At 66.4% G+C, this 56,790-nt stretch carries 47 protein-coding genes (1 of these 47 only partly in view); 18 read left to right on the top strand and 29 right to left on the bottom strand.

What is annotated here, in order from left to right:
* A protein-coding gene (locus tag ACOJB8_RS33055; protein ID WP_069268689.1) for a glutamine--tRNA ligase/YqeY domain fusion protein crosses the window boundary here: on the bottom strand, positions 1-1,675 show its 5' portion. 44 nt of this gene lie to the left of the window's left edge; 1,675 of the gene's 1,719 nt are visible here — the first part of the coding sequence; it begins with the start codon at positions 1,673-1,675; its stop codon lies off the left edge, out of view.
* Between the two features lie 156 nt (positions 1,676-1,831).
* On the opposite strand from ACOJB8_RS33055, the gene ACOJB8_RS33050 reads away from it, so the two are divergent.
* Positions 1,832-2,389: an RBBP9/YdeN family alpha/beta hydrolase gene (locus tag ACOJB8_RS33050; RefSeq protein WP_368617763.1), complete on the top strand. Its 558-nt coding sequence runs from the start codon at positions 1,832-1,834 to the stop codon at positions 2,387-2,389.
* Between the two features lie 24 nt (positions 2,390-2,413).
* Here the strand turns inward: ACOJB8_RS33050 and ACOJB8_RS33045 are convergent, their stop codons facing one another.
* Positions 2,414-3,634 carry a CaiB/BaiF CoA transferase family protein gene (locus ACOJB8_RS33045; RefSeq protein WP_069268687.1) on the bottom strand — a complete coding sequence of 407 codons (1,221 nt, stop codon included), beginning with the start codon at positions 3,632-3,634 and terminating at the stop codon, positions 2,414-2,416.
* A 326-nt stretch (positions 3,635-3,960) separates the two neighbouring features.
* Between ACOJB8_RS33045 and alaS the strand changes: the two genes are divergently transcribed.
* Entirely contained in the window at positions 3,961-6,585 is a 2,625-nt protein-coding gene (gene alaS / locus ACOJB8_RS33040; protein ID WP_342945971.1) for an alanine--tRNA ligase, read from the top strand.
* Between the two features lie 81 nt (positions 6,586-6,666).
* On the opposite strand, the gene ACOJB8_RS33035 is transcribed toward alaS, so the two are convergent.
* Entirely contained in the window at positions 6,667-7,605 is a 939-nt protein-coding gene (locus ACOJB8_RS33035) for a LysR substrate-binding domain-containing protein (RefSeq protein WP_069268685.1), read from the bottom strand.
* A gap of 97 nt (positions 7,606-7,702) precedes the next feature.
* On the opposite strand from ACOJB8_RS33035, the gene ACOJB8_RS33030 reads away from it, so the two are divergent.
* The 3 genes from ACOJB8_RS33030 (at position 7,703) to ACOJB8_RS33020 (ending at position 10,047) form a co-directional block, all read left to right on the top strand.
* Positions 7,703-8,929, top strand: a complete 1,227-nt coding sequence (locus tag ACOJB8_RS33030) for a YbfB/YjiJ family MFS transporter (RefSeq protein ID WP_069268684.1) — start codon at positions 7,703-7,705, stop codon at positions 8,927-8,929.
* Positions 8,930-9,023: 94 nt separating this feature from the next.
* The gene (locus ACOJB8_RS33025; protein ID WP_342945969.1) at positions 9,024-9,554 is read left to right on the top strand and encodes an NUDIX domain-containing protein; all 531 of its coding nucleotides are present in this window, start codon (positions 9,024-9,026) and stop codon (positions 9,552-9,554) included.
* A gap of 52 nt (positions 9,555-9,606) precedes the next feature.
* Complete coding sequence (locus tag ACOJB8_RS33020; protein ID WP_069268682.1) at positions 9,607-10,047, top strand: acyl-CoA thioesterase; 441 nt, start codon at positions 9,607-9,609, stop codon at positions 10,045-10,047.
* An 85-nt stretch (positions 10,048-10,132) separates the two neighbouring features.
* Here the strand turns inward: ACOJB8_RS33020 and ACOJB8_RS33015 are convergent, their stop codons facing one another.
* The 3 genes from ACOJB8_RS33015 to ACOJB8_RS33005 all read right to left on the bottom strand — a co-directional run bounded on the left by ACOJB8_RS33015 (position 10,133) and on the right by ACOJB8_RS33005 (position 13,015).
* Positions 10,133-11,044 carry an ATP adenylyltransferase family protein gene (locus ACOJB8_RS33015; RefSeq protein WP_342945968.1) on the bottom strand — a complete coding sequence of 304 codons (912 nt, stop codon included), beginning with the start codon at positions 11,042-11,044 and terminating at the stop codon, positions 10,133-10,135.
* A 6-nt stretch (positions 11,045-11,050) separates the two neighbouring features.
* A complete protein-coding gene (locus ACOJB8_RS33010) occupies positions 11,051-11,536 on the bottom strand; it encodes an adenosine-specific kinase (RefSeq protein WP_069268680.1) in 486 nt (161 codons plus the stop codon).
* Positions 11,537-11,749: 213 nt separating this feature from the next.
* On the bottom strand, positions 11,750-13,015 hold the full coding sequence (locus ACOJB8_RS33005) for an MFS transporter (RefSeq protein ID WP_342945967.1): 1,266 nt from the start codon (positions 13,013-13,015) through the stop codon (positions 11,750-11,752).
* Between the two features lie 418 nt (positions 13,016-13,433).
* Here ACOJB8_RS33005 and ACOJB8_RS33000 point away from each other — a divergent pair, with 418 nt between their 5' ends.
* Positions 13,434-15,116 (top strand): methyl-accepting chemotaxis protein, encoded by a 1,683-nt coding sequence (locus ACOJB8_RS33000; protein WP_069268678.1) that lies wholly within the window; start codon positions 13,434-13,436, stop codon positions 15,114-15,116.
* Between the two features lie 74 nt (positions 15,117-15,190).
* Here the strand turns inward: ACOJB8_RS33000 and iolB are convergent, their stop codons facing one another.
* The 7 genes from iolB to ACOJB8_RS32965 form a co-directional block, all read right to left on the bottom strand.
* Positions 15,191-15,994: a 5-deoxy-glucuronate isomerase gene (gene iolB, locus ACOJB8_RS32995; RefSeq protein ID WP_069268677.1), complete on the bottom strand. Its 804-nt coding sequence runs from the start codon at positions 15,992-15,994 to the stop codon at positions 15,191-15,193.
* Complete coding sequence (gene iolE, locus ACOJB8_RS32990) at positions 15,991-16,905, bottom strand: myo-inosose-2 dehydratase (RefSeq protein WP_342945966.1); 915 nt, start codon at positions 16,903-16,905, stop codon at positions 15,991-15,993. Before iolE ends, iolB begins: the two co-directional genes overlap by 4 nt.
* A 33-nt stretch (positions 16,906-16,938) precedes the next feature.
* On the bottom strand, positions 16,939-18,912 hold the full coding sequence (iolD, locus tag ACOJB8_RS32985) for a 3D-(3,5/4)-trihydroxycyclohexane-1,2-dione acylhydrolase (decyclizing) (protein WP_342945965.1): 1,974 nt from the start codon (positions 18,910-18,912) through the stop codon (positions 16,939-16,941).
* The gene (locus ACOJB8_RS32980) at positions 18,909-20,924 is read right to left on the bottom strand and encodes a bifunctional 5-dehydro-2-deoxygluconokinase/5-dehydro-2-deoxyphosphogluconate aldolase (RefSeq protein WP_342945964.1); all 2,016 of its coding nucleotides are present in this window, start codon (positions 20,922-20,924) and stop codon (positions 18,909-18,911) included. The genes iolD and ACOJB8_RS32980 overlap by 4 nt, the downstream gene beginning before the upstream one ends.
* A 37-nt stretch (positions 20,925-20,961) precedes the next feature.
* Entirely contained in the window at positions 20,962-21,771 is an 810-nt protein-coding gene (locus ACOJB8_RS32975; protein ID WP_069268674.1) for an ATP-binding cassette domain-containing protein, read from the bottom strand.
* Positions 21,772-21,784: 13 nt separating this feature from the next.
* Positions 21,785-22,948, bottom strand: coding sequence for an ABC transporter permease (locus tag ACOJB8_RS32970; protein ID WP_342945963.1), 1,164 nt, complete (start codon positions 22,946-22,948; stop codon positions 21,785-21,787).
* Between the two features lie 237 nt (positions 22,949-23,185).
* Positions 23,186-24,247 carry a sugar ABC transporter substrate-binding protein gene (locus tag ACOJB8_RS32965; RefSeq protein WP_069268672.1) on the bottom strand — a complete coding sequence of 354 codons (1,062 nt, stop codon included), beginning with the start codon at positions 24,245-24,247 and terminating at the stop codon, positions 23,186-23,188.
* Between the two features lie 275 nt (positions 24,248-24,522).
* Between ACOJB8_RS32965 and ACOJB8_RS32960 the strand changes: the two genes are divergently transcribed.
* The 4 genes from ACOJB8_RS32960 (at position 24,523) to ACOJB8_RS32945 (ending at position 27,861) form a co-directional block, all read left to right on the top strand.
* Positions 24,523-25,413: a MurR/RpiR family transcriptional regulator gene (locus ACOJB8_RS32960; protein ID WP_069268671.1), complete on the top strand. Its 891-nt coding sequence runs from the start codon at positions 24,523-24,525 to the stop codon at positions 25,411-25,413.
* Entirely contained in the window at positions 25,406-26,428 is a 1,023-nt protein-coding gene (gene iolG / locus ACOJB8_RS32955; RefSeq protein ID WP_475016291.1) for an inositol 2-dehydrogenase, read from the top strand. The genes ACOJB8_RS32960 and iolG overlap by 8 nt, the downstream gene beginning before the upstream one ends.
* Positions 26,429-26,459: 31 nt before the next feature.
* On the top strand, positions 26,460-27,527 hold the full coding sequence (locus tag ACOJB8_RS32950; RefSeq protein ID WP_475016290.1) for a Gfo/Idh/MocA family oxidoreductase: 1,068 nt from the start codon (positions 26,460-26,462) through the stop codon (positions 27,525-27,527).
* 106 nt (positions 27,528-27,633) lie between these two features.
* Complete coding sequence (locus tag ACOJB8_RS32945) at positions 27,634-27,861, top strand: sulfurtransferase TusA family protein (protein WP_028208042.1); 228 nt, start codon at positions 27,634-27,636, stop codon at positions 27,859-27,861.
* A gap of 82 nt (positions 27,862-27,943) precedes the next feature.
* Here ACOJB8_RS32945 and galU read toward each other — a convergent pair whose 3' ends face one another.
* Positions 27,944-28,825 carry a UTP--glucose-1-phosphate uridylyltransferase GalU gene (galU, locus tag ACOJB8_RS32940; protein WP_028208043.1) on the bottom strand — a complete coding sequence of 294 codons (882 nt, stop codon included), beginning with the start codon at positions 28,823-28,825 and terminating at the stop codon, positions 27,944-27,946.
* A gap of 78 nt (positions 28,826-28,903) precedes the next feature.
* The gene (locus ACOJB8_RS32935; protein WP_368617751.1) at positions 28,904-31,771 is read right to left on the bottom strand and encodes a valine--tRNA ligase; all 2,868 of its coding nucleotides are present in this window, start codon (positions 31,769-31,771) and stop codon (positions 28,904-28,906) included.
* 271 nt (positions 31,772-32,042) lie between these two features.
* Between ACOJB8_RS32935 and ACOJB8_RS32930 the strand changes: the two genes are divergently transcribed.
* Both ACOJB8_RS32930 and ACOJB8_RS32925 read left to right on the top strand, forming a co-directional pair.
* Positions 32,043-34,424 carry a UvrD-helicase domain-containing protein gene (locus tag ACOJB8_RS32930; protein ID WP_475016288.1) on the top strand — a complete coding sequence of 794 codons (2,382 nt, stop codon included), beginning with the start codon at positions 32,043-32,045 and terminating at the stop codon, positions 34,422-34,424.
* Positions 34,425-34,467: 43 nt separating this feature from the next.
* Positions 34,468-35,286 (top strand): 5'-methylthioadenosine/adenosylhomocysteine nucleosidase, encoded by an 819-nt coding sequence (locus ACOJB8_RS32925; protein ID WP_342945958.1) that lies wholly within the window; start codon positions 34,468-34,470, stop codon positions 35,284-35,286.
* 19 nt (positions 35,287-35,305) lie between these two features.
* Here ACOJB8_RS32925 and ACOJB8_RS32920 read toward each other — a convergent pair whose 3' ends face one another.
* From ACOJB8_RS32920 to ACOJB8_RS32895, 6 genes are all read right to left on the bottom strand, one after another.
* Positions 35,306-37,204, bottom strand: coding sequence for a propionate--CoA ligase (locus tag ACOJB8_RS32920; RefSeq protein ID WP_475016285.1), 1,899 nt, complete (start codon positions 37,202-37,204; stop codon positions 35,306-35,308).
* 175 nt (positions 37,205-37,379) lie between these two features.
* Complete coding sequence (locus ACOJB8_RS32915; RefSeq protein ID WP_475016283.1) at positions 37,380-37,976, bottom strand: hydrogenase maturation protease; 597 nt, start codon at positions 37,974-37,976, stop codon at positions 37,380-37,382.
* A gap of 303 nt (positions 37,977-38,279) precedes the next feature.
* Entirely contained in the window at positions 38,280-39,143 is an 864-nt protein-coding gene (locus ACOJB8_RS32910; RefSeq protein WP_069268663.1) for an efflux RND transporter periplasmic adaptor subunit, read from the bottom strand.
* A gap of 40 nt (positions 39,144-39,183) precedes the next feature.
* The gene (locus tag ACOJB8_RS32905) at positions 39,184-39,384 is read right to left on the bottom strand and encodes a DUF1656 domain-containing protein (protein ID WP_042271036.1); all 201 of its coding nucleotides are present in this window, start codon (positions 39,382-39,384) and stop codon (positions 39,184-39,186) included.
* Entirely contained in the window at positions 39,374-41,617 is a 2,244-nt protein-coding gene (locus ACOJB8_RS32900) for an FUSC family protein (protein ID WP_475016281.1), read from the bottom strand. Before ACOJB8_RS32900 ends, ACOJB8_RS32905 begins: the two co-directional genes overlap by 11 nt.
* Positions 41,618-41,628: 11 nt before the next feature.
* Complete coding sequence (locus ACOJB8_RS32895) at positions 41,629-43,257, bottom strand: efflux transporter outer membrane subunit (RefSeq protein WP_406952063.1); 1,629 nt, start codon at positions 43,255-43,257, stop codon at positions 41,629-41,631.
* 156 nt (positions 43,258-43,413) lie between these two features.
* Here ACOJB8_RS32895 and ACOJB8_RS32890 point away from each other — a divergent pair, with 156 nt between their 5' ends.
* A complete protein-coding gene (locus tag ACOJB8_RS32890) occupies positions 43,414-44,352 on the top strand; it encodes a LysR family transcriptional regulator (RefSeq protein ID WP_069268660.1) in 939 nt (312 codons plus the stop codon).
* Between the two features lie 144 nt (positions 44,353-44,496).
* The gene (locus ACOJB8_RS32885; protein ID WP_169739136.1) at positions 44,497-44,640 is read left to right on the top strand and encodes a hypothetical protein; all 144 of its coding nucleotides are present in this window, start codon (positions 44,497-44,499) and stop codon (positions 44,638-44,640) included.
* An 18-nt stretch (positions 44,641-44,658) separates the two neighbouring features.
* On the opposite strand, the gene ACOJB8_RS32880 is transcribed toward ACOJB8_RS32885, so the two are convergent.
* From ACOJB8_RS32880 to wrbA, 4 genes are all read right to left on the bottom strand, one after another.
* Positions 44,659-45,465, bottom strand: coding sequence for a metallophosphoesterase (locus ACOJB8_RS32880; protein WP_475016323.1), 807 nt, complete (start codon positions 45,463-45,465; stop codon positions 44,659-44,661).
* Positions 45,466-45,495: 30 nt separating this feature from the next.
* Positions 45,496-46,932 carry an FAD-binding oxidoreductase gene (locus ACOJB8_RS32875; protein WP_475016278.1) on the bottom strand — a complete coding sequence of 479 codons (1,437 nt, stop codon included), beginning with the start codon at positions 46,930-46,932 and terminating at the stop codon, positions 45,496-45,498.
* A 140-nt stretch (positions 46,933-47,072) separates the two neighbouring features.
* On the bottom strand, positions 47,073-47,429 hold the full coding sequence (locus ACOJB8_RS32870; protein ID WP_069268699.1) for a DUF2069 domain-containing protein: 357 nt from the start codon (positions 47,427-47,429) through the stop codon (positions 47,073-47,075).
* Between the two features lie 68 nt (positions 47,430-47,497).
* Positions 47,498-48,115, bottom strand: a complete 618-nt coding sequence (wrbA, locus tag ACOJB8_RS32865; RefSeq protein ID WP_069268657.1) for an NAD(P)H:quinone oxidoreductase — start codon at positions 48,113-48,115, stop codon at positions 47,498-47,500.
* Positions 48,116-48,308: 193 nt separating this feature from the next.
* On the opposite strand from wrbA, the gene ACOJB8_RS32860 reads away from it, so the two are divergent.
* Positions 48,309-49,610, top strand: a complete 1,302-nt coding sequence (locus ACOJB8_RS32860; RefSeq protein ID WP_475016276.1) for a YihY family inner membrane protein — start codon at positions 48,309-48,311, stop codon at positions 49,608-49,610.
* A 46-nt stretch (positions 49,611-49,656) separates the two neighbouring features.
* On the opposite strand, the gene ACOJB8_RS32855 is transcribed toward ACOJB8_RS32860, so the two are convergent.
* From ACOJB8_RS32855 to ACOJB8_RS32845, 3 genes are all read right to left on the bottom strand, one after another.
* Positions 49,657-49,977: an Mpo1-like protein gene (locus ACOJB8_RS32855; protein ID WP_069268656.1), complete on the bottom strand. Its 321-nt coding sequence runs from the start codon at positions 49,975-49,977 to the stop codon at positions 49,657-49,659.
* A 95-nt stretch (positions 49,978-50,072) separates the two neighbouring features.
* Entirely contained in the window at positions 50,073-50,912 is an 840-nt protein-coding gene (locus tag ACOJB8_RS32850) for an alpha/beta hydrolase (RefSeq protein WP_368729543.1), read from the bottom strand.
* Positions 50,909-52,255 carry an O-acetylhomoserine aminocarboxypropyltransferase gene (locus tag ACOJB8_RS32845; protein WP_342945950.1) on the bottom strand — a complete coding sequence of 449 codons (1,347 nt, stop codon included), beginning with the start codon at positions 52,253-52,255 and terminating at the stop codon, positions 50,909-50,911. The genes ACOJB8_RS32850 and ACOJB8_RS32845 overlap by 4 nt, the downstream gene beginning before the upstream one ends.
* 294 nt (positions 52,256-52,549) lie before the next feature.
* Between ACOJB8_RS32845 and ACOJB8_RS32840 the strand changes: the two genes are divergently transcribed.
* The 3 genes from ACOJB8_RS32840 to aroC all read left to right on the top strand — a co-directional run bounded on the left by ACOJB8_RS32840 (position 52,550) and on the right by aroC (position 56,338).
* Entirely contained in the window at positions 52,550-53,005 is a 456-nt protein-coding gene (locus tag ACOJB8_RS32840; RefSeq protein WP_324156738.1) for a CBS domain-containing protein, read from the top strand.
* A 103-nt stretch (positions 53,006-53,108) separates the two neighbouring features.
* Positions 53,109-55,094: an MFS transporter gene (locus tag ACOJB8_RS32835; protein WP_342945949.1), complete on the top strand. Its 1,986-nt coding sequence runs from the start codon at positions 53,109-53,111 to the stop codon at positions 55,092-55,094.
* A 143-nt stretch (positions 55,095-55,237) separates the two neighbouring features.
* Entirely contained in the window at positions 55,238-56,338 is a 1,101-nt protein-coding gene (gene aroC, locus ACOJB8_RS32830) for a chorismate synthase (RefSeq protein ID WP_069268651.1), read from the top strand.
* A 96-nt stretch (positions 56,339-56,434) separates the two neighbouring features.
* Here aroC and ACOJB8_RS32825 read toward each other — a convergent pair.
* Positions 56,435-56,790, bottom strand: a 356-nt coding sequence (locus tag ACOJB8_RS32825) for a 4Fe-4S dicluster domain-containing protein (protein WP_475016273.1), incomplete at its 5' end; no start/stop codon positions are given.

Below are 56,790 nucleotides of genomic sequence, written 5' to 3'. Positions count from 1 at the left end.
CCGGCGCACCCGGCTTCGAATCGTAGCGGTCGGCGACGAAGTAGCCATGGCGCTCGAACTGATAGCGGTCTTCCGGCGCGGCGTCGCGTGCGCCCGGTTCCAGATACGCTTGCACCACGCGCTTCGAATCCGGATTGAGCGCTTCGAGGAAGTCGCGGCCGCCCGCGTCGGGCTGCTCTTCGCGGAACAGTCGATCGTAGAGGCGCACTTCCGCCGGGCACGCATGCGCTGCGCTGACCCAGTGAATGTTGCCCTTGACCTTGTAGTTGTTCGCGCCTTCCGTGCCCGACTTGCTGTCCGGGAAGTAGTTGCAGTGCACGGCGATCACGTTGCCGTTCTCGTCCTTGTCCGCGCCCGTGCATTCGATCACGAAGCCATAGCGCAGACGCACCTTGTTGCCCGGGAACAGGCGGAAATAGCCCTTCGGCGGCGTTTCGTTGAAGTCTTCGCGCTCGATCCACAACTCGCGCGAGATCGGGAACGTGCGCAGGCCGCGCTCCGGATGATGCGGATGCACGGGGGCCGTGCAGTCTTCGCTCTGGCCTTCCGGATAGTTGTCGATGATGAGCTTGAGCGGGTCGAGCACGGCGGCGGTGCGCGGCGCCTTGTCGTCGAGGTCGTCGCGCAGCGCGCCTTCGAACACGCTCATGTCGATCCACGAATCGACCTTCGTCACGCCGATGCGCTCGCAGAACAGCTGGATCGCTTCGGGCGTGAAGCCGCGGCGGCGCACGCCGACGATGGTCGGCATACGCGGGTCGTCCCAGCCTTCCACGTGGCCTTCGGTCACCAGTTGCAGCAGCTTGCGCTTGCTCGTGATCGCGTAGGTGAGGTTCAGGCGCGAAAACTCGATTTGCTGCGGCAGCGGGCGCGTGAACACGCCGGCGTCGGCCAGTTCATTGAGCACCCAGTCATACAGCGGGCGATGGTCTTCGAACTCGAGCGTGCACAGCGAATGCGTGATGTTTTCCAACGCGTCCGAAATGCAGTGCGTGTAGTCGTACATCGGGTACACGCACCACTTGTCGCCGGTGCGGTAGTGATGCGCGAAGCGGATGCGGTAGATCACCGGATCGCGCATATTGAAGTTCGGCGACGCCATGTCGATCTTCGCGCGCAGCACATGGGCGCCTTCCTCGAATTCGCCCGCCTTCATGCGGCGGAAGAGGTCGAGGTTTTCGTCGACGGAGCGATCGCGGAATGGCGAGTTCTTGCCGGCTTCGGTGGCGGAGCCGCGGTTCGCGCGCATCTCTTCCGGCGACTGGCTGTCCACGTACGCCTTGCCGCGCTGGATCAGCAGTTCGGCGAACTCGTAAAGCTTGTCGTAGTAGTCGCTCGCGTAGAAGAGGTATTCCTGATCTTCTTTCTTCCACTCGAAGCCGAGCCATTCGACGGCGTCGATGATCGAGTTGACGTATTCGACATCTTCCTTCTCCGGGTTCGTGTCGTCGAAGCGCAGGTGGCACACGCCGCCGTAGCTTTTCGCGACGCCGAAGTTCAGGCAGATGCTCTTCGCGTGGCCGATGTGAAGGTAGCCATTCGGCTCCGGCGGGAAGCGCGTTTCGACGCGCTGCGCCCACTTGCCCGAGCGGTTGTCGTCGTCGATGATGTTGCGGATGAAATTGGATGCCGCAGGCGCGTCCGTGCGGTCGGCGTCTTTACGTTCGGTATTCATGCGAAAAGGGAGTCGTTCGAGGGCGCCCGTCAAAAGGATCAAAGCGCGTAACTGGGCACCCGATGGTGTCTTCCATTCTACCTGACGCGACCCGCCGTGCCAGTCCCGGTGCCGGATCGTCGCGCGGACTACAACAAGCGAGGGGAAAACGTGACGATGAGCGAAACGGCTGTGCTGGTGCTGCCGGGCTACATGGATTCGGGGCCGGGGCACTGGCAGACGCGCTGGGAAGCCGCGCACGCGGGCTTTGCACGGGTGCAGATGCCCGACTGGATGCACCCGGACTGCGAGGCGTGGTGCGCGGCGCTGGAGGCTGCCGTACAGGGCGCGCCCGCTGGCGTGCGCTTCGCCGCTCACAGCCTCGGCTGCCTGACCGTGGCGCACTGGGCCGCGCATCACGCGAGCGCGGCGACGCGCGCGAAGGTGGCCGGCGCGCTGCTGGTGGCGCTCCCCGATCCGCACGGTCCCGAATTTCCGCGCGACGCGCGGGGCTTCGATCCGGTTCCGCCGGCGGCGCTGCCGTTTGCGAGCGTCGTCGTCGCCAGCAGCGACGATCCGTATGGCGGCGTGGCGTTTTCGCAGCGCTGCGCGCAGGCGTGGGGCAGCCGCTGGATCGAGATCGGCGCGCGCGGGCACATCAATGCGGACAGCGGGCTCGACGACTGGCCGCAAGGGCTGGCGTGGCTGATGTCGATGGGGAAAGAGGGCGGCTGAGCGGTCGCCCCGGGGGCCTTGCGGTTACACCACGCCCTTGCCGCGCAGCGCCGCCACGTGTTCCTCGCCGTAGCCGAGCACTTCGCGCAGTACCGCATCGGTATGCTCGCCGAGCGTGGGAGGATGGCTCGCCACGCGCGGTGGCGTTTCGCTCATGCGGATGGGGTTGCCGACCAGCCGCGCCGTGCCGCCCGAAGGGTGGGGCACGTCCACCTGCAGCCCGCGCGCGATCACCTGCTCGTTCTCGAACACTTCCGCGAGGTTGTTGATCGGCCCGCACGGCACGCCTGCCGCTTCGAGCGCGCCGATCCAGTCGGCTTTCGTGCGCGTGCGGATCAGGTCGGCGACGATCGGCACGAGCGTGTCGCGATGGCGCACGCGCGCCGGATTGGTCGCGAAGCGCTCGTCGTCGGCCAGCGCGGGCTGGCCCGCCACCTCGACGAACTTGCGGAACTGCCCGTCGTTGCCGACGGCGAGGATGATCCAGCTATCGGCCGTCTGGAAGGCCTGATAGGGCACGATGTTGGGATGCGCGTTGCCCCAGCGCGCGGGCGGATTGCCGCTCGCCAGGTAGTTCGAATTCATGTTCGCGAGCATCGCCACTTGCACGTCGAGCAGCGCCATGTCGATGTACTGGCCCACGCCCGTGCGGTCGCGGTGCGCGAGTGCCGTGAGCACGGCAATGGTCGAATACATGCCGGTCATGAGGTCGGCGATCGCGACGCCGGCCTTTTGGGGGCCACCGCCCGGCAGCGCGTCACGCTCGCCGGTGATGCTCATGAAGCCGCCCATGCCCTGCACGATGAAGTCGTAGCCCGCGCGCGAGGCGTAGGGCCCGGTCTGGCCGAAGCCGGTGACCGAGCAGTAGACAAGGTCGGGCTTGACCTCGCGTAGCGACGCGTAGTCGAGGCCGTATTTCTTCAACTGGCCCGCCTTGTAGTTCTCCAGCACGACATCGCTTTGTGCAGCCAGCTCGCGCACGATGCGCTGCCCCTCGGGCGTGGCGATATCCACCGTGACCGAGCGCTTGTTGCGGTTCGCGGCGAGGTAGTAGGCGGCCTCGGCGGTGTCCGCGCCATCGGGCGTCTTCAGGTACGGAGGGCCCCAGTGGCGGGTGTCGTCGCCGGCGCCGGGGCGCTCCACCTTGATCACGTCGGCGCCGAAGTCGGCGAGAGTCTGTGCACACCACGGTCCGGCAAGGACGCGGGTGAGATCGAGTACGCGGATATGGCTGAGTGCGCCCATGCTGTGTCTTCCAATGTCGTTCTAAGGCGGGCCGCGAGCGCGCGTGGTGCGCTGGCCGATGCCGCCCATAGTAAGCGAAAAGGGGCGGCGTACGCCAATATTCGGTACAAGGTTCCGCAGTGCGGAACAAAATCGCTCGACGCATCGTGCTGCCTCGGGCCCTGTCGCGCCCATGCAAACCACGCCGGACGCGCCGCCGCGAGCGCGCGACGATCCCGTATAATCGTTCGATTCAGCACCGGGGTTTTCGCGAGTAATGTGGGCTCCGGGCGCGACCACGACAAAGATTCAGCACCGTACGCCCCAGGAAGGACCCAACGCACGCCATGAAAGCCGCCGACATCCGCGAGAAATTCCTCAAGTTCTTCGAATCGAAGGGCCACACGATCGTGCGCTCGTCGAGCCTCGTGCCGGGCAACGACCCCACACTGCTCTTCACCAACTCGGGCATGGTGCAGTTCAAGGACGTGTTCCTCGGCACCGAAAAGCGCCCGTACTCGCGCGCCACGACCGCGCAGCGCAGCGTGCGCGCAGGCGGCAAGCACAACGACCTCGAGAACGTCGGCTACACGGCGCGTCACCACACGTTCTTCGAGATGCTCGGCAACTTCTCGTTCGGCGACTACTTCAAGCGCGACGCGATCCACTACTGCTGGGAGCTACTGACCAAGGTCTACGCGCTGCCGGCGGACAAGCTCACGGTCACCGTGTACAAGGAAGACGACGAAGCCTTCGACATCTGGGCGAAGGAAATCGGCGTGCCGGTGGAGCGCATCATCCGCATCGGCGACAACAAGGGCGCGCGCTACGCCTCAGACAACTTCTGGCAGATGGCCGACACCGGCCCCTGCGGCCCGTGCTCGGAAGTGTTCTACGACCACGGCCCGGAAATCTGGGGCGGCCCCCCAGGATCGCCTGAAGAAGACGGCGACCGCTTCATCGAGATCTGGAATCTCGTGTTCATGCAGTTCAACCGCGATGCCCAGGGCAACATGACGCCGCTGCCCAAGCAGTGCGTCGACACGGGTATGGGCCTCGAACGTCTCGCCGCGGTGCTGCAGCACGTGCACAGCAACTACGAGATCGACCTGTTCCAGAATCTCATCAAGGCGGCTTCGCGCGAAACGAACACGCCCGACCTCACGAACAACTCGCTGAAGGTCATTGCCGACCATATCCGCGCGTGCTCGTTCCTGATCGTCGACGGCGTGATTCCCGGCAACGAAGGCCGCGGCTACGTGCTGCGCCGTATCGTGCGCCGCGCGATCCGCCACGGCTACAAACTCGGCCAGAAGAGCGCGTTCTTCCACAAGCTGGTGGCGGATCTCGTCGCGGAAATGGGCGCTGCCTACCCGGAACTCGCCGAAGCGCAGCAGCGCGTGACGGACGTGCTGCGCCAGGAAGAAGAGCGCTTCTTCGAGACCATCGAGCACGGCATGTCGATTCTCGAAGCCGAACTCGCCGACCTCGAAGCCAAGGGCGGCAAGACGCTCTCGGGCGAACTCGCATTCAAGCTGCACGACACCTACGGCTTTCCGCTCGACCTCACGGCCGACGTTTGCCGCGAGCGCAACGTCACGGTCGACGAACCGGCGTTCGACGAAGCGATGGCGCGTCAGCGCGAGCAGGCGCGCGCGGCAGGCAAGTTCAAGATGACGCAGGGCCTCGAATACTCGGGCGCGAAGACGACGTTCCACGGCTACGAGGAAATCGCGTTCGACGACGCGAAGGTCGTCGCGCTCTATGTGGACGGCGCATCGGTCACCGAAGTGAAGACGGGCCAGGACGCCGTGGTCGTGCTCGACCACACGCCGTTCTACGCGGAATCGGGCGGCCAGGTGGGCGACCAGGGCGTGATCTCGAACGCGAGCATCCGTTTCGCCGTGGCCGACACGCTGAAGGTTCAGGCCGACGTGAGCGGCCACCACGGCACGTTGGAACAGGGCACGCTCAAGGTTGGCGACGTCGTGAAGGCGGAAATCGACGCCATCCTGCGCGCCCGCACGGCGCGCAACCACTCGGCCACGCACCTGATGCACAAGGCGCTGCGCGAAGTGCTCGGTTCGCACGTGCAGCAGAAGGGCTCGCTCGTCGATGCGGATAAAACCCGCTTCGACTTCGCGCACAATGCGCCGATGACGGACGACGAAATCCGCCGTGTCGAGCAGATCGTCAACGCGGAAGTGCTCGCGAACGCGCCCGGCATCGTGCGCGTGATGTCCTACGACGACGCAGTGAAGGGCGGCGCGATGGCGCTGTTCGGCGAGAAGTACGGCGACGAAGTGCGCGTGCTCGACCTCGGGTTCTCGCGCGAGCTGTGCGGCGGCACGCACGTCACGCGCAGCGGCGACATCGGCTTCTTCAAGATCGTGATGGAAGGCGGCGTGGCCGCGGGCATCCGCCGCGTGGAAGCGATCACGGGCGACAACGCCGTGCGCTTCGTGCAGGAGCTCGACGCGCGCGTGAATGCGGCAGCGGCGGCGCTCAAGGCGCAACCTTCGGAACTGACGCAGCGTATCGCGCAGGTGCAGGACCAGGTGAAGTCGCTCGAAAAGGAACTGGGCGCGCTGAAGTCGAAGCTCGCTTCGAGCCAGGGCGACGAACTCGTGGGGCAGGCCATCGAAGTGAACGGTGTGCACGTGCTGGCCGCAACGCTCGATGGCGCCGATTCGAAGACGCTGCGCGAGACCGTGGACAAGCTCAAGGACAAGCTCAAGAGCGCAGCCATCGTGCTGGCGGCTGTCGAGGGCGGCAAGGTCAGCCTGATCGCGGGCGTGACCGCCGAGGCGAGCAAGAAGGTCAAGGCCGGCGAGCTCGTGAACTTCGTTGCCCAGCAGGTCGGCGGCAAGGGCGGCGGCCGTCCCGACATGGCGCAGGCAGGCGGTACCGAGCCGGCCAATCTGCCGGCCGCGCTCGCGGGCGTGAAGGGCTGGGTCGAAGCGAAGCTGTAATACGACGCGTCGCGGCGTGAACGCCGCTTTGCGACGAAGAAGGGCCGTCCGTGAGGGCAGCCCTTTTTGTTTCCGCGCGGCTTATACGTGAAGGCCTGCGGGCGTAACTGCCGCTTCGGCTGCCAATGGCGCCGCCATGCTGCCCGTGCGTTGCGCATCCTCCAGCAGCGCTTCCTTCAACGCACCAAGCGCAGGCGAATAGTGGCCACGCCGCCAGGCGAGCAGCGTCTCGATCTGACCGAGCTTGCCAAGCGAATGAATCGTGACGTCGTCGGCGCTGCGTGGCAGTTCGAGCACCGAGCGCGGCGCGACGGCCACACCCGCGCCTGCCGCCACGCACGCAATGATCGCGTGATACGAGCCCAACTCCAGCACGCGGGACGGCCGGATGCCATGCTCCACATACCAGCGCTCGACATAGGCCCGATACGCGCAGCTGCGTTCGAACGCGACGAGCGTGGAGAGCGCGATATCGCCGGGCTGTCGGATCGGCCGGTGGCCGCGCGGCGTGATCATCACGAGTTCCTCGCGATAGACCGGCACGTGCTCGAATACCTCGGGGTCCGGCACCCCGTCGAGCGGCGTGGCGATCAGCGCCGCATCGATTGCGTATTCGCGCAGGCGCTCGATCATCGTGCCGGTCGTGCCCGTTTCCAGTTCGAGCGTGACCTCGGGCCACGTCTGGTGATAGCGCGCGAGCAGGCCGGGCAGACGGCTTGCTGCAGCGCTCTCCATGGTGCCCAGCCGCAGGCGTCCCGCCGGGCGACCGGCCTTGAGCGCATGGCGCGCCTCGTCCGCGAGCGCGAGCAGGCGCTCGGCGTAGGGCAGCAGGGTTTCGCCAGCGGGCGTGAGAATGAGGCGGCGGCCCTCGCGCGTGAAGAGCGGCGTGCCGAGTTGATCTTCGAGCTGCTTGATGCGCGTGGTCACGTTGGACTGCACGCGGTTGAGCTTGGCGGCGGCCCGCGTCACGCCGTTTTCCCGCACCACCGCCCGGAAAATCGCCAGTTCGGCGAGGTCCATAGTTCTCTCCTTGGAATGCATCGATTCATGATAATTCATTTTTCGTGAACGGTAGAATCGCCTACGATGGTAGGCAGTTGCTTAATCTGCTGATCTCATGAACGACTACGTCCCCGGCACCGTCCACGTTTCCGAAGCCCGCCCGCATGCCGGTCGGCGCGCGGCGTTGGCCTGCATGGTGAGCCTCGCCGTCGCGCTGGGTGTCGGGCGCTTCGCCTTCACGCCGCTCCTGCCGCTGATGCTGCACGGCGGCGCGCTCGACCTGCGTCACGGCGGCTGGCTCGCGTCGCTGAACTACGCGGGCTACTTCGTGGGCGCGATCAGCTGCGTCGCGCTGCGCATGGCGCCCGCGAAGATCGTGCGCGCGGGCCTCGTGGTCACGGTGCTCCTCACGCTCGCGATGGGCCTCACGCAGCAGTTCTGGATCTGGGCCGTGGTGCGCTTCGTAGCGGGCGCGGTGAGCGCGTGGACCTTCGTATTCGCCTCGCAGTGGGGCCTGCGGCGGCTCGCGCAGCTCGGTGCGAACGAGTGGGGCGGTGTGATCTACACCGGTCCCGGCGTTGGCATCATTGCGACCGGGCTGTTCGTGAGCGCGGCCGGCGGTCTCGGCGCGCGCACGGGCTGGATCGGCTTCGGGCTGATCAGCGCGCTCCTCGCCGCCGTCGTCTGGTCGACGTTTGGAGCAGACATGCGCGCGCTGGCGCCGCGTCCCGCCGCGCGTGCCTCGGCAAGCGTCGCGCACGCGCAGCGCGAAGGGCGCCGTGCCGACGCCTTCTGGCTCGTGCTGCTCTACGGCGTGCCGGGTTTCGGCTACATCATCACGGCGACGTTCCTGCCCGTGATCGCGCGCCACGCGCTGCCCGGGTCGGCCTGGCCCGACCTGTTCTGGCCGATGCTCGGCGCCGCGCTGATCGCCGGCGCGCTGCTGGCTGCGCGCCTCCCGCTCCACTGGGACAACCGCCTGATGCTGGCGGGCGCCTACGTGCTGCAGGCCGTGGGCATCGCGCTCGGCATCGTCTGGCCCAACGCCGCGGGCTTCTCGTTCGGCAGCGTGTTGATCGGGCTGCCGTTCACGGCGATCACGCTCTTCGCGATGCGCGAGGCGCGTCTGCTGCGCGGCGAGCATGCCGCCGCGCTGATGGGCTATGCGACGGCCGCCTATGGCGTCGGGCAGATCGCGGGGCCGCTCGTGGCCGCGCCGCTCGCGGCGTCGACGGGCTCGTTCTCGCCTTCGCTGTGGCTCGCGGCGGGTGCGCTCGTGGCCGGCGCAATCGGGCTCGTCTGGCGGGCGTGGCACACGCGCGAGGCCGCACGCGGACGCTGATAGCACACTAGAATGGACGCTTTCGCGGGCGCCGCGAGCGTGTCCACCGGGCCGCGCGGCTGGTTCCCAGCGCCATCGACCCTGCCTTTTCCCCATGAGCGAATACCAGTTTTGCCCGCGCTGCGCCACGCGTCTGACCGAGCGCGCCGATCCCGCCCACGAAGGCGGCCGCGTGCGTCTCGCTTGCCCGGACCACGCCTGCGGCTACGTCCACTGGAACAATCCGCTGCCCGTCGTGGCGGCGATCGTCGAGTATGAGGGCCGCATTTTGCTGGCCCGTAACGCGGCCTGGCCCGAAGGCATGTTCGCGCTCATCACCGGCTTTCTCGAAAACGGCGAGACGCCCGAGGAGGGCATCGCGCGCGAAGTGCACGAGGAAACCGCGCTGCGTGCAGAGAGTGTCGAACTCGTTGGCGTCTACGAGTTCATCCGCAAGAACGAGCTCATCATCGCGTATCACGTGAAGGCGTCGGGCACGATCGCGCTCTCGCCGGAACTGCTCGAATACCGCCTCGTCGAGCCCGCGAAGCTGCGGCCGTGGCGCGCGGGCACGGGCCAGGCGCTCGGCGAATGGATGCGCCGGCGCGGCTTGCCGTTCGAGTTCGTCGAGCGTCCCGGCCAGTGATGGCCGCGCGCCGAGCGACGCTTTCCCGCCCCGCCTTCCCTGGATCTCTTCGATGAACCGACCCGTTACCGTCGCCCGCTCCGGGTATCGTCATTTCCTGCCGATCGGCACGCGCTGGATGGACAACGATGTCTACGGCCACGTGAACAACGTCGTCTACTACAGCTACTTCGACACCGTGGTGAACGAGTATCTGATTCGCGCGGGCGCGCTCGACATCGAGCACGGCACGACCATCGGGCTCGTCATCGAAACACAGTGCAATTACTTCGCGCCGCTCGTGTTCCCGGAGCGCGTGGAAGCGGGGCTGCGCGTTGCGCGCCTCGGGTCGTCGAGCGTGCGCTACGAGGTCGGGCTCTTTCGCGAAGGCGAGGACGCGCCCGCGGCGCAGGGGCATTTCGTGCACGTCTACGTCGATCGCGCGACGCGCCGGCCCGTGAGCGCGTTGCCCGATGCGCTGCGCGCGGCGCTCGAGCCGCTCGTCGTCGGCTAGACGCGGTCGGCTAGACGCGGTCGGCTAGACGCGGTCGGCTAGACGCGGTCGGCCAGACGCGGTCGGCTAGACGCGCCTCGGCGCCTCAACGCGCCACGCTTACGCGTTCGAGCGCCGTCATCGGGCCGAGCTGTGCGAGCGTTTGCAACTGCGCCGCATTGCGCACGAAGAACGAGCCGGCAAAGCCGAGCGAGTTGACCGAAATCCCTTCGACACATTCCGTCGTGCGGGGCACCACCAGCATCCACCGGCGTGTAACGAGCAGGTTGTACGGCGCGCCCTGATGCGCGACGCCGCCCACGTCGATCGTGGGCACGCCCGCCGCGTCCAGCAGCGCGCGATAGCAGCCGAGTGCGACTTGCGCGGCATCTTCCGCCGTGCCGATACTCGGGCCGAGATCGAGGCGCGCGAACGCATGGCGAAACGCGAGCCCCGGCACGATCGCGATGGGACGCGCCCCGTGGACCGCCTGCGCGCCGCCGAGCAGCGCTTCGAGCGGCGCGGCGTGAGGCCCATCGCCTGCGAGCGGCAGCGGCACCATCTGCAAATGCTTGTGCGGCTGGCTCGCACCCGCTACCGCACCACCGTTGTAGAACCCGAGTCCGTCGATCTCGCGCAGCACCGCGATCAGCGCGGTGAAGTCCGCCGCGTCGAGCAGCGCTTCCTGTGGCTCGTAGCGGCGCGTCACGATCAGCAGATGCCGGTCGATCACATTGAACTTGTTGAGCAGCGCGATATGGGTGGGCGAGAGGTCGCCGACGAACAGATCGGACTCGTAAGGCAGGAACGGATTGCGCGGGGGCTGCGGAGCGGACGCAATCGAAGTCTGCGGCGTGAGCCGCGCCGCCTCCTTGCGCGCGAGGTTCTCGGCCACGCGCACGGAGAAACGCATGCCGCCATCGTCGATGAAGGTATGCGCCGTCTCGATGGGATGGAGCGCGCCGCACGCGAGCGCGTGTGCCGTCTGCCGCTCGATCGCCGCGCGCAGCGTCGTCATCGGCGCTCAGGCCTTGTAGCCGATGGCGCGCAACAGGTCCTTGCGCCAGCGCACGTCGTCCTCGGCCTCGACGCCCAGCGGCGGCATGCCGTCCACCACGCCGACGATGCCGCGTCCCTGATCCGTTTCGGCGATCAGCACCTGCGTGGGGTTCGCCGTGGCGCAGAAGATGCGGCAGACCTCGGGCACGGCCTTGATCGTATTGAGCACGTTGACAGGGAAGAAGCCGTCGCCGAGAAAGACGATGAAGCAATGCCCTGCGGCAATGCGCAGCGCGTTCTGCGTCGCCATCTCGATGAGTGCGTCCTGCGTGCCCGAACGCCGCACGAGCCGCTTGCCCGACGCCTCGCAGAACGCGAGGCCGAACTGGATGCCCGGCACCGTGCCGTAGAGCGCCTCGTGCAGATCCTCGACGGATTTGATGAAGTGGGTCTGGCCAAGGATGAAGTTGGTGGCTTCAGGTTTTTCGATCTCTACCGTGGACAGTTGCATGGCGAACCTCGTGCGCGGGCGTCTCGAAAGCGCCGCCTTGCGCCGGGCCCCAGGGGCTGGCTGGCGGACGGGAGGCGGCGGCCAACCACAAGCCTAGTACGAAGTCGCGGCGAGGCAAAGCGTGTGCAGACGCACAACGAACAACGGCCGGAGCCTCGAGGGGCGTCCGGCCGTTTTGCCGAGCGGCAAAGTGATGCCGCTGCGCCGCTGCGCTTAGGCGGTTTTCTTCGCGCGCTTGCCTTCCACGTCGGGCAGCAACACGGTGAGGATGCCGATGAGCGGCAGGAACGAGCAAACCTTGTAGACGAAGCCGATGCTCGTCGCATCCGCCAACTGGCCGAGCACCGCCGCGCCGATGCCGCCCAAGCCGAACGCGAAGCCGAAGAAGAGACCCGCGACCATGCCCACCTTGCCCGGAATCAGCTCCTGCGCATAGACGAGGATGGCCGAGAACGCCGAGGCCAGCACCACGCCGATGATCACCGTGAGCACGCCGGTCCAGAACAGGTTGGCGTAGGGCAGCAGCAGCGTGAACGGCGCCACGCCGAGAATCGAGACCCAGATCACGTACTTGCGGCCGATGCGGTCACCCACCGGGCCGCCAATGATCGTGCCGGCGGCCACGGCGGCGAGGAACACGAACAGATGGATCTGCGCGGCCTGCACGGAGAGGTGGAAGCGGTCGATCAGATAGAACGTGAAGTAGCTGTTGATGCTCGCGAGATAGAAGTACTTCGAGAACACGAGCAGCACGAGCACGCCGATGGCGCCCGCGACGCGTCCACGCGAGAGCGCGACGTGCGGCACCTCGGCGCGCTTTTTCTTCATCGCGGGATGGGCTTTATACCAGCGGCCGATCTGCGTGAGCACGACCATACCGACGAGCGCCGCCGCCGAGAACCACGCAATGCTGCGCTGGCCGTGCGGAATGACGATCGCGGCGGCGAGCAGCGGCCCGAGCGACGTGCCCGCGTTGCCGCCCACCTGGAAGAGCGACTGCGCGAGACCGTGACGCCCGCCCGACGCCATGCGCGCCACGCGCGACGATTCCGGATGGAACACCGACGAGCCGCAGCCCACCAGCGCGGCCGCCACGAGCAGCACGCCGAAGGTCGGCGCGACCGACATCAGCAGCAGGCCGCACAGCGTGAAGCCCATGCCGACGGGCAGCGAATACGGCAGGGGCCGCTTGTCGGTGAAGAAGCCCACTAGCGGCTGCAGCATCGACGCCGTGATCTGGTAAGTGAGGGTGATGAGGCCGATCTGCGTGAACGACAGCGAGAAGTTGTCCTTGAGCATCGGGTAGATGGCGAGGATCAACGACTGGATCATGTCGTTGAGCAGGTGCGAGAAGCTGATCGCACCCAGCACCGAGTAGACGGTGCGTTGCACCGCGGCCGCGGCGGCGGGGGCGGAAGCGGCCGCGGACGGACCCGCGGCAGCGCCCGGCAGGGCGCGCTTGTCGAGACTGGTTTCCATGTTGTCGGTAGCAGCAGAGAGTATTCAGCGGGCACCACGCCAGACGGGCAGCGGCGACGGCATGAAACGACATGTATAAGAGTTATGAGCGCAGTGTAATGTGTCTTGCTCGAACTGTACGGACAAGATTTGTCGAGAATCGGACATCGGCGGCGCACCGTTACCCTGCGGCCCAATGCCGCAAGAGGCTGTTACGAATACTCGAAATTAATGCGGGATTTTTGGCATCTCATTTTGGCCGTGTATAAACCGCCGATATGCGCGCCCACGAGGTGCGCAAAACGGGGCTGGAGTACGGGCCGCACCGCGCGCGCGAAGGCGTTAAAGAATGCGCGGTGGTGTGCCGTAGACCGGGGTTGAGGCGTAGCGCAAATCAGGAACGATGGCGCTGAGCCTGACAACAATGCTGGGGACCAAAATGAAAGCAGTATCGCAAGGCGGCGGGCACGCAGGGTTCGTGCCGCAGGATCCGGCAGGCAGCGCGGCGCACGCGCAGCAACGCAAAACGGGACGCGCCGGCGCGGCGACGCGCCGCTCGCGGCTTTCCGTGAAGGCCACACTGCGTCTCGCCTTCGCGCTGGTGCTGATCGGCACGCTCGCCATCGGCGCCATTTCGCTCGCGCAAATCAGCCGCCTGAACGGCTCGACGCAATCGATCTACGAACAGGGCTACGTCGCGAGCCGCGCGGCCGAGGAAGCGCGCGGCCACGTGCTGCGCGCGAGCCGCGCGCAGAAGATGCTGCTCACCGCGACCACGGCGCGCGAGCGCGACGAACTAGGCCAGGACATCGACAAGGATCTCGGTGCGCTGGAGCGCGGCATAAGCCAGCTGCAGCAGTACGCGCAGGAGCAGGGCGGCGACGCGCTCGCCCTGCAAAAGAAGCTCGCCGATGCGACCACGGCGTGGAGCGGCCATCTGCGCGACTTCGTGACGCTCGTGAAGCAGCAGCCGCTCGATCTCTCGCAGATGAGCTGGCAGGTGGGCACGCAGGACGTCTCGCTGCTCGTGGAGACCGGCAAGCTCGAAACGCTCGTCAACGACCTCGTCGCGCAGCGCGGGACGGCCGCGAAGGCGACCATCGAAAAGGCCGAGTTCATCTTCAAGTCGTCGTTCGTGATGATGGCCGTGGCGACGGTGGCCATGTTCGTGCTCGCGTTCTTCGTGAGCGAATGGGTCGTGCGCCGCATCGCGCGGCAACTGGGCGGCGAGCCCGCGCACGCCAAGGCCATCGCGGCCCGGATCGCGGCCGGCGATCTCGCACAGCCCGTCACGGTTCACGCCCGCGACGCGGCGAGCATGCTGGGCGCGCTGCGCGACATGCAGAAGGGTCTCTCGACCACGGTGGCCGAGATCGCCGCGAGCGCCGAGGCGATCGCCTCCGCCTCGGGCGAAATCTCGACCGGCAATCTCGATCTGTCGCGCCGCACCGAAGAACAGGCCATGGCGCTCGAGCGCACGGCGAGCAGCATGGAGCAGCTCACGTCCACGGTGCGTCTGAATGCCGAAAACGCCGAACAGGCCAGCACGCTCGCGGGCAATGCCTCGGCAATCGCGGAGAAGGGCGGCTCGGTGGTCGGGCGCGTGGTCGCGACGATGCAGGAGATCAACGACAGCGCGAAGAGTATCGCGGACATCATTGGCGTGATCGAGGGCATTGCGTTCCAGACCAACATCCTCGCGCTCAACGCCGCCGTGGAAGCGGCGCGCGCGGGCGAGGAAGGGCGCGGCTTCGCCGTGGTGGCGGGCGAGGTGCGCAGCCTCGCGCAGCGCAGCGCGGCGGCGGCCAAGGAGATCAAGACGCTGATCGGCGCATCGGTCGAGCGCGTATCGAATGGCTCGACGCTGGCGCAGGACGCGGGCTCGACGATGGACGAAGTCGTGAAGGCCGTGCGGCGCGTGAACGACATCATCGGCGAAATTTCGGCGGCGTCGCGCGAGCAGCGCTCGGGCATCGAGGAAATCAGCCGCGCGGTCACGCAGATGGACGCCGGCACGCAGCAGAACGCGGCGCTCGTTGAAGAGGCGACCGCGGCGGCGCAATCGCTCGACGATCAAGCCAAGGTGCTCAAGCGGCTGGTGGGGAAATTCCGGCTGGCTTGACGCTCCTGCAGTTCGTTGCGGTCACAACGAAAAACGCCGCGTGGTCCGACACGCGGCGTTTTTTTATGGACGCGTCACTTCGCGTCGCGCTCGATGATCCACGCGTGCGCCGGGTCGTTGTGGAAGTGCCATTCGCGCGTGGGGCCCGCCATCACATTCAGGTAGTACGAGTCATAGCCATACGGGACGACGACCGGGTGATAGCCGCGCGGCACCATCACGACGTCGTGATTTTCCACGGCCATCGTTTCGTCCAGATCGCGCGCGTCAGTGTACACGCGCTGGAACGCGAAACCCTGCTGCGGATTGAGCCGGTGATAGTAGGTTTCTTCGAGCGCGCTTTCGTGCGGCAAGCGGTCGGCGTCGTGCTTGTGCGGCGGGTAGCTCGACGAATGGCCCGAAGGCGTGCGCACCTCGACCACGAGCAGCGATTCCGCGGGCGCGTCTTGCGGCAGGATATCGCATACGTAGCGCGTATTCGCTCCCTTGCCGCGCGTGGAGCGCTTCATCTGCGCGGGCTCGATGAGGCGAGCGGGCAGCGTGCCTTTGGCGGGCGCGCTCGCCACGCCCACTTCGGCATTGCGCTTGGCGCGCACCGTCGCTTTCACGCCGGGCGGCACATAAACGGCATAAGGCGCGGCGTCTTCGAAGACGCTGTCGCGCGAGCCGAGGCTCGACCAGCGCTCGCCGCCCGCCTCGATATCCACCGAGCCCGAGAGCACGACGATGCAGCTCTCGCGATCGGGCTCACTGACATAGACGAGTTCATCCACTTCGAGCCGGTATGCGGCGAAGCCGACATAGCGCCAGCCCGCGGTGTCGGGCGTGACGCGCGCGATCGTCTGACCTTCGCGCGCGGCCTTGACCAGCAGAGTCATGCTGCCTCCTTCGATGGGGTGTCCGTCGCATCGACGAGCGTGCGCAGCGTACGGTAACCCTTTTGCGCATATTCGTACGACGGTGCGATTACGGGGTCCTGCTCGGCTTCGACGACGAGCCAGCCGCGATAGCCGTGACGCTTCAGGCGCGCGATGATCGCGGGAAAATCGATGGCGCCGTCGCCCGGTACGGTGAACGCGCCTGCGAGCACGGCGTCGAGAAAGCTCCAGTTGCGGTTGCGTGCGAGTTTCATGACTGCCGGGCGCACGTCCTTGCAGTGCACATGACATACGCGTGCAATGTGCTTGTCGAGTTCGGCGACGGGGTCGCCGCCTGCAAACGTCATATGGCCTGCGTCGAACAGCAGGCCCACGGCGTCGCTCGTGCGCGCCATGAGCTTGTCGACGTCGGCGGGCGTTTCGACATAGGCGCCCATGTGATGGTGGTACGCGAGCCGCACGCCGCGCGAGAGCGTATGGCGCGCGAAGGCGTCCACGCGCGCGGCGTATTCGTCCCACTGCTTGTCGCTGAAAAAGCGCGGGCGCTGGTAGAGCGGACGCGGCGCGCCCTGGATCGAATCGGCGACCTCGCCGTAGACCATCACGGTCGCGCCGTTCTCTGCGAGCAGGTCCAGATGCTTCTCGACCGCGGCGATCTCTTCTTCCACGCTGCGTCGCGCGAGCATGCCCGAATACCAGCCGGAGACGAGCGATAGATCGTGTTGCGCGAGGAGCGACCTGAGCGCCTGCGGCTCGCGCGGAAACTTGTTGCCTAGCTCGAAGCCCTCGTAACCGATCTCGCGGCCCTCGGTCAGCGCCTGCGATAGCGGCGTCTCGCCGCCGAGCGAGGGCAGGTCGTCGTTCATCCACGACAGCGGGTTGATGCCGATGCGTACTTCAAATGCGCTCATGTGCGCTCCTCGATGTCTGTGTCGTCAGAGCCGTTATGCGTTGCCGGATTCGTCGTCGCTGGATTGCGCGCGTCCGCTGCGCTGCGCGACCTGCTCTTCATAGCGCTCGCGCGCCTCGCGCACGGTGGCGCGCGTGGACACCTCGGGCACGGCGACCTCCCACCACCAGCCGCCTTCCTCCGTCGTGCGCGCGGGGTCGGTGTCGATGGAGACCACGTAAGTGCGCGACGAAGCGCGCGCGCGTTGCATCGCCGCTTCGAGTTCCGCGACGTTCGCCACGTGCTCGGCCTGCGCGCCGAGCGAGCGCGCATGCGAGGCGAAATCGATGCGAGGGGCGCCGAGCGGCCCTTGCGCGCAATCGTCGAACAGGTTGTTGAACGGCGCGCCGCCGCAAGCCTGCTGCAACCGGTTGATGCAGCCGTAGCCGCGGTTGTCGAGCACGACGATGATGAGCTTCGCGCCCAGCATGACCGAGGTGGCGATCTCGCTGTTCATCATCAGATAGCTGCCGTCGCCCACCATGACGATGACCTCGCGATCGGGCCGCGCAAGCTTCGCGCCCAGGCCGCCCGCGATCTCGTAGCCCATGCACGAGTAGCCGTATTCGACGTGATAGGCGCCGGGCTGGCCCGCGCGCCAGAGCTTGTGCAGCTCGGCGGGCAGCGTGCCGGCCGCGCAGACGACGATGTCTTCGGTGTACGAACGACTCGACGAGCGCTGCACGGCGCCGATCACATCGGCGTCGTAGGGCAGGCGGTTGCGTTCCTGCGGCGCGTGCGTGATGCGCTCGATGCTCGCGCGCCAGTCGCCCGCGAGGCGCTGGGCGCGGGCGGTCCAGTTCGCGTCGGCGCGCCAGTTGATCAGTTCGTCGTTGAGCGCAGCGAGCGCCTGGCGCGCGTCGGCCTGCACGGCGAGGCCGTCGTGCTTGAGCGCGTCGAAGCCGTTGGCGTTCACGCCGATCACATGCGCGTTCGCAAAGAGCGAGTTCGAGCCGGTCGTGAAGTCCTGCAAACGCGTGCCCACGGCGAGCACGCAGTCGGCGTCGCGCGCCAGTTCGTTGGCGGCGGGCGAGCCTGTCACACCGAGCGCGCCGACGTTGAGCGGATCGTCCCACGCGAGCGAGCCTTTGCCCGCCTGCGTTTCGGCCACGGGTATGCCGCGCGAGGCCGCAAGCGTCTGCAAGGCCTGCGAGGCGCGCGAATAGAGCACGCCGCCGCCCGCGACGATGAGCGGGCGCTTCGCGCGATGCAACTGCATAAGCGCCGCATCGATCTCGGTCTGAATAGGCGCTGGGGCGTGGAATGTCACGAGGCGCGGCGTGAAGAAGCTCGCCGGATAGTCCCATGCCATGGCCTGCACGTCCTGCGGCAGCGCGAGCGTGACGGGGCCGCAGAGCGCGGCGTCGGTGAGCACGCGCAGCGCGCGCGGCAGCGCCGTGAGCAGCTGCGCGGGATGCACGATGCGGTCGAAGTAGCGCGAGACGGGGCGCAGCGCGTCGTTAGCGGAGAGGCCGCCGTCATGCAGATCCTCGATCTGCTGCAGCACCGGATCGGGTTCGCGCGACACGAAAATGTCGCCGGGCAACAGCAGCACCGGCAAGCGGTTCACGTGCGCAAGCGCGGCCGCCGTGACGAGATTCGTCGCGCCGGGGCCAATCGAGGTCGTCACCGCCATCATGCGGCGGCGAAAATGCGCCTTGGCATAGGCGATCGCGCTGTGCGCCATGGCCTGCTCGTTGTGCGCGCGCAGCGTGGGCAGTTCGTGCCGATACTGATAAAGCGCTTCCCCGATGCCAGCCACGTTGCCGTGACCGAAGATCGCGAACACGCCGCCGAATAGCGGCTCCGTACGGCCTGAGCCGTCCTCGCTCGCCACGCGCTGCGCAGCGAGATAGCGCACGAGCGCCTGCGCCGCCGTAAGCCGCACGGTGCTCGTGTGTGCCGCGGGTACTGCGTTCTGTGCGCTTTCCTGCGCGGCGTAGTCGCCAGGAGCAATGCGTTGATTCATGCCGCCTTCTCCTCATGGTTGTCGTGCGCACCTCGAGCGTCGGTGCGCGCGGCGCGCCACGCGCCGATCAGCGTTTCGAAGGCGCGGCGCGCGCGGGCGATCACCTCGTCGTCGCCGATTTCGCCTGCGAGCCAGGCGAGGCTCGGTTCATAGAAGATCGAGCGGCCCACTGTGAAGCCCCGGCACGTATTCGAGACGGCCGCCGCGCGAAAGCCCTCCACGAGCTGGTCGATCGGCGCGGAGAGCCCGAGCAGCACGACGCCGCGGCAATACGGGTCGCGCTCGGCGATCAGTGCGTCGATCTCGCGCCATTGCGCGGCGCCCGTCGGTTCGAGCTTCCACCACTCCGGATAGAGGCCGATGTTGTAGAGCCGCTTGAGCGCGCGATAGACCGTATCGGGCGCGTTCGGCTCGCCGTTAAGCTTCGGCGGGATCACTTCGAGCAGCAGTTCGTGGCCGCTCGCCTGGGTGGCGTCGTAGAGCGCGCGCAGTTGCGCTTCCTGTTCGAGACGCTGTTCGATGGGCTCGTCGGGGTGGAACTGCACGAGACACTTCACCGTGTGATCAATGGGCCAGGACGCGAGCGTCGTGCCGATCGAGCGGCCATGGTCGAACACGAGCGGCACGGAGCCCGGCAGCTCGACCGGACGGCCGATCCACCAGCCGCGGCCGGTTGCGGCGTTGAGCGCATCCTGGCCGTAGCGGTCATCGATCAGGACACCGATGCGTCCCTGCAAGCCGAGCGTGCGTTCGGTCTGCGCGACCGCCTCGACGAAGAGATTCTTCAGATACGAAATGCGCGCTTCGCTTGCGCCGGTGTGCTGCGCGAGATCGAAGAACTGGTTGCGATGATCGAACGCGAAGCCGAGCACTTCGTCGTGCCGCTTGCGCGCGGGTGTCACGCGATGCAGGCGCGCGAGCGTCGCGTCACGGTCGGGGCGGCGCATGCGTACGGGGTCGGCGACCGCTTCGCGCAGGAAGTAGTCGAGTTCCACGGGCGTCGGCATGGCGGGCGCGCAGCCGTGCCGCGAGACGACGAGGGCGCCGCACGCGTTGGCCGAGCGCGCGCAGTCTTCGAGCGAGGCGTCGCGCAGCCAGCCCGAAAGAAAGCCGGAGGCGAAAGCGTCACCCGCCCCGAGCACGTTGAGTACTTCGACTTCCACGCCGCGCTGCATGGGCAAATCGTCCATCGAGACGGGCACCGCACCTTCCACGATCTGGCAGCCGAGCGGCCCGCGTTTGACGAGCAGCGTCGCTTCCGTGACTTCGCGCACGCGCTTGAGCGCATCGACGAGCGATTCCTTGCCGCCTGCAATGCGGAACTCTTCCTCGGTGCCGATCACGAGATCGAAATGCGGCAGGATGCGCTGCAAATGCGCGCTCACCCCTTCGCTCGCGACGAAGCGCGTCTCGCCGTCCGCCTTGCCGGTGAGGCCCCAGAGCACGGGACGGTAGTCGATGTCGAGCACGGTGCGCACGTTGTTGCGGCGCGCGTAGTCGAGCGCGGTGAGGCTCGTGCGATTCACCTGTTCGGTCGAGAAGTGCGTGCCGGTAATGAGCAGCGCTTTCGAGGAGGCGATGAAGGCTTCGTCGAAGTCGCCCGCATCGACGGCCATGTCGGCACAGTTCTCGCGGTAGAAAATCAGCGGGAATGTGTCGCGGTCTTTCAGGCCCAGCAGCACGAGCGCCGTGAGGCGTTCATGGTCCACGCGCACATGGCTCGTGTCGCAGCCTTCCTTCGTGAGCGTTTCGACGAGGAAGCGCCCCATATGGTCGTCGCCCACGCGCGTGAGCATGGCCGACCTCAGGCCAAGGCGCGCGCAGCCGAAGGCGATGTTCGCCGAGGAGCCGCCCAGATACTTCGCGAAGGTGGAGACGTCTTCGAGCCGCGCGCCCACCTGTTGAGCGTAGAGATCGACGCCCAGACGTCCGAGGCAGACGATGTCGCGGCTGCGTCCGGCGGCGAAACGGCCCGGAGTGGAACGGGGCGGGGTTGAATGAGTCAGGGCCATGTGTATTCCTGTTGGGAGCTGTGCCGTGCGCTCGTGCTCAGATGGTCGCGCCGTCGAGTTCGGCGATCATCTTCTGCATCTCCGCACCGCCCGCCATCATGTCGAGCACTTCGTTCTTGCTAATCGTGTCCTTCGTGTAGGTCCCGAGCGAGCGACCGCGATTGAGCAGCGTGAACGAGTCGCCGATGGGGTAGGCGTGGTGCACGTTGTGGGTGATGAAGATCACCGAAATGCCCTTTGCGCGTGCGGCGTGAATCAGCTTGAGCACGTTGAAGCTCTGTTTCACGCCGAGCGCGGCGGTCGGCTCGTCGAGAATCAGCACGCGTGCGCCGAAGTGAATGGCGCGTGCGATCGCGAGACACTGCTTCTCGCCGCCCGACATCGTGCCGATGGCCTGATGCGGGTCGCGCACGTTGATGCCCATTCCGGCGAGGCGGTCCTTCGCGATCGCGGCGCTCGAATCGAGATCCATCACGTTGATGAAGCCGAACAGCTTCTTTTGCGGCTCGCGGCCCATGAAGAAGTTGCGCGCGACCGAGAGCAGCGGCACGAGCGCGAGATCCTGGTAGACGGTGGCGATGCCGAGATCGAGCGCGTCTTTCGGCGAATCGAACATTACGGGTTTGCCGTCCACGAAGTACTGGCCAGAGGTCGGCTGGTGCACGCCGGCGAGTGTCTTGATGAGCGTGGACTTGCCCGCGCCGTTGTCGCCGAGCAGGCAGTGCACCTCGCCGCGTTTCAAGCGCAATGTGACGCCGTTCAGTGCGATGACCTTGCCGAAGTACTTGCTGACATTCTCGAGCGCGAGAATCGTGTCGCCGTCTGCGGTGTTTTGAGTGTCGGACATTTGAGCCTCCGGCTTACGATTGCGCGACGCGGCGGCGCACATAGTGATTGAAGAGCACGGCAATGAGCAGCATCACGCCGAGGAACACGCGGAACCAGTCCGAATCGATGTTCGTGTAAGTGATGCCGATCTGCACGACGCCGAAGATGAGTGCGCCGAATGCTGCGCCGATCACCGAGCCGTAGCCGCCCGTGAGCAGCGTGCCGCCGATCACCGCGGCGATGATCGCTTCGAATTCTTTCTGCAGCCCGCGATCGGCAGCGGCCGAACCGATGTCGCACACCTGCAGCACGGCGAACAGGCACGAGCAGAACGCGGTGAGCATGAAGAGCGAAATCTTCACGCGCTTCACGGGCACGCCCACGTTCTTCGCGGCGTTGGCGTCGCCGCCCACGGCGAGAATCCAGTTGCCGTAGCGCGTCTTGGCGAGCACGAATGCGCCGATCGCCACGAGCGCGAACCACCAGAGAATCACCTTGGGCACGCCGGGCACGAGCGGCTGACCGTTTTCGAGCATCCTGCCGATGCCGATATGCGCAAGCGCGACGAACAGGCCCTTGAACGCCGTGCCATGAAAAAGCAGGTTGGTCACGAAGTCGGCTTTGGCCACATCGCCCACGCCCGAGACGATCGTGCGGTCGGCGAACATGATCGAGAGCGCAAGCGTCAGGCCGCGCAGGATGAAGAGGAACGCGAGCGTGACGATGAAAGAAGGCAGCCGCGTGCGCATCACGAGGTAGCCGTTGAGCGCGCCGAGCGCGGTGCAGCCCACGAACGCGAACAGAATGGAAAGCGCGATGGGCCAGTGGAAGTACATCGTGGGGATCGCCACCATCATGCCGGCGAAGCCGATCATCGAGCCGATGGAGAGGTCGAACTCGCCGGCGATCATCAGCAGGCACGCGCCGACGCTCAGGATGCCGAGGTAGGCGGCGACCTGGGACCAGTTCATCACGCCGTCGAGATCGAACATGCCCGAGCCGCCCGCGCCGATCGCGAAGACGGCGAAGACCAGCACGGTGCCGGAAATCGCGGCGAATTCGGGGCGGCCGAGCAGATGGCCGAACCACGATTCGCGGCGCACGCGTTCGTCGCTGGCGCCTGGCTGCGGCGCGGGCGCGTCTTGCGCGCCGTCTTCCTGAGCGTGCGAGGGGAAGTGTTTGCCGGCTACACCCATGATGTCTCCTGTATCGACCAGAGTTGGTGCTTTAGCGCCTTACGCTGGTCTCGTGCAAGGCGATCGGCCGTGGCAGACGCATTCGCGTCTGCGTTGGCTCAAATACCCGAGCGCATTCCCCACAAGCGACTGCCTTGCAGTAGAAGCAACACGGTGAATGGCGCGCGGCGAGGCTGGCGAGAGGCGATGGGCATCGGAAGATGCTAGCCACCGCCGCGCGTGGCTGACAAAAAATGCTTAGCGATACTGACCTGCGTACTTCACGACCTTGTCGAGATTCTCCTTGGTGATGAAGCCCGGACCCGAGCGGATGTTCTTCGGACCGTACGAGGGCTGCAGGCCATAGGTTTCAAGGCGCTGCTTGAACTTCGGATTCGCTTCGAGGATCTGGCGGATCTTCTGCGGGTCCGTGGTGTGCTCCTTCTTCACGATCGCGAGAACGGCCACGGGGATGTAGCCCTGCAGGTACGGCTGCTGGTCGATCGCGAACTGGATGGTGCCTGCGCGGATCGCCTTGGCAATGTCATCCGAGAAGTCGAACGTGCAGAAGTAGATCTTGCCCGCGAGGCCCATCTGGTCGATCGCCTTGAGCGTGGCGGCCGCCGGCACCGGGCCGAGCGTGAGGATCGCGCCCGTGTTCGGATGGTTGCGCAGATACGCGCTCACCTTCGACTGGATTTCCGTCGGGTCCTGGCCGGAGTCGATTGTCGAGCTCTTGTAGTCCACGCCGAGCGCATCGGCAAATCCGCGGCAGCGTTCGAACGACACGGCGTTGGTCGCGAAGTGATTCACGCACAGGAACGACTTCACGCCCGCGGCCTTGGCCTTTTCGCCGGCTGCGTGGCCCGCCACGTATTCGGGCTGACCCACGTGCATGATCGCGCCGAGCTTCTCGCTCTGTTCCTCGGTGCCCGAGTTGATCGTCACGAGCGGAATCTTCTTTTGCGTGACCTTGCCGATCGAGCTCTTGAGCACGTCGTAGTCGGCGATGGTCACGATCACGCCGTCGTAGTTACGCGCGGCGGCCTGTTCGATCAGGCGCGACATGTCGGCGATGTCGCCGTTGGGTGGATTGCGGTAGTCGGTCTCGACGTTCCAGTCTTCGTCGGCCTGCTTGATGGCGTTCTTGATCGTGTTCCACCACGAGTCGGAATCGGGCGCGTGGCTGATCAGCACGAAATGGCCGTCGGCGGCTTGCGCCGTTTGCGCGCTGAGCACGCTCGCACCTGTGACGCCCGCTGCCAGCGCGAGCACTGCGGCCAACCTCCGGAGCATGGTCTTGCCCTTGCGTTGAGTCATTGTCTCCACCTTTCTCGGTCTGTCGTTCGTTCTTGGGGTGAATGCCGCAGCCGCGCTTTTGACATGCCGCTTGTTACCTGCACCAGCTGCCGCGCTCATCGACAAGAGTAGGACATCGCCTCGCGACTTGCAACGAAAATTTCATTGCAAATAAAAATGGAAAATCTGTTCCATTCGTGTGACGCGCTGCCTATAATCGGCTCCGTCGGCATGCCGTGGAATCGAAGCCTGGTAAGGCTTTGCGGCAGTGCGGCAACCAGCCGAGGAAAACAATCATGGCGGATGACACAACCGACGCCGTAGCAGGCGTAGACGAATTGATGCAGCGCATCGCCCACGATTACGAGGCGCTGCCGCGTCAGCTGAAAAGCATCGCGACCTACATCGAGCAGCACCGCGCGAGCGTGATGATGGACCGTACGAGCGACATTGCCGCGAGCTGCGGCGTGCATCCTTCGGCGGTGGTGCGCTTTGCGCAGCGCTTCGGCTTCTCGGGCTTCTCCGACCTCCAGGCCGTGTTCCGTCAGGCCTATGCGGGGCAAGGCGCCTCGGCCACGAGCTATCAGCAGCGCATTCGCCAACTGATCGACGCCAAGGAAGGCGAAGCGAGCCCGGACATGGGCGGCGCCGTGGCACGCGAGTTCATCGGCGCGTGCCGCAGCGGGCTCGACGAACTCGAAGCCGGCCTGGACGGCGCGCAGTTCGACGAAGCCGTGAAGATGCTCGAGCAGGCGGACAACATCTACGTGATCGGCGTGCGCCGCTCGTTTCCAGTGGCGAGCTACATCGTCTATGCCTTGCAGCACACGCGCAAGCGCGTGCACCTCGTCTCGGGGCTCGGCGGCATGTACCACGAACAGATTCGCGGCGTGAAGAAGGGCGACGTGGTGATCGCCATCAGCTTCGCGCCCTACGGCAAAGAAACGCAGTACTGCCTGCGGGTGGCGCAGCAGCACCACGCCAGGACGCTCGTCATCACCGACAGCCAGCTTTCGCCGCTCGCGCGCCACGCGAACGCGCAGCTCTATGTGAAGGAAGGGAGCGCGTTCGCGTTCCGCTCGCTCACCAGCACCTTCTGCCTGTGCCAGGCGCTCTTCATTGCGCTTGCGTACCGGCTCGAACTCAACGTGGAAGAATCGACCGACACCGGAGGATACGATGACTAGTGCAGCAAGCGGCGCAGCGACAACGCTGGATGTGGCGGTATTCGGCGCGGGGCGCATTGGCCGCATTCATGCGGGCAATCTCGCGCGCCAGCCGGGCGTGCGTCTGAAGTACGTGATCGATGTCAATCGCGAAGCCGCCGCCGCGCTCGCCGCACAGCACGGCGCGCAGGTCGTGGATGTGGACGCCGCGTTCGGCGACGCTTCGATCGGCGCCACGGTAATTTGCTCGAGCACCGATACGCACTCCGAACTGATCCTCAAGTCGGCGGCAGCGGGCAAGCATATCTTCTGCGAAAAGCCCGTCGATCTGACCATCGAGCGCGCGCGCGCCTGCGCAGAAGCCGTTCAGCGCGCGGGCGTCGTGGCCATGATCGGCTTCCAGCGCCGCTACGATCCCACGTTCGCCGCGCTCAAGACGCGCCTCGATGCAGGCGAGATCGGCACGCCGGAAATGCTGATCATCACGAGCCGCGACCCGGGCGCGCCGCCCGTCGAATACATCAAGCACTCGGGCGGCATCTTCAAGGACATGCTGATCCACGACTTCGACATCTTCCGCTGGATCCTCGACGACGAGGCGGTGAGCGTGCATGCCACAGGCAGCTGCCTGTCCGACCCGGCGATTGCCGACGCGGGCGACATCGATTCGACGGCGGTGACGATTCGCACGAAGCGCGGGCGTCTTTGCCAGATCAACACGGCGCGGCGCGCGGCCTATGGTTACGACCAGCGCTTCGAGGTGCTCGGCAGCGAGGGCATGCTGCAGGCGGGCAACATGAAGCCGACCGAGGTGGTCGCGTGGTCGAAGACCGCTGTCGCGCAGGACGTGCCCGAGGCGTTCTTCCTCGAACGCTATCGCGCGGCCTATGCGCGCGAAATGGCGCACTTTCACGAAGCCGTGACGCAGGGCGTGCCGGTGCGCACCTCGGTCGCCGACGGCCTGAAAGCGCTGGAGTTGGCCGAAGCTGCCTCGCTGTCGTGGCGCGAGGGCCGTGTCGTGACGCTGGGCGATTGAAGCGAGCGCAGATCAAGCGAGGAGAGCAAGGATGCAGGCAATCGATCGTGCCCAGACGTTGCGCGTGGGCGTGGCGGGACTTGGGCGGTTGGGGCGGCGGCACGCGCAGAACCTGGCGTATCGCGTGCCGGGTGCAACGCTCGCGGCCGCGTGCAGTCCGCTGGAAGCGGATCTCGCGTGGGCGCGCGAGGCGCTGCCCGCCGCGCGGCTGTATGGCAAGTACGCCGATTTGCTGGCCGATCAAGCGGTCGATGCGGTGTGGCTCGTCACGCCTTCAGCATTGCACGCCGAGCAGATCGTGCAGGCGCTCGAAGCGGGCAAGCACGTGTTCTGCGAGAAGCCGCTCTCGCTCGACGTGGCCGAATGCGAGCGGGTGGTGAACGTGTCGCGTCGTCATGCCGACCGGCAGGTGACCATCGGCTTCATGCGCCGCTTCGATCCAAGTTATCAGGATGCCTACGCAAGCGTGCAGGCGGGGGCGATCGGCAAGCCTTTTCTGGTGCGCTCGCAGACCTGCGATCTGAACGATCCCGAAGGCTTTTTCGTGCGCTTCGCGCCGACTTCGGGCGGCATTTTCCTCGACTGCACGGTTCACGACATCGACGTTGCGCGCTGGCTGCTCGGCAAGCCGCGCGCCACACGCGTGTACGCCGCAGGCGCAATCGCGCTGCACGAAGGGCTGCGCGAATCGGGCGACGTGGACAACGGCGTGGCGATCTGCGAGTTCGAGGGCGGCCGTCTCGCGATGTTTTACGCCTCGCGCACGATGGCGCACGGCAACGACACGTCGAGCGAGGTGATCGGCACGGCGGGGGCGCTCGCGATCGGCCGCATCCCGCGCGCGAATCGCGTCGATGTCTACGATTCGACCGGCGTGCGCAGCGTTTGCACGCCCACGTTCTTCGACCGTTTCGAAGAGGCGTTCCTGAACGAAGCGCAGGCGTTCGTCGCCGAAGTGGCGGCACGCAAGGCGGGGCGGACGCAGGCGGGGAGCCTCGGCGCGACGCTCGAAGACGCCCTGGAGGCCACGCGCATCGGCCAGGCGCTGCGCGAATCGCTGCATACGGGGGCGGCGGTCACGCTGTCAGCCGTGCCGTGATCGGGACGCAAGCGGCGGCTGGCGTGGCTGCGGTAAAATCGACGCTATTGCCAGCGCCGTCTCACGCCGTGACGGTGCGCCACCGAAGGATCCAACCCCGATGCAGATTCAGGTTCACAAGGAAGTGGATGCGCGCGGGCTGAACTGCCCGCTACCGATCCTGCGCGCCAAGAAGGCGCTCGCCGACATGGAAAGCGGCCAGATCCTCAAGGTTCTCGCGACCGATCCCGGCTCGCAGCGCGATTTCGCCGCTTTCGCCAAGCAAACCGGCAACGAGATCGTGGAAAGCTCGCAGCAGGACAAGACGTTCGTGTTCCTGATGCGCCGGCGCTAGGCGCATCGGTAGATAAAAAAATGGCCCGCATGAGAATGCGGGCCATTTTCATTTGCCTGAGCGGGAGTCTCAGCGGGGGCGCCTAGCCTTCCAGCACCGGCTTGCGCGTACGCAGATACTCGTCGAAATCCGCGCCGACTTCCGGGTGGCGCAGCGCGAACTCGACCGTCGCCTTCAGGTAGCCGAGCTTGCTGCCGCAGTCGAAGCGCGTGCCGTGGTATTTGTAGGCGAGCACTTGCTCGTCGGCGAGCAGCGACTGGATCGCGTCGGTGAGCTGCAGCTCGCCGCCCGCGCCCGGCTTGATCGACTTCAGATGCTCGAAAATACGCGGCTTGAGCACGTAGCGGCCGACCACGCCGAGGTTCGACGGTGCGACTTCCGGCGCCGGCTTCTCGACGATGCCCGAGAGCTTGACGATCGAGTCTTCCCACTCCTTGCCGTCGACGATGCCGTACGAGCGCGTTTCCGAGGGCGGGATCTCTTCCACGCCGAGCACCGAGCTATGGTAGTGGTCGAACACCTCGACCATCTGCTGCATGACGGGCGGCGTGCCGTAGAGCAAGTCGTCCGCGAGAATCACGGCGAACGGGTTGTCGCCCACGAGCTTTTCCGCGCACAGCACGGCGTGGCCAAGGCCGAGCGCCTCGGGCTGACGCACGTAGAAGCAGTCGACGTTGTTCGGCTTGATGTTGCGCACCAGTTCGAGCAGCTTGGCTTTGCCGCGCGCTTCGAGTTCGGCCTCGATCTCATACGACTTGTCGAAATGGTCCTCGATCGCGCGCTTGCTGCGCCCGGTCACGAAGATCATTTCAGTGATGCCCGCAGCCACGGCTTCTTCGACCGCGTACTGGATGAGCGGCTTGTCGACCACGGGCAGCATTTCCTTCGGGCTGGCTTTCGTGGCCGGAAGGAAGCGCGTGCCGAGGCCCGCTACCGGGAATACCGCTTTTGTCACTTTCAGCATGTCTTTGTCCCTGTCCTGGTGCTCGTGTGACGCCGCGGGTGCGGCGCGACGCGTTACAGCCTTTGGCCGATATGGCGCTCAGGCCGGCAACCGCGTGAGTTGCGCGGTCAGCTTGTCCAGCGTTGCCTGGTATTCTGCCAGTCTTTTCTGCTCCTGCTCAACGACTGCGGGCGGTGCTTTCGCTACAAAACTCTCGTTTCCGAGCTTGGCCGTGCACTTCGTTACCTCGTTGCCGAGGCGGGCGATTTCCTTCGACAGGCGTTCGCGTTCGGCGGCGACGTCGATCTCCACCTTCAGCACGAGTTTGTCCGTCCCTACGATAGCAACTGGCGCGCCTGCCGAGGCCGCGTCGAGCGTTGCTTCGTCGGCGATGATCTGGACCTCCGAAAGCTTTGCAAGCGCCTGCGCATAGGGCGCGAACGTCGCGAGCCGCTCGGCGTTGCCCGTGGCGAGCAGCGGCACCTTCGTGGCGGGCGAGAGGCCCATTTCGCCACGCAGATTGCGGCACGCGTCGATCACGGCCTTCAGGTCGGCGGCCCACTGTTCCGCGGCTTCATCGATCTTCTTTGCTTCTGCCACCGGGTAACGCTGCACCATGATCGATGCTGCGCCTTCGGCGGCACCCTCGGGGTACGCGTCGGTGAGCGGCGCCACCTTCTGCCACAGCGCTTCGGTGATGAACGGAATCACCGGGTGCGCGAGGCGCAGCACCGTTTCCAGCACGCGCAGCAGCGTGCGGCGCGTGGCGCGCTGCTGCTCGGGCGTACCCGTCTGGATCTGCACCTTGGCCAGTTCCAGGTACCAGTCACAGTATTCGTCCCAGACGAACTTGTATATGGCGTTGGCCACGTTGTCGAAGCGATAGTCCGCGAAGCCCTTCGCGACTTCGGCTTCCACGCGCTGCAGGAGCGAGACGATCCAGCGATCGGCCTGCGAGAAGTCCGTGTAGCCGCCGGGGCCGCAATCGCCCGGCTGGCATGCGCCCGGCTTGCTGAAACCGCAGTCGTGGCCTTCGCAGTTCATCAGCACGAAGCGCGTGGCGTTCCAGAGCTTGTTGCAGAAGTTGCGATAGCCTTCACAGCGCGCGAGGTCGAAGTTCACGTTGCGGCCGAGCGTGGCCATGGAAGCCATCGTGAAGCGCAGCGCGTCGGTGCCGAACGCGGGAATGCCCTCCGGGAACTCCTTGCGCGTCTTCTTTTCGATGGTCGCGGCCTGCTTGGGATTCATGAGGCCGGTGGTGCGCTTGGCGACCAGCGCTTCGAGGTCGATGCCATCGACGATATCGATCGGGTCGAGCGTGTTGCCCTTGCTCTTCGACATCTTCTGGCCTTCGGCGTCGCGCACGAGGCCGTGCACGTACACCGTATCGAACGGCACCTTGCCGGTGAAGTGCGTGGTCATCATGACCATGCGCGCTACCCAGAAGAAGATGATGTCGAAGCCCGTGACCAGCACGGAAGAGGGCAGGAAGGCCTTCAGTTCGGGCGTATCCGCAGGCCAGCCGAGCGACGAGAACGGCACGAGCGCCGACGAGAACCACGTGTCGAGCACGTCTTCGTCGCGCTTCAGTGCGCCCGTGTAGCCCTTGGCTTCGGCCTGCGCGCGCGCCTCTTCCTCGCTCTTCGCGACGAAGATCTCGCCGTTCTCGCCGTACCACGCCGGGATCTGGTGGCCCCACCAGAGCTGGCGCGAAATGCACCAGTCCTGGATGTTCTCGAGCCACTGGTAGTAGGTCGTGGTCCAGTTTTCCGGCACGAACTTGATCTGGCCGCTGCGCACCACGTCGAGCGAGGTTTCGGTGATCGACTTGCCGGGATTGAAGGTGCCCTCGGGCGCGGGCTTCGTCATCGCGACGAACCATTGGTCCGTGAGCATCGGCTCGATCACCACGCCCGTGCGGTCGCCGCGCGGCACCATCAGCTTGTGCGGCTGGACCGAGTCGAGCAGGCCGAGTGCCTCGAAGTCGGCCACGACCTGCTTGCGCGCCTCGAAACGGTCGAGGCCGCGGTATTTGGCGGGCGCGTTGTCGTTGACCTTCGCGTCGAGCGTGAGAATCTCGATCATCGGCAGACCGTGGCGCAGGCCCACCTGGTAGTCGTTGAAGTCGTGCGCGGGCGTGACCTTCACGACGCCCGTGCCGAACTCGCGGTCCACGTATTCGTCGGCGATGATGGGGATCTCGCGATCGGCCAGCGGCAGCGTCACGGTCTTGCCGATCAGGTGCGCGTAGCGCTCGTCTTCCGGATGGACCATCACGGCCGTGTCGCCGAGCATGGTTTCCGGGCGCGTGGTCGCAACCGTGAGGTGGCCCGAACCGTCCGTGAGCGGATAGCGCAGGTGCCACAGGTTGCCGTTTTCCTCTTCGCTCACGACTTCGAGGTCCGAAACGGCGGTGCCCAGCACCGGGTCCCAGTTCACGAGGCGCTTGCCGCGGTAGATCAGGCCCTGTTCATAGAGGCGCACGAACACGTCGCGCACGGCGGTCGACATCTTGTCGTCCATCGTGAAGTACTCGCGCGACCAGTCGATCGACGCCCCCAGGCGCCGCACCTGGCCCGTGATGGTCGAACCCGACTGCTGCTTCCATTCCCACACGCGCTCGACGAACTTCTCGCGGCCCAGGTCGTGGCGCGAAATCTTCTGCGCGTCGAGCTGGCGCTCGACCACGATCTGCGTGGCGATGCCCGCGTGGTCCGTACCCGGCACCCACAGCGTGTTGTCGCCGAGCATGCGGTGGTAGCGCGTGAGGCCGTCCATGATCGTCTGGTTGAACGCGTGCCCCATGTGCAGCGTGCCGGTGACGTTGGGCGGCGGCAACTGGATCGAGAAATTGTTGCGGCCGGGCTCGAAGGTCGCGGCGGCGTAGCCTCGACGCTCCCATTCGGGGCCCCATTGGGCCTCGATCGTCTGGGGCTCGAAGCTTTTCGCTAGCGTGCTGTCGCTCATGGGTGGAATCTGCCGAAAAAAGGATGCGGAAACCTTCGATTATAAGGGGAAGTCCTGCCGGAGCCGACGCGCCAGCCGGGCTGGGGCACTGGGCGGACCATGGTGCGGGCCGTCGTGCGGGCGTTCTGCGCGCGAGGCGTGCCGCTTGGGTCACCCAAGCCGCAGCGTGCGTGCGCACTTATAATGGCGGTCTGCCATTCAACGACGGCGCGCCTGTGCCGCGCGCCACGTCCCCGGGGTCCCGCCCTGGGGTCACGCTCCTTTTCAGCCCATGCCCGAACTGCTCGCGAACCTGAACCCCGAACAACTCGCCGCCGTCACGTTGCCCAACGAACCGGCGCTCATTCTGGCCGGGGCCGGCAGCGGCAAGACGCGCGTGCTGATCACGCGCATTGCGTGGCTGATCCAACAGGGCATGGCCTCGCCCTCGACCATCCTGGCCGTGACCTTCACGAACAAGGCCGCGCGCGAAATGGTCGGGCGCCTCCAGGCGCTTTTGCCCATCGACACGCGCGGCATGTGGATCGGCACGTTCCACGGCCTGTGCAACCGCATGCTGCGCGCGCATTTCCGCGACGCCGGTCTGCCGCAGACCTTCCAGATCCTCGATACCGCCGACCAGCTTTCGGCCATCAAGCGTCTGATGAAGGGCCTGAACGTCGACGACGAGAAGTACCCGCCCAAGAACCTGCAGTATTTCATCAACAACGCGAAGGAGCAGGGCCTGCGTCCGAAAGACGTGGACGTGAGCGACGATTTCAACCGCAAGTTCGTCGAACTCTACGAGGCCTACGACCAGCAGTGCCAGCGCGAAGGCGTGGTCGATTTCGCGGAGCTGCTGCTGCGCTGCTACGAACTGCTCGCGTACAACCCGCCGCTGCGCGCGCACTATCAGAGTCGCTTTCGCGACATCCTGGTGGACGAGTTCCAGGACACCAACAAGCTCCAGTACGCGTGGCTCAAGCTGCTCGCGGGGCCGGGCAATGCGATCTTCGCGGTGGGCGACGACGACCAGTCGATCTACGCGTTCCGCGGCGCGAACATCGGCAACATGCGCGACTTCGAGAACGAGTTCCGCGTGAAGCACATGATCAAGCTGGAGCAGAACTACCGTTCGCACGGCCATATTCTCGATGCGGCCAACTATCTGATCGCGCATAACTCGCGGCGTCTGGGCAAGAACCTGCGCACCGATGCGGGCCACGGCGAGCCGGTGCGCGTGTACGAGGCGGCCACCGACTCGCAGGAAGCCGGCTGGATCGTCGAGGAGATTCGCGCGCTGATCAACCAGGGGCTCGCGCGCAACGAGATCGCCATCCTTTATCGCAGCAACGCGCAGTCGCGCACGATCGAGCACACGCTCGTGAACGCGGGCGTGCCTTACAAGGTGTATGGCGGCTTGCGCTTCTTCGAGCGTCAGGAAGTGAAGCATGCGCTCGCGTATCTGCGTCTGATCGACAATCCGAACGACGACACGGCGTTCGCGCGCGTGGTGAATTTCCCCACGCGCGGCATTGGCGCGCGCTCGATCGAGCAGCTGGCGGATGCCGCGCGCCTCTACAACTGCTCGATGGCCGCGGCCATTCCGTACGTCACGGGCAAGGCGGGCTCGAGCCTGGGTTCGTTCGCCAATCTGGTCGCGAAGATGCGCGCCGAAACCGCGCAGATGAGCCTGCCGGAAACGGTCGAGTACACGGTGCGCATGAGCGGTCTCGCCGAGTTTTATCAGAACGAGCGTGAAGGTCAGGATCGCCTCGAGAACTTGCAGGAACTCGTGACCGCGGCCACGGCGTTCGTGAGCGAAGAGGGCTATGGCCTCGACACGCCCGCGCGCTCGATCCCGCTGCGCCCGGGTGCGAGCGCGGTGCCCGAGATCGTCTCGCAGGACGGCGAGATCGAAGTGCTCGATGCGCCCACGATCACCGACCCCGCGCAGAACCCCGACGTCATGACGCCGCTCGCGGGCTTCCTCTCGCACGCGTCGCTCGAAGCCGGCGACAACCAGGCGCAGGCAGGCCAGGACGCCGTGCAGTTGATGACGGTGCACGCGGCGAAGGGCCTCGAATTCACGGCGGTCTTCATCACCGGTCTCGAAGAGGGCTTGTTCCCGCACGAGAACAGCGCGATGGAAGCTGACGGCCTCGAAGAAGAACGCCGCCTGATGTACGTGGCGATCACGCGTGCGAAGGAGCGGCTCTATATCTCGTTCGCGCAGAGCCGCTTGTTGCACGGCCAGACGCGCTACAACGTGCGTTCGCGCTTTTTCGACGAACTGCCGCAGGAATCGCTCAAGTGGCTCACGCCCAAGGTCGAGGCGGGTTCGCGCTGGGGCGGGCGTTCCGACAACGCCGGCTGGGGCCGCGACTGGTTCGCGCGTCCGGGCGGCGGCAGTGGCGGCAGCAGCGAAGGCGGCCGTCGCGAGCGCGACGCCTATATCGCCGACAAGAGCCCGGCGCCCGCGTTCGCCAACGAGCAGCGCGCCGCCGAGACGGGCTTCCGTGTGGGCCAGGGCGTGTTCCACACGAAGTTCGGCGAAGGCACGATCACGGCGCTCGAAGGCAGCGGCACCGACGCCAAGGCGCAGGTGCGCTTCAAGCGTCACGGCGAGAAATGGCTCGCGCTGGCGGTGGCCAAGCTGCAGCCGGTGGAGTGAGCGCGCGCAAGCCTCAAACGACTCAGACGGAAATCATTCGAAGATGAACCTCTCGACTCACGCGGGCGGCAGTGCCGCCCGTCCGCTCGGCGTGCTCGCCGCGCTGCCCCAGGAACTCGGCGATCTGATCGCGGCCATGCAGGCCGAATCGGGGGTCGTCACGCGCACGTTCGGCCGGCGTGACTATCACCTGGGCACCGTGCACGGCGCGCCGTGCGTGGTGACGCTCGCGCGCGTCGGCAAGGTGGCGGCGGCCGCCACGGCCAGCGCGCTGATCCATGCGTTCGATGTGGAAGCGATCGTCTTTACGGGCGTGGCCGGCGGCGTGGGTGCGGGCGTCCACGTGGGCGACGTGGTGGTGGGCGAAACGCTGCTCCAGCACGACATGAACGCCGAGCCGCTGTTCCCGCGTCACGAAATCCCGCTGCTCGCGCGCTCGCGTTTCGATGCCGACCACGCGTTGGCTCAGGCGCTCGCCGCCGCATGCGAGCGTTTCATCGCGGAGGAGGGGCCGGAGTTGACGGCGCGCTTCAAGGCCGCGCTGCCGCGCCTGGAAACCGCGTTGCCGCAGGTGCATCGCGGGCTCGTGATCAGCGGTGACCAGTTCGTGGCGAGCGCCGCGGCCGTGGGCGCGCTGCGCGCGCTGTTGCCCGATGCGCTCGCCGTCGAGATGGAAGGCGCCGCGATCGCCCAGGTCTGCCACGAGTACGACGTGCCGTGCGCGATCGTGCGCACGATCTCCGATACCGCCGACGAGCACGCGAGCACCTCGTTCTCGAGCTTCCTCGCCGATATCGCGGGCACTTACTCGACGGGCATCCTCAAGCGCTTCCTGGCCGCTTACCGCCCGCTCGCACGCTGAGCGTACGCACGCGCAGGCCTCAGCTTTCGCCTGCGCTCACCGCCTCGCGAATCGACTGCAGCGCCGAGGCATCCTCGATGGTCGGCAGATCGCCCGGGTCGCGCCCTTCGGCGAGCGCCGCGATCGCGCGGCGCAATAGCTTGCCGGAGCGCGTCTTGGGCAGCATCGGCACGAAGTGCACGCCCGCGGGCCGGCCGATCGCGCCGAGCTGGCGGTCCACCGTCGCGGCGAGCGAAGCCGCGAGCTTCTGTGCATCGGCGGGATTCGCTGCCGCATTCGCGTCGCGCAGCACGACGAACGCCAGCGCCGCCTGACCCTTCACCGCGTCGTTCACCCCCACCACGGCCACTTCCGCGACGGCCGCGTGCGACGAGATCGCCTCTTCGATCTCGCGCGTGCCGAGACGATGGCCCGCCACATTGATCACGTCGTCGGTGCGGCCGAGGATCGTCACGTAACCGTCGCTGTCCTGCACGCCCCAGTCGAAGGTCGAATACACCTGCTGGCCCGGCACGCTTTCCCAGTACGTGTTCACGAAGCGCGCGTCGTCGCCCCACACGGTCTGCATACAGCCTGGCGGCAACGGGTAGCCGAGCGTGATCACGCCTTTCTCGCCTTGTGCGCAGGGCTCGCCCGTATGTTCGTTGCGCAGCACGAGGTCGTAGCCGTAGCAGGGCACGCCCGGCGAGCCGAGCTTTTGCGGCAGCGGATCGACGCCGCGCTGGATCGCCAGCATCGGCCAGCCGGTCTCGGTCTGCCAGTAGTTGTCGACGACGGGTTTGGCGAGTGCATCCGAGATCCATTCGGCCGTGGGCTCGTCGAGCGGTTCGCCCGCGAGAAAGAGCGTGCGCAGGCTCGACAGATCGGCGCAGTGCAGCAGCGCCGGGTCCTGCTTCTTGAGCACGCGAATGGCCGTCGGCGCCGTGAACATCAGGTTGATGCGGTGCTGCTCGACGAGGCGCCACCAGATGCCGCCATCGGGGCGCACCGGCGTGCCTTCGTACATCACCGTGGTCATGCCCGCGAGCAGCGGCGCGTAGATGATGTAGCTATGGCCCACCACCCAGCCGATGTCCGACGCCGTGAACATGGTGTCGCCGGCGTGTCCTTCGAAGATGTATTCCATCGATGCGGCGAGCGCCACCGCGTAGCCGCCCACGTCGCGCTGCACGCCCTTGGGCTTGCCCGTCGTGCCCGAGGTGTAGAGGATGTACGAAGGCTCGTTCGATTCGAGCCATTCGCAGGGAATCTGCACATCGTAGTGTTGCTCGCGCAGCGGCTCGTAGTCGACGAGATACGGCGCGTTCAGCCGCTCGGGCGCGAGCTGGCGGTCGATCAGCAGCACCTTGGGCGGCGCGTACTCGGCGCGCGCCATGGCTTCGTCCACGAGCGGCGTGTAGTCGATCACCTTGCCGCCGCGTGCCCCGGCGTCGGCGCTCACGAGCAGCACGGGCTTCGCGTCGTCGATGCGCGCGGCGAGGCTTGGCGCGGCGAATCCGCCGAACACCACCGAGTGGATCGCGCCGAGGCGCGCGCAGGCGAGCATGGCAAAGACGGCCTCGGGAATCATCGGCAGATAGATCAGCACGCGCTCGCCGCGCGCGACGCCGAGCGAGCGCATCACGGCGGCCATGCGGTTCACTTCGGCGTGCAGGTCGGGGTAGGTGTAGCGCCGCTCGATGCCGGTTTCGGTCGAGACGTAGACGAGCGCGTTCTGGTGAGCGCGCGACGAGAGGTGACGGTCCACGGCGTTGAAGCACAGGTTCGTGCGGCCGCCGCAGAACCAGCGCGCAAACGGCGGATTCGAGCGGTCTAGCACCTGGTCGAACGGCGTCTCCCAATGGATGCGCTCGGCCTCGCGGCGCCAGAAGTCGTCGGGGTTCGCGACCGACTCGCGGTGAAAATCGCGGTAACGCATGACTACCTTCCTCCCGTGCTGATGGTGCAGCCGTTGGCCGATCTGGCGCAGTTTTTCAGGATAGTGCAGTGCAATGCGCGCGGGCAACGCGGGTTCTCCCGCGGATTCTCTCGCGGATTTCCGCGTACGGGCGCATGCGGCGCGCCCGCCGGCGCGTGCAACCGCTGTGCGGCGCTCAGCCGCGGATGTCGGGATGCTCGAGACGCGGCAGCGGTGCGACGCGCCAGCGGCGCAGCCAGAGCCGGGCGGCATCGACAGTCGCATCGAGTTGCGCGCGCACCGTGCTCGACAAGCCCGCGCCGTAACAGTCGCTGCCTTGCGGCTGCACGCCGATCAGCACGATCTCGCGCGGCGAGCGGCCGCTCAGCTGCGCGCAGGCCAGCGCGTCGGCAAAACCCATGCCGGGCCGGCTCGGGCGGCGCATGTAGAGATGTTCGGCGGCCGCATCGCCGGTGAGGATGCGCAGCGTGCCCGGTTCGAGCCCGAAATCGATTGCTGTGAGCACGATCAAACGCTGCGTGGATTCGACGACGGGCAGCAGCGCGCGGCCGCGCGTACCGCCTTCCACGAGTTCGACCTGCGCGGGGCATTGCCAGGCCGCCTTCAGCCGCTCGAGCGCGAGCACGCCCAAACCGGCGTCGCCCCACTGAACGTTGCCGAGGGCGAGCACGACCACCCGTTGCGGCGCGAGGGCCTGACGCTTCGTGAGCCCGGCCAGTGCGCGGCGCGCGAACGCGCGCACCGCGCCGTCGTCGCGCGCCGTCCGCGGCATGGCGCCGATTTCGCAAGGTCGATGTAGGCGAAGGATCACGTTGAGGGGTGATTGGAAGGCTGGGGAATAGGAATAATCCGAGTATTCCGACCAACTTCCGTTGACATGGATCAAGCGAGAGAGGCTTTAACGTGATAAAGACATTATTTTGCAATACTCATCGATTCGCTGTCGGCGCACTGTGCGGGAAGCGCTAACACTCCGTGTGCGCACAGCAACAAAAAAGGGAACGCCAAACTGGCGTTCCCTTTTTGCTTGCGCTGTTGCGTAGCCCGGCTGGCAGTACGCGCCGTCACGGCGCCATCACGTGCCTGGTTTGACGACCACCGTGCAGGTCGTGCCCGCGGCGAGGACCATGTCGTCCGGCACCTTGTCGATGTGGATGCGCACCGGCACGCGCTGCGCGAGGCGCACCCAGTTGAAGGTCGGGTTCACGTCGGCGAGCAGTTCGCGGCTTTGCGGATTGTCGCGGTCGTAAATGCCGCGCGAGATGCTCTCGACGTGGCCCTGGAGCGTGCCGCCGCTCATCAGCTTGATGTCGGCCTTGTTGCCCACCTTCACGTGCGGCAGCTTGGTTTCCTCGAAGTAGCCGTAGACCCAGAACGAATGGCTGTCCACCACGGCAAGCTTGGCCTGGCCCGAGATCGCGTAGTCGCCCTGGAACACTTGCAGGTTCGTGATGTAGCCGTCCACCGGCGAGACCACGCGCGTGCGTTCGAGATTGAGCTTGGCTGCGTCGAGCGCAGCGATTGCCTGCTGGTACTGCGCCTGTGCCGAATTTGCCGTATGCGAGGCGTTTTCGCGGTTTTCGGCCGAGACCACTTCGCTGTCCATGTCGGCGCGGCGGCGCGCGTCGTCCTGGCGCATCGTCAGCTCGGCCTTGCGCGCGGCCACGGCGGCCTCGGCCTGCTCCACGGCGATCTGATAGTGCGACGGGTCGATCTGCATGAGCAGGTCGCCCTTGTGCACGAACTGGTTGTCCTTCACGGGCAGCTCGACCACGGCGCCCGAGACGTCGGGAGCGATGTTCACCACTTCGGCGCGCACGCGGCCGTCGCGGGTCCACGGCTCGTCCATGTAGTGAACCCACAGGACGCGCCCGACCAGAATGGCGACGACGAAGATGATGGCCGTCGCGATAAAGCCAATGAGGTTGCGGATTGTCATGATTCGGTTGATTCGTTCAGCGATGCATGCAGTGACGCATTCAGTGATAGACCGCGAGACCGAGCAGGCAGCACACGACCACGAGCAGGCTCACGCGAAAGAGGGACGGGTGCCACACGACGCGGTAGAGGCCGGTTCGGGCCAGTACGGAATCGAGCACCCAGGTGATCGCCGCGCCCAGAATGAAGAGCAGCACGATCGCCGGGATATAGGCGTCGAGAAACGCGACGTCACGAGGCATGGTTGGCTCCTTGGCTCGCGCCGGGGTTCGCGCTTTCGTTGCCCGCATACACCGCGAGCGGCGATTGCGGGTCGATGAGCGCGGTGCGGATGAAATGCAGATGGCTCTGGATGCGCTGCAGCTGGTGGCGCTCTTCGCGCGGCGCGTCGCCACGCTCGGCTGCGCTCGTCGCTTCGGGTTGCCACATGCCTTGCAGCACGGCCTGGCTTGCGTCGATCGCGCGAGCCGTCGCGGCGAGCGCGTCGCGGTAACGCGCCTCGCCCGGGCGGTCGAAGAGCGCGCTCACGGCTTTGAGCGTCGCGTCGATCGCCACGCGCCACGCCGTTCCGCGTGCGTACTGCGGATGCGCGGGCAGCGTCGCCAGTTCGTGGCGCAGATCGAGCGCGGCGTTGCCCACTTCGAGCGTCGAGAAGAGCCAGCGCATCGTGTCGCGGCGTTGCGCGTCGTCGTTGCCGGCGATCGCGGAGAGCTGGAACATCAGGTCGCGCGCGCCGCTCTCGAAGCGGTTGCGCAGTCCCTTCAGGCGCGCGCGGCAAGCGTGCACGGCGCCGCCGCGCAAGTCGGCCAGCAGTCGCCGGCGCAGCCACGGCGTGGAAGGCGGCAGGAGCACGGCGAACGCCAGCGCCGAGACTGCCATCGACGCAATGAGCGCGAGCGCGTCGTTCATGTAGCTGCTCGGGTTGTACTGCACGACGTTGTCCGGCCCCGCGAGAAAGCACAGGAAGATGCAATAGCCCACGCCGTAGCCCGCGTATCTCGGGCGCGTCGTGAGGAACACGCCGAACGCGAGCGCGGGGGCGAGCGCGACGCACAGCATGACGAAGCCGTCGATGTGCGGAAACACGCCGAACGTGAGAATCATGCCGACGACCGATGCGAGCACAGTGCCGAGCGCCATCTGCGTCGCCATGCGCGAGGGCTGCGGCGCGGACGAGGCGAGCGCGCAGGTCGCGGCGGCATTGAGCACGAGGTTGGTGCCGCTCGGCCACGCGGTGGCGATCCAGAACGCGCCGAGCAGCGTCATCACGACGGCGGCGCGCAGGCCTGCCACGCCCGCTGCGATCAGGTTGGTCTTCGGCACGTAGCGCGAAATCCATTTCTCGCGCGAGTGCGTATCCACGGCGAGCGAGGCGTAGGTGGCCGTGTACTCGGTCATCTCGTGCACGAAGCGGTAGAGCAGCTCCGTGGCGGTGTCGAAGTCGAGCAGGCGCGCATCGCCTTGTGCTTCGAGTTCGGTGCGCGTGGCGCGCACGCGCCGCGGCAGCGCCGAGCGGTAGTCGTCTAGTTGCTGCGAGACGTGCGTTGCGTCGGCGGCCGTGAGCACAGGCTCGCCTGCTTTGGCGAACAGCGGCGCGATCTCGCGGAAGTACGGTTCGAGCGCATCGACGGTTGCAGAGGAGCCGTCCGCGCGCAGACGGTTCATCAACTGATGCAGTGCGTGAAAGCGCGTGGAGACCGTCATGAACTCGGTGTTCAGGCGCGCGAGGCGCCCCGAGCGCATGCGCGCGTCGGGCGACTCGAACACGGCCATGCTGCGGTTCGCTTCGAGACCCACGACGTCGGCGACGAACCGCGCATTGCTCGCTTCGATATGCGAACGATCGACACGCCCGGCAAGCGCCGCCGAAACGTAATCGACGAACGACGAGAAACGGCGCCGCACGTTCGAGCGCAGCAGCTCGCCCGTAAACTGCGGAAACACCACGGCGCTGACGAAGCCCGAGCAAAGGATGCCGATCGAGATTTCGCCGACGCGCGTCATCGCCGACATGAACGCGCCGTCGGGATGCTGCGAGGCCGGAATGCCGATCAGCGCCGCCGTGTAGCCCGCGAGCACGAAGCCGTACGAGCGGAAGTTGCGGTTGCGCGCGGCGCCCGCGGTGCACAGGCCGACCCACAGCGCCGTCGAGACGATGAAAAGCTCCGGCTGCTGCGCGAAGAGGCCGATCAGCGCGAGCATCACGACGAGGCCCACGAGCGTGCCGCAAAGCCGATAGAAGCTCTTGGCGAACACGGGGCCGCTTTGCGGCTGCATCACGATGAACACGGTGGTCATGGCCGTGCGCGGCTGCGGCAGATCGAGTTTCATGGCGATGCCGAGCGCGAGCAGCGCGGCGGCGATCGCCTTGAAGAGATAGATCCACACGAGGCCGTCGGTACGCGCCCAGTCGGCGAGCGCGGCGTAGAGGCTTTGGCCGCCCGGCTGCGAAGGGGAGGAGGTGGACGCTTGCATCGTCGTCTGCCTCAGTGCGCCGTGCCGGCTGCGCCGGCATTGCCCGATGCGCTCGCATCGGCGGCGTCGGGGCCGGACGAAGCATGCGAGCCATGCGGCGCGAGCAGCGCCGCAGGCATGAGCGGCACGTCGCGCGTCTTCTTGCCGTGCGCGGGCAGTTGCTCGGCTTCGGTTGGGCCCTTTGCGGCGGCATCGCTCGATGCGTCGATCATGCCGCCGCCCAGCGCCGCCACGAGCGTGGCATGGGCGGCCAGCCGCTCGGCCTGGATGTGCGCGACGCCTTCCTGGGCGCGCAGCAACTGCGTTTGCGCAATCAGCACGTTCACATAGTCGGTCAGGCCGCGGCGGAAGCCTTCCTGTGCGAGATCGTAATTGCGCTGCGCGGCCGCGACCGAGCGGTGTGCGTCGTCTTCCTGCGTCGCGAGCGAGCGCATGCGCACCACCTGATCGGCGATTTCCTTGAGCGCGGTGACGATCGTCTGGTTGTACTGATCGACGGCGATGTCGTACGCGGCGGACTGCGCGCCGAGCTGCGCGCGCAGGCGTCCGCCGTCGAAGATCGGCAGCGAGAACGCGGGGCCGCCCGCATAGCTGCCGCTCATCGACTTGAGGAACTGGAACAGCGGGCCGGCCGCCGCGTAGCCGCCCATCGAAACGAGCAGGTTCACGTTCGGATAGAAGTCGGCCTTCGCGACGTCGATGCCGCGCGCCTGCGCGGCGACGAGCCAGCGCGCCGCGACCACGTCGGGGCGATAGCCGATCAACTGGGCGGGCAACGCCGAGGGCAGACCTGCAGGCGCCGCGAGCGAGAGCGCAGGCCGCTCGATCGCTTCACCGGCGCCCGGGCCCTTGCCCGCGAGCGCCGCGAGCTGGTTCTTGCCGAGCGCAATGGATTCTTCGAGCGCGTCGATCTGGCGTTCGTATTCGGGCAGCGGCGTTTGCGCCTGGCTCACTTCGAGCTGCGTGCCGATGCCGCCGGCCAGGCGCTTTTGCGCGAGCGCAAGAATGCGTTGCTGCTGGCCGAGCGTTTGCTTCGCGATGTCGAGCAGCGCGTAGTTCATCGACATCTCGATGTAGGTGCGCGTGACATTGACTTCGAGTTCGAGCTGCGCCGCGCGCGCGTCGGCGGCGGTGGCGTGGGCTACGTCGAGCGCGCGCTCGGCATTGTTCTTGTCCTGGCCCCAGAGGTCGAGGTGATATGACAGGCCGAGCGTGGCTGTGTTGTTCCACGTGTTCGCACCCGCGAGCGGGCCCGGCCCGTAGTAGACGTTGTCGGACCATTGCTGGCGCTGGATGGACATGCTGCCGTTGATTTGCGGCAGGAGCCCGGCCTGGGCCACGCCGACCATCGAGCGCGCTTCGCGCACACGCGCCTGGGCGGCGGCAAGCGAGGGGTTGCCGGCCACGGAGGCTTCGATCCAGGCATTCAGCTGAGGGTCGTTATAGCCGCGCCACCAGTCGCTGGCGGGCCAGCCGGCGTCGGTGTTGGCCGCGCGGATCGCCGATCCGGCGTCGAGTTGCGCGGCTTGCGCCTGTTGCGCTTGCGGTGCGATGCCCCCGGTACTGGCGCAGCCCGCGATTATCAACGAGAACGTAAGAACCGTGAGTGCGGCTAGTCCTTTCGGTACCGGAGACTGCACGATTTACTCCTTATCTTGGCTATGAATCACTGCGTGTCATTATATTTTTTGAGCGATTGATGAATAACCGGTAAGGATGCAAGGCATTTTTACGAAACGTGAGACAATCGATCTTACGAATTATGAAACAATTCGTGTGTCAGAAAGAGGATTGGTATGGATACGCTTCAAAACATGCGTGTATTCGTCCGGGTGGTGGAGGCGGGCAGCTTCACGGGCGCGGCGCAATACCTGAACACGACCACGGCTTACGCTTCGCGCGCGGTTTCCGATCTGGAGGCGCACCTGCGCACGCGCCTGCTGAACCGCACGACGCGCCGCATTGCGCTCACCGAGGCGGGTGAGCGCTACCTGCAGCGCTGCGAGCAGATCCTCGCCTACGTGGATCAGGCCGAAGCGGAAGCCGGCGACGCGCATGCGCGCCCCTCCGGAAAGCTCAAGGTCCACGCGATGACGAGCTTCGGCCAGCACTATGTGGTGCCGGCGGTGGGGCAGTATCAGCAGCGCTATCCGGACGTGCACGTGGAACTCACGCTCGCCCAGCGCATGCCGGACCTGCTCGACGAGGGCTACGACGTGGCCCTCGTCGTCGCGACCGATCTGCCGGATTCCGGTTTCGTGTCGCAGCGGCTGACGAGCGCGTTCAGCATCGTGGTTGCCTCGCCGGCGTATCTGGAAAAGCGCGGCGTGCCGCAAAAGCCCGCGGATCTCGCGAACCACACCTGCCTGCAGATGGTGACGCCCGTGTTCCCGACCTCGCAGTGGCAGTTCACGGGCCCCGAAGGCGAGGCCACGATCGACCTCGGCCCGGCGACCTTCCAGGTGAACGTGGCGGAGGCGATGGCGGTGGCCGTGCGCGAGGGCATGGGCGTGGGCCTGCTGCCGATCTATTCGGCGATCAGCGGTCTGCGCAGCGGCGAGCTGCAATGGATCCTGCCGGAGTACAAGTCGCAGGAGATGAACGTCTTTGCGGTTTATCCGTCGCGCCAGTATCTCGACGCGAAGATCCGCACGTGGGTCGAACTGCTGCGCGAGAGCATGCCTTCGACACTCGCTCGGGATCACAACGAGCTGCGCCAGTTCGCGCGCACCTGAGCGCAATCAAATGGCGCGCGGGCCGTGACAGCCTGTTACAGCTTGCGCAGATGGCAACACTTCCTTACGCCCGGCGGCGCGGTGGCTTGGTAAGGTAGCGGGACTGTTTCACGCAACCTTTTTCTGCCAACACCGGAAACTCGAATGGATACGCATCTGATGATCGGCATCGCCGTGATGATGGGCCTGATCGGCATCGCGGCATCGCGCGATCTGCTGCGCATGCGCCGCGCGCAGCTCCAGCCCGCGACGCTGCGCGTGCGCCGCGACGACGCACGCATGCACTAAAGTTGCGGGTTTGCCTCGCTAGATCTCCACCACCTTGTCCCAAGCAAAGGCCGGATTCTCCGGCTGCCCCGTGCGGCGGTCGCGGTAGCCGCGCGGATTGCACACCACGCGGGTGCCGTTGACCGTGTAGTCGAAGCACGTATGCGTGTGGCCATGTATCCATAGCGCGACCGGCGCGCGCACGAGCGCGCCGAGATCGCTCACGAATCCCGCCGACACCAGATCCTCCGCGTAGCGCGGCGCCAGACTCCCTTTATGCGGCGCGTGATGCGTGACGACGATCGTCTCGCCCGCGAAGGGCTTCGCCAGTTCCGCTTCGAGCCATGCGCGCGAACGCGCGTGGAGCGCGAGCGAGTCGGCCGGCGTGAAGTCGCGGGCACCTGCTTGCGGGCTGTCCGGCCAGGACACCTGGATCAATCCGCGAAAATCCAGCATCACGCGCATCGCTGCCGCTATGGCGGCTTCACGCGCGGCGTGGTCGGCGCCGAAGAGTGCGAAGTCGGCCCACAGCGTCGTGCCTAACACCCGAAAGCGGCCCGCCGGATCGACGTAGACGCCATCGTTGAGGAAATGCACGTTGTCGAGCGTGGAGGCGGCGTCGCGCATCGCCGTTTCCAGCGCGCCGAGATCGCCGTCGTAGTACTCGTGATTTCCGGGCACGTACACCACCGGCACCTGCGGATCGAACGTTTCCGCCGCCCAGCGCAAGCCCAACCCGTGATTGTGGATGTCACCCGCGAGCACGACGAGATCGGCCTGCGCATGCGGGATCGTGTCGGGCTCGTCGTTTTCCAGATGCAGGTCGGACAGCACGCGGATCTTCAACACGATGTCGGCTCCTTGCGTCCCGCGCGTTCAGCGCAGCACTTTCCCCGGATTCATCAGATTCAGCGGATCGAGCGCGGTCTTGATCGCGCGCATCAGCGCGAGTTCGACCTCGCTCTTGTAGTGCATGTTCTCGTCGATCTTCAGCCGCCCGAGGCCGTGTTCCGCACTGATCGTGCCGCGATGGCGATCCACGCTGTCGTAGACGATGCGGTTCAGCGTCTTCTCGTTTTCGGCGAGGAAGCGCTTCGGGTCGCCGCCTTCGGGCGCCTGCACGTTGTAGTGCAGATTGCCGTCGCCGAGATGGCCGAAGGTGACCATGCGCGCGCCGGGCACCGCGCGGGCGATTTCGGCGTCGGTTTCCTCGATGAAATGGCCGATGCGCGAGATCGGCACCCCGATATCGTGCTTGATGTTCAACCCTTCCTGCGCCTGCGCGAGCGGAATGTGCTCGCGGATATTCCAGAACGCCTGCGACTGCGCGAGGCTTTCCGCGACCACGGCGTCTTCCACGAGACCTTGTTCGAGCGCTTCTTCCATGAGCCGCTCGAAGAGGGCGCGCGCGTGCTCTTCGCTTTCGTTGTCCGACAGTTCGAGCAGCACGACCTGCGCGTGATGCTCCGCGAACGGATAGCGCAGTTGCGGGAAATGACGGCCGACGAGCGCCATGCAGAAGTCCGACATCAGCTCGAAGCCCGTGAGCAGCGGCCCGGCGTAGCGCTGCGCGAGCGCGAGGAAGTCGAGCGCCGCATGTGCCGAGCCGAGCGCGGCGAGCGCGGTGACGCGCGCGGCCGGCAGCGGATGCAGCTTCATGACGGCGGCGGTGATGATGCCGAGCGTGCCTTCCGCGCCAATGAAGAGATCGCGCAGATCGTAGCCGGTGTTGTCCTTGCGCAGCCCGCGCAGACCGTCCCAGATCTCGCCTTGCGGCGTGACGACTTCGAGGCCGAGACACAACTCGCGCGTATTGCCATAGCGCAGCACGCCGGTGCCGCCCGCGTTGGTCGAGAGATTGCCGCCGATCGTGCAGCTGCCTTCGGCCGCGAGCGAGAGCGGGAAGAGGCGGCCCGCATCTTTTGCGCGCGCCTGGACTTCGGCGAGGATCACGCCGGCTTCGACGGTGATGGTGTTGTTGTGCGGATCGATTTCGCGCACGCGGTTCAGGCGGCGCAGGCTCAGCACGGCCTGGGTGCCGCTCACGTCCGGCGTGGCGCCGCCCGCGAGGCCCGTGTTGCCGCCTTGCGGCACGAGCGCCACGCGATGCTCGCGCGCGAGCTTCACGATCGCGGCGACTTCCTGCGTATTGGCCGGGCAGAGCACCGCGACGGCCGCGCCCTGGTAGCGGCGGCGCCAGTCGGCGAGGTAGGGCGCGGTATCGTGCGCGTCGGTCAGCACGTATTGCGCACCGATGGCGGCGGCGCAGGCGTCGAGAAAGGCTTGGCAGGCGGTCGGGGCGGAGTTGGTCATGGTGTCTCGGATATACGCGCCTGGGCTGGCTCGCGGCGCGATTGTCATGAAGTCGCGAGGCTCAAACGTTTAGTTTGACACGGCGGTAACCTTCACGCAGCGCTCGTGGACGAGGCGGTCGCGGCGTGGAAGGCCGTCGCTTAGGCCGACTCGCTTTTAGCGGACTTTGCGGCGGACTTCGCGGCACGCTTTGCCGCGCGCTTGTACGGCGCGACATAGGCAAGCGCACACGCGAAAAAACCAAGAGCCAGCGCGACTTCCACCCAGCCGAGCCGGTTGCCGGGCGCGGGATCGGTCATGCCGCGCACGATGCCTTCCGCGAAGTACAGCAGCACGAGCATCGCCGCCCATTGCAGCGTGTAGAGCCTGCGTCGCAGCACGCCAGGCAGCGCGATGGCGAGCGGCACGGCCTTGAGCACGAGCGCGCTGCCGCCGGGGCGCAGCGGCGCGAGCCGCCACTCCCACGCAATGCACAGCAGCGTGAGCGCGGCGAGCATCGCAAAAGCGCCGAGCGCGGCGCCGCGACGCTGGACGATGGGCTCGGCGATGCCGTCCACGCCGGTATTCACAGCCGCTGGCCTTGCTCGGTGACGGCGAGTGCGAGCGCCGCGCGCGCAAGCCGCACGCCCAGCGCGCTCGCGAGCGTCTTTTCATCGGCGCTCAAACCGTGGCCGCGCGCGTCCTGGCGCGCGTGATGCGAGGCGCCGTAGGGCGAGCCGCCGCCCTGCGTGGTCGTGAGCGCGCTTTCCGTGTAGGGGATGCCCACGAGCAGCATGCCGTGATGGAGCAGCGGCAGCATCATCGAGAGCAGCGTGCTCTCCTGGCCGCCGTGCAGGCTGCCCGTCGATGTGAACACGCAAGCGGGCTTGCCCGCGAGCGCACCCGAAAGCCACTGCGGTGTGGTGCCGTCGAGAAAGTATTTGAGCGGCGCGGCCATGTTGCCGAAGCGCGTGGGCGAGCCGAGCGCGAGGCCCGCGCATTCTTCGAGGTCGCGCAGTTCGACGTAGGGCGGCCCGTCGGCGGGGATGTCGGGCGCGGTGGCCTCGCAGACCGTCGAGACGGGCGGCACCGTGCGCACGCGCGCTTCGGCGCCGGGAACACTGTCGATACCCTGGGCGATGGCGCGCGCGAGTTCGCGCGTTGCGCCATGCCGGCTGTAATAGAGCACAAGAATCGGTTTCATCGGGCCTCGTCGGTGGACGGGATATTATAGGGGTTGGGTCTGCCGCCGCAGCGGCGCACCGGCGAGCGACGCGCATCTTACGCGCAAATCATCGGCAAATAGGTACACTGCGTGCGCGCCGGATCAGCGGCAAAAAACGGCGTCAAGCAAGCGCGGCAATCAACGTGTTCACGGTGGCGAGGAAAGCAGGCCAATGGATGTGCTGTCGAGGGTGAGGATCGATCTGGACATCGTGAAGCGCCTCGCGCGTTTCGCGGCGCGGCGCAGTCGCGAAGATCGCATTGCGCAGGTCGCGGGCAGCCTCACCTTCACCACGCTGCTTTCGCTCGTGCCGCTCGCCACGGTCGCGTTTGCGCTTTTCACCGCGTTCCCGATCTTCGCTTCGTTCCAGAACTCGCTGCAGGCCTTTCTCGCCGATCACCTCATGCCGGCGCAGATCAACAGCCAGATCTTCAAGTACCTGAACCAGTTCGCCTCGAAGGCCAAGGGCCTCACGACGATGGGCATGATCGTGCTCTTCGTCACCTCGGTCATGACGATGATGACCGTGGAGTCGGCCTTCAATCTGATCTGGCGTGTGCGCAAGGCGCGCCCGTTCGCGCAGCGCGTGCTCGTCTACTGGGCCATTCTCACGCTCGGGCCGATCCTGATCGGCGTGAGCCTCTCGATCTCCTCGTACGTGTTCACGCGTTCGGCCGTGATCGCGACCGAGCAGCACGTTTCGGGCATCCTCGACTGGATGCTGATCGGCGCCTCGCTGCCGCTGACGTCGCTCGCGTTCACGATGCTCTATGTGTATCTGCCGAACTGCCGCGTGCAGTGGCGCGACGCATTGGTTGGCGGCATCGCAGCGGCGATCGCATTCGAGGCGGCCAAGCGTGGCTTTGGTTACTACGTGCGGCGTATTCCGACTTATACGGCTGTTTATGGCGCCTTCGCGGCCGCGCCGATGTTCCTGCTATGGATGTACCTGAGCTGGTTCATCACGCTCGTGGGCGCGATGATCACCTCCGCTTTGCCCGAAATCCGCACCGGGCGCTTCGACCGGCCGCGCTTTCCGGGCAGCGATCTGCTCGACGCGCTCGAACTGCTCGCGGGTCTCGCCGATGCGCGGGAAGCGGGCGAGCCGGGCCGCACGATCGAACAGCTCGCAGTGTTGTTGCGCCGCGACCTGGCCACGGTTACGCGCCTGATCGACGGCCTCGAGGAGGATGAACTCGTGGGGCGTCTCGAGCAGGAGGAACGCGCGAAAACGCTGTTCCTGCTGATCGGCAATCCCGCGCGCATTTCGGTGACGCGCATCTTCGACCGCTTTGCGATCGATCGCGAGGAACTGGCGTATCAGCTCAAGTCGAGCAGTATCGACGCGCACCTGCTGCTGGGTGCGCTCGACAACGACAAGCTCGCGATTTCACTCGCGTCGCTGCTCGCGACGCGGCGTTTTCCGGCGCTCACGGAGGAGCATCCGCCAGTGCTCCCGCATCCGGCGGCATGACGAGGCGGCGCGCCCATGACAGGCGCGCCGTCGCATCAAATTCGAATCAAAGGGAAATCTTGCCGCGGCAGATATCCGCGAACATGACCCAGTCGCCCATCAAGCTGTAGATGGGGTGACGGAAGGTGGCCGGGCGGTTCTTCTCGAACTTGAAATGGCCGACCCACGCGAAGCCGTAGCCGCACACGACGGCAAGCGGCAGCCAGAGCCAGTTGCCGGTGGCGATCGCCATGCAGACGAAGCCGATCACGCCAAGCGACCCGATGAAATGCAGCCGCCGCGACATGAGATTGCTGTGCTCGCTCAGGTAAAACGGATAGAACTGCGCGAAGCTCGAAAAGTGCTCGGTATGCGTGGTGGGTTGCATCGTCTCCTCCTTTCTGCGCGGGTACGCAGGGGATGGTTGATTGAGCCATTCTGCGGCGTTCCAAACGACCGTGCAACCCGGGCAAGTCACCGCCGTCAGCCGTTGCCCACGCGCGGTGTTTGCTGCGTTGCAAAAGCGTAGAGCGCATCGAGCGTCGCATCGGGCTGCTCCGTCATCAGCGCGTGGCCGGCGTCCAGCGTGACCGTGTCCACGGGCGTGCCCGCTTGGGCGAGGGCGTCGGCGAGGGCGCGCGCAGCGCGCGGGGGCGTCATCGCGTCGCGTTTGCCGACGATCAGGCGCACCGGGCAGCGGACTTTCGCGGCGCTGGCGAGGCCGTCCGCATAGGCATTGCACGCCGCGAAATCGGTATGGAAAAGCTGCGGCTCGCCGCGCGCGGAGACGCGCTCCATGAGCCGCTGGTTCATGCCGCGCAGCCAGAAGCCGGGCCCCGGGCTCGACGGCTTGGCGGCGAGCGTCGAGTGCGACCACGCGTTGACGAGCGCGATCGCCTCCGGCTCGCGCTCGCGCGCGGCTTCGAGCAGGGTAGGCGCGACCGTCATCGGGAATGCGGTGGCGAGCAGGGCGATGCGCTGCGCGCGTTCGGGATGGCGTGCCGCGAATTCGAGCGCGACGAGCGAGCCCATGCTGTGGCCGGCGACGAAGGCCTGCGGGGCGTTCAGCGCGTCGAGCAGTGCGGCGAGCCAGTCGGCGAGCGCGCCGATGCTCGTGAGCGCCGGACCCGCGCTGCGCAGATGGCCGGGCAGATCGACGGCCAGCGCATTGAAACCGTGGTTGGCGAAATAGCGCGATTGCAGCGCCCAGACGCTGTGGTCGTGCTGCGCGCCGTGGACGAACACCACGAACGGCAGCGCGTGGTCGATCGCGTGCGAGGCCGTGTAGATGTAGACCGGTTTGCCGGCGACATCGACGATCATGATGCCTCCTTGCCGGCGGACTTGCCTTTCGATGCGTCCACTTTTTGCGACGCCTTCAGTGCGCGCTTGAGGTCATCGACCAGGTCGGCAGGGTCTTCGAGCCCGATCGAGAGCCGGATCGTGCCCTCCGCGATGCCGGCGGCGGCCAGTGCCGCGGCGTCCATGCGGAAATGCGTGGTCGAGGCGGGGTGGATCACGAGTGAGCGCGCGTCGCCGACGTTGGCCAGATGCGAGAACAGCGTGAGCGCTTCGATGAAGCGCTTGCCCGCCGCGCGGCCGCCGCGCAGATTGAAGCTGAACACCGCGCCCGCGCCACGCGGCAGCAGGCGCTTCGCCAGCGCGTAATCGGGATGGCTCGGCAGTTCCGGCCACGCGACCGATTCGACCGCCTCGTGCGCGGCGAGATATTCGACGATGCGCCGCGCGTTCGCCACATGCCGCTCCATGCGCAGCGGCAGCGTTTCGATGCCTTGCAGCAATTGCCACGCGGCCTGCGGATGCAGGCACGCGCCGAAGTCGCGCAGGCCCTCGCGCCGCGCGCGCAGCAAGAAGGGCGCGACCGTGCTTTCCTCGCTGAACACCATGTCGTGAAAGCCCGCATAGGGTTCGGTGAGTTCGGGAAAGCGGCCCGACGCTTCGAAGTCGAACGTGCCGCCATCGACCAGCACGCCGCCGATCGTCGTGCCATGGCCGCCGAGGAACTTGGTGGCCGAGTGATAGACGAGGTCGGCGCCGTGCTCGAAGGGGCGCAGCAGGTAAGGCGTGGTGAACGTCGAATCGACGAGGAGCGGCACGCCATGGGCGTGCGCGATCTGCGCGACGGCTTCGATGTCGAGCACGTCGAGGCCCGGGTTGCCGAGCGTTTCGCCGAACAGCAGGCGCGTATTGGGCCGCAGCGCCGCGCGCCAGGCGTCGAGGTCGCCGGGCTTCACGAAGGTCGTCTCGATGCCGAAGCGCTTGAGCGTGTAGTGCAGCAGGTTGTGCGAGCCGCCGTAAAGCGCCGCCGAGGCGACGATGTGCGAGCCCGCGCCCATCAACGTCGCGATCGCGAGATGCAGCGCCGCCTGGCCGCTCGCGGTGCCGATCGCGCCCGCGCCGCCTTCGAGCGCCGCCACGCGCTCTTCGAACACGGCGACGGTCGGGTTCGAGATGCGCGAGTACACGTGGCCCGCGCGCTCCATGTTGAAGAGCGCGGCGGCGTGGTCGGTGTCGCGAAACGAGAACGAGGTGGTGAGGTAGATCGGCGTCGCGCGGGCGCCGGTGGCGGGGTCGGGCGCCGCGCCCGCATGCAGCGCGAGCGTGTCGAAGCGGCTATCGGGATTGGATGCGGGATTCGATGACATCGTGGCGGCGCGCCGGCGCGAACCGGCCTGGTATCGAGGTGAAGGGCATCGTAACACCGGCGGCGGGGCGCGGGGACGCCCGGCCGGGCGTTTTTTCGGGCCTGATGGGGCGCGCCCCGCGTGGCCGTTTTCGCGCCGGAAAACCCCTCGCCACGGCTTTCGACAGACGTTTCGGTACGCCGCGGAGCGCCCGCCGCGCGGCTTTCCTTTTAACAATCTTTCCGCTAGGATCGAATCAGGTAGGCATCTTTTCAGCATTTCCCCCATTACTAGCGGCATTCCTGGAGACACATCATGCGTGTCAGCGACATCCTCAAGGTGAAGGGTAATACGCTCTTCACCGTCACGCCCGATACTGCGCTGAACGAGGCAGTCAACACCATGGCCGAGCACGATATCGGCTCGCTCGTCGTCATGGAGTATGGCGATCTGGTCGGCATGCTCACGTTCCGCGAGATCATCCTTACGCTGCGTGCAAACGGCGGCAGCGTCGGCACCACGACGATCCGCAAGGTCATGGACGATCATCCCATCACCTGCACGCCGGAGACCGAGGTCGACGAAGTGCGCCGCATGATGCTCGAGCACCACGTACGCTACCTGCCGGTCATGGAAAGCCGCTCGCTCATGGGCGTGATCTCGTTCTACGACGTGGCGAAGGCCGTGGTCGAAGCGCAGGGCTTCGAAAACAAGCTGCTCAAGGCGTATATTCGCGACTGGCCCGAAGAGGAGCGTCAGCCGGCGCGCTGAGCGCAGCCCGACTTCGCCCGATTGATCAGTATGGAAAAGCGCGCGTCAGGCGCGCTTTTTCGCGTCTGGGCCCCATGAATTCTGTCAGTGCGATTCCTGTTCGATGAACGATAGACCGATGCCCGCGGCGCAGCGCGACAAGCGTAAAGCGCACCATGAGGGTGACCACGTTTCGCAGTTCGCGCTGCTGCGCCAGCGTCGTTTCGCCCCGTTTTTCTGGACGCAGTTCCTCGGGGCGATGAACGACAACGTCTTCAAGATCGGCTTCACCTCGCTCGTCACCTATCAGGCCGCGCGCTTTTCCGGCGTCGATCCGAAGACGGTCGCGTTCCTCATCTCGGCCATTTTCATCCTGCCGTTCGTGCTGTTTTCCGCGACCTCGGGCCAAGTCGCCGACAAGTACGACAAGGCGATGCTCACGCGCTGGGTCAAGACCTTCGAGATCGCGGTCATGCTGATCGGCGCGGCCGGCTTCTGGATGCACAGCGCGCCGCTGCTGTTCGCGTGCACTTTCCTGATGGGCGTGCATTCCACCGTGTTCGGGCCGGTCAAGTACGCGTACCTCCCGCAGCGCCTTGCGCCTGATGAACTGGTTGGCGGCAACGGGCTCGTCGAGATGGGCACGTTCGTCGCGATTTTGCTCGGCACGATCGTCGGGGGCGTGGCGGCGGGTATCGGCGCGATGGATCCCGCGTCGGCGCATGCGGACCTGGGGCCGCCCCTTGGTGCATGGTGGCTCGGCGGCATGTGCATTGTCATCGCGCTCGCGGGGCGCGTGGCGTCGGCCTTCGTGCCGCCGTGCGAGCCGTCGCAGCCGGACCTGCGCATCAACTGGAATCCGGTCTCCGAAACCTGGCGCAACCTGCGCCTTGCGCACGGCAACCGCACCGTGTTCCTGAGCCTGCTCGGCATCTCGTGGCTCTGGTTCGTGGGCGCAACGTTTCTCGCCTCGTTCTTCAATTTCGCGAAGGACGTGATGTCGGCCGACCCCGACGTCGTGACCGTGCTGCTCGCCATGTTTTCACTCGGCATCGGCTCGGGTTCGCTGCTCTGCGAGCGGCTCTCGCGGCGGCGCATCGAGGTGGGCCTCGTGCCGCTCGGCTCGATCGGCATGAGCGTGTTCGGCATCGATCTCTTCTTTGCGAGCCACGCGTTGCCTGCCGCGTCCCATCTGCTTTCGGTGGGCGAATTCCTGCGCATCGCCGCGCATTGGCGCGTGCTCGCCGACCTGTTCCTGCTCGCCATGTTCGGCGGCTTCTACAGCGTGCCGCTCTACGCGTTGATCCAGAGCCGCAGCGCGCCCAGCCACCGCGCGCGCATCATCGCCGCGAACAACATCCTCAATTCGCTCTTCATGATCGTCTCGGCGCTCATGGCGATGGCGCTCACATCCGCGGGCGTCGGCATTCCCGGCATCTTTCTGACCACGGCGCTGCTCAATATCGTCGTGGCGGCCTATATCTACACGCTCGTGCCCGAGTTCCTGCTGCGCTTCGTGGCGTGGGTGCTCGTACATACGGTCTACCGCGTGCGGCTCGTGCATACCGAACGCATACCGGCCGAGGGCGCGGCAGTGCTCGTCTGCAATCACGTGAGCTATGTCGATGCGATCGTCATCATGGCCGAGAGCCCGCGCCCGATCCGCTTCGTGATGGATCAGCAGATATTCCGCTCGCCGTTCGTCGGCTGGGTGTTCCGCCACGCCAAGGCCATTCCGATTGCGCCCGCGCACGAGGACCCGAATGCGCTCGCCGCTGCCTACGACGCGTGCGCGGCCGCGCTGGCCGAGGGCGACCTCGTCTGCATTTTTCCCGAGGGCAAGCTCACCCGCACCGGGGAGATGAACCCGTTTCGCCACGGCGTGAGCGAAATCTTGCGGCGCTCGCCCGTGCCGGTCGTGCCGATGGCGCTGCGCGGGCTGTGGGGCAGTGCGTTTTCGCGCTTCGCGGGGTCCGGCCAGGAGCGGCCGCTGCGACGCGGTCTGACGAGCCGTTTGACGCTCGCGGTGGGCGAGCCGATCGCGGCGGCGGACGCTACGCTTGAGCGCTTGCAGGAGACGGTGACGGAACTGCGCGGCGCGCGGCGCTGACGCCGGACCACGCGCCGTCCAAACCGGCGTCACGCCGCCGCTTCTCACCCGGCGCTCGCCCGACAGCCCGACCGCCCGGTCGGGCGTCGCCGCGCGCGGGCTGGCATAATATTGGATTCCCCGATTCACTTTGGACGACCGCCATGTCCGGCAACACGCTCGGTACGCTTTTCACCGTCACCACCTTCGGCGAATCCCACGGCCCGGCCATTGGCTGCGTCATCGACGGCTGCCCGCCCGGCATGGCGCTCACCGAAGCCGACATCCAGATCGACCTGGACCGCCGCCGCCCCGGCACGTCGCGTCACGTGACGCAGCGCCAGGAAGAGGACAAGGTCGAGATTCTCTCGGGCGTGTTCGAAGGGCTCACCACGGGCACGCCCATCGCGCTCCTGATCCGTAATACCGACCAGCGCAGCAAGGACTACGGCAACATCGTCGAGACCTTCCGTCCCGGTCATGCCGACTACACCTACTGGCAGAAGTACGGCATTCGCGATTACCGCGGCGGCGGCCGCTCGTCGGCGCGCCTCACGGCGCCCACGGTCGCGGCGGGGGCGGTGGCGAAGAAGTGGCTGCGCGAGCGTTTCGGGGTGGAAGTGCGCGGCTACATGCGCGCGCTCGGCGAGATCGACGTGCCGTTCGTGAGTTGGGAGCACGTGCACGAGAACCCGTTTTTCGTGCCGAACGCCGACGTCGTGCCGCAGCTCGAGGACTACATGGATGCGTTGCGCAAGGACGGCGACTCGATCGGCGCGCGCGTGAACGTGGTGGCGAGCGGGGTGCCGGTAGGCTGGGGCGAGCCGCTTTTCGACCGGCTCGATGCCGACATTGCGCACGCCATGATGGGCATCAACGCGGTGAAGGGCGTGGAGATCGGCGCGGGCTTCGCGAGCGTCGCACAGCGCGGCTCGGTGCACGGTGACGAACTCACGCCCAACGGGTTCCACGGTAATCACGCCGGCGGCGTGCTCGGCGGTATTTCGACGGGGCAGGACATTACCGTCTCGATCGCCATCAAGCCGACCTCGAGCATCCGCACGCCGCGGCGCTCGATCGACAAGGCGGGCGATCCCGCAACGGTCGAGACCTTCGGGCGCCACGACCCGTGTGTGGGCATTCGCGCGACGCCGATCGCCGAGGCCATGCTCGCGCTCGTGCTGATCGATCACGCAATGCGCCACCGCGCGCAGAATGCCGACGTCGTCGTGACGACGCCGAAGATCGCGGCCAGCGACGAGTGATGCCGATCGCTGCGGCGTGAGCCGCACGCGTTGCGCAGGCAACAAAAAAGCCGCTTCAGGCTCACACCTGAAGCGGCTTTTTTTCGCCTGTCGGACTTACATGTTCGGATAGTTCGGCCCGCCGCCGCCTTCGGGCGTGACCCACACGATGTTCTGCGTCGGGTCCTTGATGTCGCAGGTCTTGCAATGCACGCAGTTCTGCGCGTTGATCTGCAGACGGTCGCTGCCGTCGTCGTTCTTCATGAACTCGTACACCGCGGCCGGGCAGAAGCGCGCTTCGGGGCCCGCGTAGGTGCGCAGGTTCACGTTCACGGGCACGCTCGCGTCCTTGAGCGTGAGGTGCGCGGGCTGGTTCTCTTCGTGGTTCGTGTTCGAGATGAACACCGAGGAGAGCCGGTCGAACGTGAGCTTGCCGTCGGGCTTCGGATACTCGATCGGCTTGCACTGCGAAG

The sequence above is a fragment of the Paraburkholderia sp. BR10141 genome (assembly GCF_056155635.1).
The sequence above is the reverse complement of the archived record's forward strand: the minus strand, read 5'-3'. Positions and strand labels throughout refer to the sequence as shown.

Excerpts from the sequence above, each read along its gene's own strand:
- ACOJB8_RS33000 (WP_069268678.1), top strand. The coding sequence starts at position 13,434 with ATGAAAGCAGTATCGCAAGGCGGCGGGCACGCAGGGTTCGTGCCGCAG.
- ACOJB8_RS32835 (WP_342945949.1), top strand. The coding sequence starts at position 53,109 with ATGAACGATAGACCGATGCCCGCGGCGCAGCGCGACAAGCGTAAAGCG.
- ACOJB8_RS32950 (WP_475016290.1), top strand. The coding sequence starts at position 26,460 with ATGCAGGCAATCGATCGTGCCCAGACGTTGCGCGTGGGCGTGGCGGGA.
- iolD (WP_342945965.1), bottom strand. The coding sequence starts at position 18,912 with ATGAATCAACGCATTGCTCCTGGCGACTACGCCGCGCAGGAAAGCGCA.
- ACOJB8_RS33045 (WP_069268687.1), bottom strand. The coding sequence starts at position 3,634 with ATGGGCGCACTCAGCCATATCCGCGTACTCGATCTCACCCGCGTCCTT.
- ACOJB8_RS32975 (WP_069268674.1), bottom strand. The coding sequence starts at position 21,771 with ATGTCCGACACTCAAAACACCGCAGACGGCGACACGATTCTCGCGCTC.
- ACOJB8_RS32915 (WP_475016283.1), bottom strand. The coding sequence starts at position 37,976 with ATGCCGCGGACGGCGCGCGACGACGGCGCGGTGCGCGCGTTCGCGCGC.
- ACOJB8_RS32960 (WP_069268671.1), top strand. The coding sequence starts at position 24,523 with ATGGCGGATGACACAACCGACGCCGTAGCAGGCGTAGACGAATTGATG.
- ACOJB8_RS33030 (WP_069268684.1), top strand. The coding sequence starts at position 7,703 with ATGAACGACTACGTCCCCGGCACCGTCCACGTTTCCGAAGCCCGCCCG.
- ACOJB8_RS32875 (WP_475016278.1), bottom strand. The coding sequence starts at position 46,932 with ATGACCAACTCCGCCCCGACCGCCTGCCAAGCCTTTCTCGACGCCTGC.
- ACOJB8_RS32935 (WP_368617751.1), bottom strand. The coding sequence starts at position 31,771 with ATGAGCGACAGCACGCTAGCGAAAAGCTTCGAGCCCCAGACGATCGAG.
- ACOJB8_RS32855 (WP_069268656.1), bottom strand. The coding sequence starts at position 49,977 with ATGCAACCCACCACGCATACCGAGCACTTTTCGAGCTTCGCGCAGTTC.
- ACOJB8_RS33020 (WP_069268682.1), top strand. The coding sequence starts at position 9,607 with ATGAACCGACCCGTTACCGTCGCCCGCTCCGGGTATCGTCATTTCCTG.
- ACOJB8_RS32910 (WP_069268663.1), bottom strand. The coding sequence starts at position 39,143 with ATGACAATCCGCAACCTCATTGGCTTTATCGCGACGGCCATCATCTTC.
- ACOJB8_RS32860 (WP_475016276.1), top strand. The coding sequence starts at position 48,309 with ATGGATGTGCTGTCGAGGGTGAGGATCGATCTGGACATCGTGAAGCGC.
- ACOJB8_RS32840 (WP_324156738.1), top strand. The coding sequence starts at position 52,550 with ATGCGTGTCAGCGACATCCTCAAGGTGAAGGGTAATACGCTCTTCACC.
- galU (WP_028208043.1), bottom strand. The coding sequence starts at position 28,825 with ATGCTGAAAGTGACAAAAGCGGTATTCCCGGTAGCGGGCCTCGGCACG.
- ACOJB8_RS33035 (WP_069268685.1), bottom strand. The coding sequence starts at position 7,605 with ATGGACCTCGCCGAACTGGCGATTTTCCGGGCGGTGGTGCGGGAAAAC.
- ACOJB8_RS32970 (WP_342945963.1), bottom strand. The coding sequence starts at position 22,948 with ATGGGTGTAGCCGGCAAACACTTCCCCTCGCACGCTCAGGAAGACGGC.
- ACOJB8_RS32845 (WP_342945950.1), bottom strand. The coding sequence starts at position 52,255 with ATGTCATCGAATCCCGCATCCAATCCCGATAGCCGCTTCGACACGCTC.
- iolE (WP_342945966.1), bottom strand. The coding sequence starts at position 16,905 with ATGAGCGCATTTGAAGTACGCATCGGCATCAACCCGCTGTCGTGGATG.
- ACOJB8_RS32980 (WP_342945964.1), bottom strand. The coding sequence starts at position 20,924 with ATGGCCCTGACTCATTCAACCCCGCCCCGTTCCACTCCGGGCCGTTTC.
- ACOJB8_RS32850 (WP_368729543.1), bottom strand. The coding sequence starts at position 50,912 with ATGATCGTCGATGTCGCCGGCAAACCGGTCTACATCTACACGGCCTCG.
- ACOJB8_RS32900 (WP_475016281.1), bottom strand. The coding sequence starts at position 41,617 with ATGCAAGCGTCCACCTCCTCCCCTTCGCAGCCGGGCGGCCAAAGCCTC.
- ACOJB8_RS32920 (WP_475016285.1), bottom strand. The coding sequence starts at position 37,204 with ATGCGTTACCGCGATTTTCACCGCGAGTCGGTCGCGAACCCCGACGAC.
- ACOJB8_RS33025 (WP_342945969.1), top strand. The coding sequence starts at position 9,024 with ATGAGCGAATACCAGTTTTGCCCGCGCTGCGCCACGCGTCTGACCGAG.
- ACOJB8_RS32870 (WP_069268699.1), bottom strand. The coding sequence starts at position 47,429 with ATGCTCGCCGCGCTCACGCTGCTGTGCATTGCGTGGGAGTGGCGGCTC.
- ACOJB8_RS32905 (WP_042271036.1), bottom strand. The coding sequence starts at position 39,384 with ATGCCTCGTGACGTCGCGTTTCTCGACGCCTATATCCCGGCGATCGTG.
- ACOJB8_RS32965 (WP_069268672.1), bottom strand. The coding sequence starts at position 24,247 with ATGACTCAACGCAAGGGCAAGACCATGCTCCGGAGGTTGGCCGCAGTG.
- ACOJB8_RS33015 (WP_342945968.1), bottom strand. The coding sequence starts at position 11,044 with ATGACGACGCTGCGCGCGGCGATCGAGCGGCAGACGGCACACGCGCTC.
- ACOJB8_RS32930 (WP_475016288.1), top strand. The coding sequence starts at position 32,043 with ATGCCCGAACTGCTCGCGAACCTGAACCCCGAACAACTCGCCGCCGTC.
- ACOJB8_RS33010 (WP_069268680.1), bottom strand. The coding sequence starts at position 11,536 with ATGCAACTGTCCACGGTAGAGATCGAAAAACCTGAAGCCACCAACTTC.
- iolG (WP_475016291.1), top strand. The coding sequence starts at position 25,406 with ATGACTAGTGCAGCAAGCGGCGCAGCGACAACGCTGGATGTGGCGGTA.
- ACOJB8_RS33005 (WP_342945967.1), bottom strand. The coding sequence starts at position 13,015 with ATGGAAACCAGTCTCGACAAGCGCGCCCTGCCGGGCGCTGCCGCGGGT.
- wrbA (WP_069268657.1), bottom strand. The coding sequence starts at position 48,115 with ATGAAACCGATTCTTGTGCTCTATTACAGCCGGCATGGCGCAACGCGC.
- alaS (WP_342945971.1), top strand. The coding sequence starts at position 3,961 with ATGAAAGCCGCCGACATCCGCGAGAAATTCCTCAAGTTCTTCGAATCG.
- aroC (WP_069268651.1), top strand. The coding sequence starts at position 55,238 with ATGTCCGGCAACACGCTCGGTACGCTTTTCACCGTCACCACCTTCGGC.
- iolB (WP_069268677.1), bottom strand. The coding sequence starts at position 15,994 with ATGACTCTGCTGGTCAAGGCCGCGCGCGAAGGTCAGACGATCGCGCGC.
- ACOJB8_RS33050 (WP_368617763.1), top strand. The coding sequence starts at position 1,832 with ATGAGCGAAACGGCTGTGCTGGTGCTGCCGGGCTACATGGATTCGGGG.
- ACOJB8_RS32925 (WP_342945958.1), top strand. The coding sequence starts at position 34,468 with ATGAACCTCTCGACTCACGCGGGCGGCAGTGCCGCCCGTCCGCTCGGC.
- ACOJB8_RS32885 (WP_169739136.1), top strand. The coding sequence starts at position 44,497 with ATGGATACGCATCTGATGATCGGCATCGCCGTGATGATGGGCCTGATC.
- ACOJB8_RS32890 (WP_069268660.1), top strand. The coding sequence starts at position 43,414 with ATGGATACGCTTCAAAACATGCGTGTATTCGTCCGGGTGGTGGAGGCG.